A 55577-nucleotide genomic window follows, 5' to 3' on the forward strand; every position below is an offset into this window, starting at 1 on the left:
GATGACCGCGACCGTCGCTCCGCTGCTCGCCGCGGGGCTCATCGTGCGTCGTCGCGACCCCCACGACGGGCGACGCCTGCTGCTCGTGCTCACGCCCGCCGGACGGCGGAGGGTCGAAGAGGGGCGGCAGGCCCGGCGGGAGTGGCTCGCCGGGCAACTCGAGGAGAAGTGCACGGAAGAAGAGCGGAAGACCGTGATCGAGGCCATGATCGTCCTGGAGCGTCTGACACGTGACTGAACGGACGAAGGCCGGGCCGATACCGTCGGCGGAGTCACGGTTCGATCAGCTGCGGGCGGTGCGCCCAACGCCGCGCCGCAGGACCGACAGGTAGAGCACGCCCGCTCCTCGGCGCCCGGCTCACCGCTGCCGGCCCGTGGAACACGAGACCTCGTCGGCCAGGCCTGCACCCGCCGCTGACGTCACCACGGCCGCCGACCGGGCCACGAGACGGGTGAGGCCTGTGGGCATCCCTCCCTCAGGGCGCCGCACAGGGACGTCCCCGCCCTCCTCGGACGGAAGGGCGGGGACGGGTACGGGCGTCAGGCGCGGACGATGTTCTCCGCCTGGGGCCCCTTCTGGCCTTGGGTCACGTCGAAGGTGACGGTCTCCCCCTCCACCAGTTCCCGGAAGCCGTTCCCGGAGATGTTGCTGTAGTGCGCGAAGACGTCCGGCCCACCGCCGTCCTGGGCGATGAATCCGAAGCCCTTCTCGGCGTTGAACCACTTCACGGTGCCGCTGGCCATTCTGTGTCCTTCGTTCATGCCGGGACGAGCCCGGCTCAGTGAAAGCGGGTCCCCACACATCGGGAACACCCGATATCCGTTCTACCCCGTAACGGCCGCGTCGTCCGGCTTCCCCACCCCGCCACGGCGGATCTTTTCCGCCGCACGCCGTGGCCCGCGGAGCCCTCCACCGGCACCGGACCACTGGGCCGAAGGCGTGTCCGGCCGCCCGCAGAGCCTCCGCGAAAGCCAGTCGACGAGCTGAAGGGCCCAGGGCGATCCGATGCGTGGAATAGCCCGCATGGGCCACAGTGCGCGCGCATCCCCGCGCCCGGCGGCAGGGTGTTGCGTGCAGGCTCCGGGCAGCTGCTCTCCGTCCCGCCCCCGTGCCCCCGTGCGCGGCGCTCAAGGAGCACCTCCCAGAGCGACCGAAGACCACGGCAGGCCGGCTGGAGGCCCCATGCGGGAGAAACCCCTGAGCAAGATCGGCAAGGAGCTGACGCGTCTGCGCCACGAGGTGTCGCACGCCACCGCGCGCCGTTCCGCACCGGAGGGCTTCGGCCTCGACCGCGCGCTGGTCAGCGGGCTGGTCTCCGACAGCCTGAGCCCGCAGGACGAGGCCACCTTGGCCAAGCAGGTCGCCCAGCTGCTGCCGTTCCACTGGGCCCAGTCCAACACGCTCGCCGTCACGATGACGGAGATCGTCGACCATCTCGGCGGCCACCGCGAACTCATGGCCTGGCTCGACCGCTTCCCCGGTCTGCCCAGGCTGACGGCCCGGCTGTACGTCCTCTTGGGGCTCCTGGACCAGTACAGCGAGGAGCATGCGGTCGTGCGGGCCTTCCGGGAGTACCGGGAGCACACGCCCTATCCCCCGGGCCTGCGGGGGTACCTGGTGCCGCAGACCGACGACTCGACGCTCGCCGGCCTCGCCTTCCGGATCGAGGAGCTCCTGGGCGACGGTGAGGTGACCGAATCCGTCGACCTCGCTCTCGCCACGGCGACGTGTGTGGAGCAGATCGCGCCGCGTGCCGAGGAACTCGACGCCACGGTCGGCGACATGGGCGCGGTGATGGAACACATGGTGAAGGACCTCCGCGAGGCGGACTCCGCGGTATGACCCCGCGTGCGACCGGTCCGGATCTGCCCGGGCACGATCGACCGTCAGGCATCGCCCATGCCTGACGGTCGTTCGTATGACCCCACCGAGCGGTCGCCCGCGCACGCACCGGCACCCGGGTCACTCTCTTGGCCGCGCCCCGGTCCGCAGCGGGGTGGGCGATGCTACGTGGCCGGTGAGTCCGCCAGGGGCCTTCTCGGGGGCGCGTGCCGCCGAGAAGGGGCGGTACCCGCGGGCACACGGAGGGCCACCGGCCGGATGCCGCGTCAGGGAATCGCACCTAGGATCCGGAATGTCCCGCCCCACATCGTCTCCTTGCACCCCGAGGACCAGGCATGCCCAGCGAACCCGCACCGATCAGCGACGCTGCCCGACACGCCCTCGAACAGGAACTCGCCGACCTCCACACCGAACGCCGGACGGTCGCCGCGACGCTTCAGGACTCCTCGGCCGTGGGCGATCGTGCCGACGAAGCCGACGAGTTGCAGCGCGCCGACGACCTCCAGCGCCTGGACGCCCGTATCTCGGAGATCACTACTCGGCTCCGCGGTGCGGACACGGCAGGCCCGCCGCCCACCGACCGGGTCGGCGTGGGCAGCACGGTCACCGTGCGATTCGCCGACGGCACGGAGGAGACCTTCCAGGTCAGCGAGACGGCTGAGGAACTGGACCCCTCACTGGTCACGGCGGACAGCCCCCTCGGGCGCGCCCTCCTCGGCCACCGTCCCGGCGACACGGTGGCCTACAGCGCACCCGGCGGCCGGGCGACCGCGGTGGTCGTGTCCCTGGGGCAGTCGCCCGGCGCCGGCGCGTGAACCGTTCGTGCCGCGCGCCTGAACACGCCCGCCGCCGGGGCCCGTTGCACCACCCGGCCCGGAGGTCCCGCTGGATCGCAGACATGGTGATGAGTGAACGAGCGGACGCCGCACGATCGGTCAGGGCTGCCAGGTGGCCCGGCCGTGCGATCCGGCCACCGAGCTGCAGCAGTTGACTCCGGCCCGCGGCGATTTCCGCGGGGGCCCTGGATCAGCCCCCGTCCGCCGCGGGGTCGAATGCCACCACGGCCTCGTCCGTGTAGACCAGGAACGTCAGGGTCTGGCGGAAGTACAGTTCGATGTCGGTGGCGTCGTGCGACGTGTAGCCGATGGCGAGGTCCTCGCCGAGCCTCAGTTCGTAGTCGCCGCCCCGGGTGGTGAGGAGAAGGGCTCCCTCGATCGCGGGCGCCCAGATCAGCTTCCCGTCGAGGATCCGGCCGAGATGGGCGGCGACCGGGTAGCCGTGGTCCGACGTCTCACTGACCGCCGTGTACGCCTCGGCTCCCAGCAGCAGGGAGTACGGGCCCTGGACGCCGGCCAGGCGCAGCGTGCTCAGGGCGTGGCTGACGGCGTCCGGGTAGTCGCGGGGCTCTGCGGGCAGGCGCAGCACGGGATGTGAGGTGCGCCCGCGCAGGCCCTCGATCCGGGCGGCCGGGTATCCGTTGAAGGCCGCCCGGTCCTCGGCGAACGCCATGGTGCGCGCGGCGTCCTTGACCGGTTGCCAGTCGGAGTCCTGGGAGCCGCGGTCGACGTCGTCGACGGCGGTCCGGCTCACCGTGAAGGGCACGGTCAGTTCGGTGAGGGGCCGTGCCTGGCGCAGCCGCGCGCCCACGCCCGGCGCCGGGCCGTCGATGTCGGAGAGGTGTCCCGTCCCCACCGCCGCGAGTTCGGGGCCGTCGGGGCCGGAGACGTCCACCACCCGGCGGCCGGCGAGGTTGCGGCGGAAGGTGCGGCGGGCCTCGTCCTCGATCTCGGCCCAGGCGGCGGGCGTGATGGGGGCGAGTTCGCGATGCAGGTTGGTGATGCCTTCGGGCGTCGTCATGTTCGGACTCCTTTGAGGCTGCCGATCCCCAGTGAGCCGTCTGCCGCGCTCTTCCTGCCGGGAGCCGGGGGAAGGTCGTCGAGGAAGGTGGCGGTGGGCACGTGGAACAGGCATCCGGTCACCGCGGTCGAGAAGTCGAGGATGCGGTCGTGCCGGGCCGGGCCGTCGCCGAGGAACATGTTCCTGAGCATGTGCTCGGTCACGTCGGGGGTGCGGGCGTAGCCGATGAAGTACGTCCCGAACTCACCGTCGCCGATGGTGCCGAAGGGCATGTTCTCGCGCACGATCCTGCGCTCGTTGCCGTCCTCGTCGGTGATGGTGTTGAGCGCCACGTGGGAGTCGTCGGGCTTGACGTCGTCGGGGAGTTCGACGTTGGCCAGCTTGGTGCGTCCGATGACCTTGTCCTGCTCGTCCACGGGCAGGGCGTTCCACGCCGTGAGGTCGTGCAGGTACTTCTGCACGATCACATAGCTGCCGCCGGCGAACCTTTCGTCCTCGTCGCCGATGAAGACGGCTTCGGCCGCGATGCCGCCCTCGGGGTTCTCGCTGCCGTCGACGAAGCCGAGCAGGTCGCGCTCGTCGAAGTACTTGAAGGCATGCACTTCGTCGACGACCGTGGCCGCGCCGCGCAGCCGTTCCCCGAGCAGCCGGGCGAGTTCGAAGCACAGGTCCATGCGGCGGGCCCGCACGTGGAACAGCAGGTCTCCCGGCGTGGACGGGGCCCGGTGGCGTTCCCCTGCCAACTCCACGAAGGGATGCAGTCCCTGGGGGCGCGGTCCGTCGAACAGCCGGTCCCAGGCCGCCGATCCGATGCCGACGACACACGTGAGTTCCTCGTACGGTGCGCGGAACGCGACTGAACGGCGCAGGCCCGAGACGTCCTCCAGCAGGTCCCGGACGGTTTCCTCACGGCCCGGGACGACGGTGACCACGAGGAAGACGGTGGCCCGGGCCGGCGGCACGATGACGGGCTGCGACTCAGGCACGAGCCGGCCTCCTCACGGGTCGGGGACGGTCCTGTCGTGTTCGCAGCGGCGGCCCCTCCGTCCGCGCCGCTCCATCCATCCTGCTGCGTCCCGGGGAAATCCGCGCGAGCACGACAGGGGCCGGTGAGCGGCGAGGCAGGGCCGACCGGCAATCCGCGGGACGGCCGGGCACACCCGTGGCGTGCTGTTCCGCCGACTTGCGTATCCGGTGGCGGCGGACGGTGAGCCGTGGCCGGCCGGGATCGACCCGGCCGAGCTCGCCGCCACCGAGCAACGTGCCTACTCGCTGCTCGCCCGGTTGTACCGCCATCGGTACTGAGGTGCCGGTGTGCCGCGCCACCGGGACGGCCGCTGCCCGCTGTCCGCTCCACGACGAGCTAGCGTGATGCGATGCGCCATGAAGTGACCGACGCCGACACGGCGGCGACGGTGGGCAGCGGGGACGTGCCCGTGCTGTCCACGCCACGGCTGGTCGCCTGGATGGAAGCCGCGACGGTACGGGCCGCCGCGCCGTTCACCGCGCCGGGTCAGACGACCGTCGGAACGGCCCTCCGTATCGAGCACCTGCGCGCGACGCGGGTCGGAGGATGCGTGGATGTCTTCGCCGATCCTCCCGCCGTCACCGGCCGCCGCCTCACGTTCCGGGTCCGGGCGGTCGACGGTTCGGGGACGCTGGTCGCGTCGGGCGAGATCGACCGGGCGGTCGTCGACCGGGAGCGGTTCCTCGCCACGGCACCGGACCCGGGCCGGTCCCGCGGGACGACGTGACGGCCGGGCACAGGCCGCTCGGGCCGTTCGGGCCGCTGCTCACTTCGGGAGCCGGCCCAGGCACTCCTGCGCGGTGACGGCGGGTCCGTCCTCACCCCGCACGACGGGAGGCTCCCCGCCACGCGGTGACCGGCCCGGTCGCGCAGTTCGAGGAACACCTGAAGCGTGTGCGCGTCGACCGGGTCTCCGTAGTACGCAATGGCGCCGCCGGTGACCTTCGTGTTCGCCGGGACCATGACACTGCCACAGGGGACCGGACGCCACGACGTGACGGCGCGTCAGCGCCTCAGTCGAGCAGGATCTCCGGTGCGTACATGTCCAGCCACACAGCGAGGTCCAGGGTCCGCTCCAGACCGCGCCGGGCCGCCTGGTGGCTGACGGGTGCGTCGCGGTGTGCCGCCTCCTTCACCCGTCCCTGGTCGACCAGGTCGAAGACCGGGTGGGACGGGCGGGTCAGCAGCTCACGGGCCTGCTCCTGGAGTGCGGCCGCATACGCGGGGTCCTGTGTGGACGGGTAGGGGCTCTTGACGCGGTCGTAGACCGAGGTGGGGATGACGTCCGCGGTCGCCTCCCTCAGCAGGCTCTTCTCCCGTCCGTCGAAGGACTTGAGCGCCCAGGGTGTGTTGTAGACGTACTCCACGAGCCGGTGGTCGCAGAACGGCACTCGCACCTCCAGGCCGACGGCCATGCTCATGCGGTCCTTGCGGTCGAGGAGGATCCGCACGAAACGCGTCAGGTGGAGGTGGCAGATGCGCCGCATCCGGTACTCGAAGTCGCTCTCGCCCTCCAGGCGGCGGATGCCGGACACGGCGGAGCGGTATCCGTCGGCGACATAGGACTCGATGTCCAGGGCCTTGGTCAGGTCGGGCCGCAGGACGTCGGCGTCGTCCCCGAAGTGCCGGCCGAAGCTCACCAGCCAGGGGAAGGCGTCGGCGCGCCGTGCCTCCTCGTCGAAGAACTGGAGGTAGCCGCCGAAGACCTCGTCGGCGGACTCGCCGGACAGGGCGACCGTGGAGTGCGCGCGGATGGCCCGGAACAGCAGGTAGAGGGAGGCGTCCATGTCGCCGAAGCCGACGGGCAGGTCGCGGGCTCCGATCACCTTGGCGCGGACCGCGGGATCGGCGAGGGCCTGCGTGTCGAGCACGATGTCCTGGTGATCGGTGCCCGCGGTACGGGCCACGTCGTGGACGTACGGCGTGTCCGGGGTGCCGCGCAGTTCGTCGGCGACGAAGTTCTCGGCCTGGCCCACGAAGTCGACGGCGAAGCTGCGCACGCCTTCGCCGTCGGCACGCAGTTGCCCTGCGGCGATCGCCGTCATCGCGGAGGAGTCGAGGCCTCCGGAGAGCAGGGTGCAGCGCGGCACGTCGGCGACGAGCTGGCGACGCACGATGTCGTCGAGCAGCGAGCGGACCGTGGCGATGGTGGTGTCCCGGTCGTCGGTGTGCTCGCGGGTCTCCAGCCGCCAGTAGGCGCGGCTGCGCGGACCGGTGCGGTCGACGGTGACGACGGTGCCCGGCTCGACCTCGCGCATGCCGTCCCAGACCGCGTGTCCGGGCGTCTTGATCATGGTGAACAGCTCGCGCAGACCGTCCAGCGTCACCCGGGCGGGGGCCAGGGGGTTGGCGAGGATCGCCTTCGGTTCGGAGCCGAACAGGACGCCGTCCGACGTCGGGTAGTAGTAGAAGGGCTTGATGCCCATACGGTCGCGGATCATCACGAGCTTGCCGTGACGGCCGTCCCAGAGGGCGAATGCGTACATGCCGTTGAGCCGCTCGGCCAGGGCCTCACCCCAGGCGAGGTAGCCGCGCAGGACGACCTCGGTGTCGGAATCGGTGGTGAAACGGTGCCCCTGCGCCTCCAGCTCGCGGCGCAGTTCCGTGAAGTTGTAGGTCTCCCCCGAGTAGACCAGCGCGACCGTGCCCTGAGGGGTGGTCGCGGTCATCGGCTGGCGGCCACCGGGCAGGTCGATGATCGCGAGCCGGCGGTGTCCGAGCGCCGCCGGCCCCTCGGCCCAGACACCGCGGTCGTCCGGGCCTCGGCAGGCCATCGTCTCCGTCATCGCATCCAATTCCGCGGTCCGGTTCCGCAGATCACGGTCGAAGGACACCCAACCGGTGATGCCGCACATGTGCGTCGTCCCTTCTCACGGTGGCGGCAGATGAGGCCACGACCTGGGGGTTCCTCGGGGCCGTGGCAGCACGCCGCCAAACCAGTTGCATCAGGCATCTACATTCCAGCCTGTTCCCGGGACCGTGCGCAGTCAACGCGGCCGTGACCTGAACGACCGAGCCCGCCTCGCACTTTCAGCCGTCCTTTGCCCTCGCGGGAACCCACGGGCCGTGCGGCGCCCGGTGCTCGCGGCGGATATCGGCCACCGGCAAAGAGTTCCCCAACCTTCCGTTCGCGCCCGCGGACACCACCGGGACCCGGCCGTCGGCTCGCCTCACACGCCCTCGCGGACGGCGTCTCCTGCACGGCCCCGGACAGACCTCGGGTGCCGTGTGGGCAAATGCCTCAAGCGCCGTCGCGGACGGCCGCGAACAGCCGGGCGCAGCGTGCGCTCATGTCCTGCGCCGACAGTTCGGGGTGGGACACCCACCAGCCGACCAGGGCGCCGACCGTGCCCGTCCACACATGCTTGAGGGCGTCCGCGTCGAGGGGGTCGTCGTTGCCCTTGCCGTGCAGGAGCGCGGCGGTGCCGGAGGCCGCCAGCGCGTCGATGGCATCGCGATGCCGCTGCGCCGCGCGCCACGGCCCGGAGCCGTGTGGCAGGGTCCGGTCGTACAGCACGAACCAGGCCTGACGCCGCTCCTCGATGGTCCGGAAGACCGCGGTGAGCACCGCGTGGGGCAACTGCCCCGCCGGCGGGTCCGACGCCATGGCCCGGTCGATCGCCGTGAGCAGGCGCGGGCCGAGACGGTCGACGCAGGCGGTGTGGAGTCCGTCCTTGGAGCCGAAGTACGTGTAGAGCATCGGCTTGGTGACACCGACGCGCCGGGCGATCCCGGCCATCGACGCCGCGGCGTATCCCCGCCTGCCGAACTCCTCCAGGGCCGCGTCGAGGATCTGCTCCTCCCGGCGGGCGCGCGGGACCCCCTTGGTCCCGGTTCCGCGCGGGCGGTCCTGCTCGGCCCCGGGATCGCCTCCGGCCGGATCCCGCGAGTCCGAGGCCCTTGTCGTCGTCATGCGCAGACTATACGTTGCGGTAACTTACCAAGAGGTAAATTACCGAGAGGTCAATTCACGTGCCCGACAGCTCCGACCGCAGCACGTCCTCCCCGGCCCAGCGCTCCTGGTGGGGCTGGGGGGCCGCCATCAAGGCCCTGCGCGACGCCGACTGCACGGCGCTGGCGGCGCTGGTCCCCGGCGCGGCGGAGACCCCGCTGCCCGTGCCCGCGATCTCTGCCCCCGCCCTGCCGAAGGTGCGGGTCGAAGCGCCCCCGGCACTCGCCCCCGTGATGTCGGCGGCACCCCTCGACCGGGCCTCGCACACCTACGGCAAGGCGTTCCGCGACGTGATGCGCGCCCTCCACGGCGACCTCGCGGCGGCCCCGGACCAGGTCGCCCGGCCCCGTACGGAACAGGAGGTGATCGACGTCCTCGACTGGGCGGCGGGCGCCGGTGTGGCCGTGGTGCCGTACGGCGCGGGCAGTTCCGTCGTCGGCGGTGTCGAATACCGGGCCGGTCTGCACCGCGCAGTGGTGTCCCTCGACCTCTCCTGTCTGGATCGAGTCCTGGAGATCGACCGCGTCAGCAGGTCCGCCCGGATCCAGGCCGGCGCCCTCGGCCCGGCCCTGGAGGCACAGCTGCGACCGCACGGGCTGACCCTGCGCCACTTCCCGCAAAGCTTCGAGTTCTCCACCCTGGGCGGCTGGCTCGCCACCCGGGCGGGCGGCCACTACGCCACGCTGTACACCCACATCGACGACCTCGTGGAGTCGCTCCGCGTCGTGACGCCCGTCGGGGTCAACGAGTCGCTGCGACTGCCCGGTTCGGGCGCCGGCCCCTCCCCCGACCGTCTGTTCCTGGGCTCCGAAGGGACCCTCGGAGTGATCACCGAGGCCTGGATGCGGCTCCAGGACCGACCGCGCCACAAGGCGTCGGCCACCGTGCGGTTCGACGACGTCCACACCGCGATGGACGCCGTACGCGCGGTCGCGCAGTCAGGTCTGCACCCGGCCAACTGCCGGCTGCTCGACCCCGGAGAGGCCGCTCTGGCGGGAGTCGCCCACAACGGGCAGAGCGTGCTCGTCCTCGGCGTGGAATCGGCCCATGCCCCCGTCGACGGCCGCCTCGCCGAACTCGTCACCCTCGCCCGCGATCACGGCGGCACCGCGGCGGCCACGGAGCCCGGCACCGGTGACGCCGCGGCGGACACCTGGCGCTCGGCCTTCCTCACCATGCCGTATCTGCGCGACGCGCTCGCCCGCATGAGCGTGATCTCCGAGACCTTCGAGACGTCCTGCACCTGGGACCGCACGCGAGAGCTGTACGAGGCGGTGCGCGAGCGGCTGGCCGACGTCGTCAAGGAGGTGACGGGCACCGCGGGCACCGTCAACTGCCGGTTCACCCACGTGTATCCGGACGGGGCCGCACCGTACTTCACGGTCATCGCACCCGGGCGTCGCGGGGACGAGGTCGCCATGTGGGACGAGATCAAAGCCGCGTCGATGCAGATCCTCCACGACCACGGGGCGACCGTCACCCACCACCACGCGGTCGGGCGCGACCACCGCCCGGGGTACGACCGGCAGCGCCCGGAGCCGTTCGCCCTGGCCCTGCGCGCCGCGAAGGAGGCACTCGATCCGGCCGGGATCCTGAACCCGGGCGTGCTGCTCGATGCGGCTGCCACCGGGTGACGCCCGGGCCCGGGGGCCGGGCCTCACGCGAGCGGTGCATCCGCCCGGCCGCGCGCCCGGTTCCCACCAGGAGCGGGCGCCCGGACCGCCCTCCCCCTGCGGTGGCCGCCGACGCGCGGTACGGGCTGCTGCTTAGTCCAGACGACTGGTTCACCCGCGCGCCAGGATGAACGGTGGGGCCGTGCACCCCGCGACACCGGTGCCCGGCCGTCCGCGACCACTAGCGTCACTCTTTGTGTCGATGAGTCATGCATTCGTGAACCTGAAACCCGGAGTGGGCAAGACGACCAGCGCGGTCTGGTTGGCTCACGCACTTCACGAGTCGGGCATCTCACCGTTGCTCGTGGACAGCGATCCCGCCTCCTCCGCCCTGCGCTGGAGCGAACTGGCGGGCGGCTTCCCCTTCCCCGTGGTCGCCCTTCCCGTGGGCGACGTGCACCGGCGTGTGAACGACTTCCTCGGAAACCGACAGGCCGTCGTGTTCGACGCGCCGCAGATGGAGGATCACGCCCACATCACCCGGAGCATCATGAGGTACGCGGGCGAATGGATCGTGCCGGTGACACCGGCCCCCATCGAACTGGACCGCATGGCACCGATCGGCGGCGAGATGGGCGACATGCAGTCGTTGCGCGCGCACCCGGCCCGCGCCGCCGTCCTGCTGAACCGCACCAATCGTCCCGACGCCACGCGGACCGGCCCCGACGCCGACGCGCGCGCGGCGCTCACCGAGCGCGGCTTCGACGTGCTGTCCACCCACATTCCACGGCTCGACCTCTACGCCCAGTCGTTCGGCGGCCCTGTCGAGGTCAAGGGCTCGGCGTACATGGATCTCGCGGACGAGCTCATCAGACGTCAGGACAAGGCATGAACCAGCGCAGGGACACCTACCGAGCCGCCTTGCAGCGCGGACCGGAGGTCATCGCACCGGCCCGGCACACGAAGGTCACCGAGTTCCGCACCCGGTACGTCCGGGTGACCATCGAGCTCGATCCCGACCTGCCGCGCGACCTCGCCCGATGGGTGAGACCACCCGTCGCCGCGCTCCTGCGCGCCGGAGCCGCCGCACTGCGCCCCCGCCAAGTGCACGCCGCAGGCCCGCGGCACGCGGGGGTACCCCACGCCGACTTGCCCCTTTCCACCCGGGATGCTGTGTGGCCGATGGGCGACTAGCATCAAAGGACGAGAGCCGCTCTGCGGGTTGGGCCGAACGACGTAGTCCTTGGTCGCCAGGGACCGCCTGACCTGCGTCCCGTACTCGGGCGGCACCATCCACAGCGGCGCCGGACCCCTCGCCCGGCTGCCGCGGCCATCCGTCCCGTGCCTGGATCCGCACGTTGGGTGGGAAGGAAGGTAAGTCCATGAATGCACACCGCGCGAGGCACCTGGCCGCGATTTCCGCCGTCGGAGTCCTGCTCGCCGGCGGTGCCGCAGTCGGCGCAGCTGGTACGGCCTCGGCCGCGACCCCGGCCCAGAGTACGACCAACGTCAGCAACCACTGCGGACACGGTGGCTGGGGGAACTGCGGCAACGGTTACGGCTACGGCGGCTACGGCGGCTACGGCGGCTACGGCGGCTACGGCGGCTACGGCGGCTACGGCAACTTCTACAACACCGGCTTCGGCTACAACAACGGTTGGTACAACGGCTTCAACAATGGTTTCGGCAACGGGGGCGTCGTAGTGATCGTGGTCGGCTGAGAGCGACACCGCAGCACAGGAGCGAGGGGCGCCACCCGGGAGTCGGGTGGCGCCCCTCGTCATGTACTGCGTTCGAAAAGAGCTCAGGCCGTCAGTCGTCCCAGTGGGCGGTCGGGCACAGCGCACGGTCCGGGGCAGCGGGTGGCGGGGCGAGCAGTGGACCCGCCCGTCCGGTGGCAGGGGTCGGCCAGGGGCGGGGCTCGGCCGGTCGCCGGGGTCTGGCGGCGGCCGGGCTCAGCCGCCGGTCGAGCGGTCGAGGAGAGCCGTGGCCTGCCGGCCGACCACCTCCCAAGCGGCGCTGTCGAGCTCGCCGAGGGCCGTGCCGCGCAGCGCGCCCAGAGCCCGCCCGGTGTCGCCGTCACAAGCCGTGCTGCCACTGAGCACGTCGTAGCCGCGGCGGACGGCGACATGGAGGCTCGTGCCCTCGCCGCCGTCGGCGTGCATCGCGGCGGCGACGACGAGGGGCGGCGGACCGCCCGCGTCTCCCCGCGCCTTGTGACTGCAGCTGGCGACCGGCTCGCGCCAGCGGAGGCCGAGCAGCAGCGGACGCTTGGCCACCACCTCGCCCAGATCCGTCTCGTGCACCCCGTCGGATTCCAGCACCGTGGCCCGGGCGTCCAGCACCAGGGCCGCCGGCAGCAAACAGCGCAGACTGCTGCCGACGAGGTTGCCGCCGACCGTCGCCGTCCTGCGCACGGCCCCGGTGCCGACCGTCGCGGCGGCCAGACGCAGCGCGTCCGGTACCCGGTCGTCGATCCGGTTCAGCACCACGGCACCGCCCAGCTCCTCGCGCCCGATGGCGTTGGCCGTGGGCAGGTCCCGCAGCGACATGGCCAGTGCGGGGAAGCCGTCCCGCTGCCAGGTGGCCCATATCAGCGTCGCCCCGCCGATCGGGACCGCCCCTTCGGCAAGGCATTCCTGCGCTTCGGAGAGGGACGTGGGGAATCGCACCAGCACCGCAACCGACCTGCCTTCCTGGAAGTTGAGCTACGGACAGACCGCGCACCGGCTGCCTTTCCGTCGGCACGGCGCATCTTCGTCGTCCCCGCGGGGGCGCATCCAGGGCTCACGCGGGCAAGGCGTGCGCCGCGGGTCCCACGACGTGGGCCATGGTGGACTCACGCCTCCGTCGTCAGGACCACCTTCCCGGCGATCTCTCGGCGCTCCAGCGCCGCGTGGACGTCGGCGGCCTTCATCAACGGCTCGACGGCTCCGATCCGTGGCGACGTCCGTCCACTGCGGGCCATGCCGAGGAGTCGCTCCAGAGCGGCGCGGTACCAGTCGTGGTCGGCCTTGATCTCGTGGGGGACCATGCTCAGCGCGGTGCGGCGGCCCGGCCGCAGGTTCATCGCCCTGACCCGCAGAGCTCCGCGCACCGTGTCCGCCACCATGTGTCCGGGCCGGCCCGCGAACGCGTAGCTGACCAGCACTCCCCCGGGCGCCAGCGCGCGGTACCCCTTGCGCAGTCCCGGTCCGCCGATGTGGTCGAACACCGCCTGGACGCCCTCCGGTTCCCGCTCCCGCAGCACCTCGCCGAAGTCCTGCCGGCGGTAGTCGATGTGGGTCACCCCGTGACGGGCGAGCAGTTCTTCGGCGCCTGGCGCCGAGGCGGTACCGTACATCCGCAGCCCGAGGAGGGCGCCGAGGCGGCTCAGCGCCTGGCCGACTCCCCCGCTCGCGCCCTGGATCAGGACGGTGTCGCCGGCCCGGACGCGGCCATGGGTCTCCAAGACACTCAGCGCCGTCAGGTGGTCGAGGGGTATCGCGGCGGCCGTGACCGGGTCGAGGCCGTCGGGCAGCGGGACGAGCTGCCACAGCGGCAGGGTCACGTACTCGGCGTACGCGCCCATCTTCGTCAGGGAGACCGCGACGCGCGTTCCGGAGGTGAGCCAGGCGGGCCGCGGCCCGTCGGCCGCGAAGTCCATGATCTCGCCCACGAGTTCGTATCCGGGACTGAACGGCGGCCTCCGTTGCAGCAGATAGTCGCCCGACCGTGCCATCAGGTCGGTGAACCCCACTCCGGAGGCGAGCACCTTGAGGCGGGCGTGCCCCGCCGGCGGCTCCGGCAACGTGGCCTCGACGGTCCGCAGCACCTCCGGGCCGCCGAAGCGTTCCACGACGATCTTCCGGTACGTGATCTCGCTCATGAACCTCACCTTTTCCTGTGTCGTGTCATTAAGTTACACGACACTTATTGAGCTGACCAGCTCGCACGGGAGATCGAGAGAGGATGAATGTCGTGTAACGTAGTTGTCTCGTCCGTCGATCCCGGGGAGCGTCGCGATGGAACCGGCCGAAGAAGCCCGATTCCTCATCCTGGCCGCGCAGCGCGAGGGCAACCGCCGGCTCGCGCACGGACTGCGCCCTCTGGGGGTCACTCCCGCCCAGGCGGAGGTGCTGCGCCTGCTGGCCGAACGGCAGCCGCTCAGCATGTCGGGGCTCGGGGCGCTCCTGGTGTGCGAGAGCGGCGGCAACCCCAGCCGTCTGGTGGACCGGCTGGTGACCGCCGGACTCGTACGCCGCGAAGAAGGCAGCCGCGACCGACGGCACGTGGAACTCACGCTCACGCCCTCGGGACACGAGACGGCCCGTTCGGTGGCCGCGGTGGAAGCGGAGTTGCACGCCGGTATCAGCGCCGCGGCACAGGGGCACGATCTCGACTCGGTTCTCGCCTTCCTGCGCAGCCTGGTGGCGGATCAGGACGCGGGCAGGGCGGTCGCCCTGCGCACGGGCGGGCCCACCTCCGGCGAGGGGAAGCACCGGCGCGCCTGAATCCGACCGCGCACGCACCGCCTCCGTGCCGCCGCCCGGCGGGCGCGCCGCCGGGCGGGTCCCCCCGCGAGGCGGCACGGCACCGGCTCGGCGACCGGGTGTCTCCCGCTAGACGGAGGCCACGACCTCACCGGACATGACCTCCGGAGGGTTGGGAAGCAGCGACGCGAGGTTGTCCCGCACGAAGACGGCCGCCTTCTTGATCGATTCGCCGGCCCCCGCCTCGCTCTCGAAGACGCTCGTCGAGACCATGACCCCGTTCCCGGCGTCGACCCAGTAGTAGGCCAGGAGCCCCGGGATCTCGCGGATGAGGGGTACGAACCCCTCGTTCACCCGGCGCCCCGCCTCGACCGGGTCGGTCACTCCTGAGTAGCGTCTGATAGCTGCGTACACGGTTGCTCTCCTCACGGTTCGGGCAGTCTGCTGCCCAGACGCCGTACCCGCGAGGCGGGGGCCGCGCCCGCGGGTCGTCCGGCAATCACCGGAAGGGGCCGGCCTGCGGTCCGAATGGCGGTAACCCAACTCTCCTCGCCACCAGACGAGTTGTCTCCCCGGCGCACAGCGCCGACCAGGTCCGGGGCCGGGAGGCAGGACGGGCCGAGGCCCGAGGACGGCCGCGCCCGCAGCGCTCCACAGGCGTGACGGCGCTCGTCCCCCACCGGGCCAGGTCCACGACGTACGTGCGCGTCACTCGGCCTTCCTGAACACCTCCGACATCCCGTCCCCCGTGTCACGGGCGAGCAGCCCCGTCGCGTCCGGCGCGATCAGGCCCACGCGTGTGGCCAGTTCCCGGCCGTGCACGTCGACGGCCGCCTCGACGAGCCCCGCCAGCGCCTCCAGCGCGGTGCGGGCACGCGAGCGGGCCACCGCCGCGCATCCGGCGGCGATCAGCCCGGCCGGCCACCACCAGCAGGCGAGCAGGGCGTAGCCCGCCGCCCAGGCCGCGAGGCGCGCCGCGGCGCTGAACGAGTCACGGGCCGACTGGATCTGCCCAACGGCGGGCTCGGGGAGGATCAGCCACAGCCGCGGCCACAGGGCGGCGAGGTCCACACCGTAGGCGGCTTCGACGCGGTCCGCCGTCGCCTGCATGCGGTCGCCGTACCAGGTCGGCCGGGTCGGCTCGCGCGGCGCGATGCGGTCGCGGGCCTCGGTGAGAGCCTGGATCCGCTCCCACGTCCGCCGCGGGATCGCCACCGCGCCGTGCGCTGCGGCACCGGTCGGCCCGGCGTGCGCGACCGCGGCCTCGACCTCGGTGTCCCTCGCCTTCCACCGACGTACGCGCCGTGCGGTGCGGACACGTGAGAGCGGGTCCCGGCCGAATCGCAGCCAGTACTGCTCGACGGCACCGCCGAGGAACTGTGCGACCAGTGAGGCCGCGGTCGCGGTGAGCAGGACGAGCGCCACCAGGAGCGCGGCCGTGCCGGTCCGGTCCAGGGCGGGCCGGGCCGCGAGGTCGTCGAGCGTGGAGCGCAGCCGGTCGATGTCGTGCCAGTGGCGGTGGCCCAGGGTGGTGCCGACGGCGGTGGCGGCGAGGAACAGGGCGCCCGGCAGCACCAGCAGGTTCAGCCAGCGCTCGGTGAGCCTGCCGCCCAGGGTGGCGAGGAGGGGATTCATGGGATCAAAGGGCCGCGGGCGTTCACCGCTCGGGTTCCAGCCGCGCCTTGCGCATGCGCGCGCCGTGGACGGCGCAGGGCGGCGCGGGCAGCAGGTCGCGCGCCCGTTCGAGCCGGGTGCAGGGCGCGGAGGCCGGACACACGGCCACCTTGATGTGCGCCGCGACGCCCGGGGCCGTGGAGCCCCTCGAATCGCCCGCGAGTCCGCCGGCGTACCCGGCCCGGCGCAGCGCGTCGTCCACGTCGTCGTAGCCGGCCGCCAATGCGGCGGTGTCGGCACCCGACCGCAGCAGAGTGAGTGCGCGCTCGGCCGCCGCCCGGACCTCGGGCAGTCGCCGCACGTTACCGGACGAGCCGAGCAGAGCGCAGAAGGCTGCGGTCCGGTGGGCGAGTTCGCTGCGGTCGGGCGGCTCGGTCATGGCCCAAGTGTGCCGCAGAATGAGGACAGTTGAGGATGGTCATGGTGATGACGGAGTCGACATGGGGGTGTTCGAACAACGTGCGGGAGGATCGGGACCGGCTGGTCCGGGCGGTCCATGACCGTGTCCTGCGGTCCGCGACCGCGGACGGGCAGGTGGACCGGGACACCGTGTTCGGCGACGAGGCGGATGCCGAACTGCGGGCTCTGCTGAGAGCCACCGACGCGCGGACGGACATGCAGGCCCGGCACGCGGCCGGCTGGCTCTGCGTCGCCCGTGCCGCGGGCGACCCGGCGGAACACGGCCGGGTCCACGGGTGCATGGCCGGGACCCTGCTCTTCCCGGTGTGGGTGGCCGATCCCGGGCTCGTGCCGCCCGAGTTGGCCGCGAACTACGCAGCCCTCGATCACACGGTGCGCCCGGATCCGGCGAACGCCGACGGACCCGACGAATGGGCGGCCAGTTGCGCCGCGTTCGCGATCGCCGCCGAGGGCAGGCAGCACGATCCGCCGCCCGACGCCTCCGAAGACACCCGCAGGCTCTATGAGTTGGCCACGCGGTTCGGTGCCATGACGACCTCGCGGGAAGTGCAGGTGGCCACCGCGATCGGGTGCGGCACCCTCGCCGTCCTGGCGACGCCGGAAGAGGACCCCGTGCACCTGTCACGGGTCGAGAGCCTGTCGCAGGTGTTGGCCCTCGCCGGGATGTCCTGGCCGTTCGGGGAGCTGAGCGCCGATCCGGTCCGGTCCGGTCACCGTGTCCTCAAGGGCACCCCGTCCGACTCCCCCGACCGGCTGCCGGCCCTGAGCAACCTGGGCATCCGGCTGATGGAGCGCTACCGCCGGTCTTACGACCCGGAGGACCTGTACGAAGCGGCCGGGATCGCCCACGACGTACTGGCCCAACTGCCACCGGGGAGCCCTCATTTCCCGCACTGCTTCAGCACAGCGGGGAGCGCGCTGATGATGCTGCGTCAGCGCGAGGGCGGCACGCCCGAGGAGTACGACGAGGTGGTGGACCTGTTCCGCCGGGCCATGCCCCACGACCCGAAGGGACCGGCGGCCGCGGGCCTCAACCTGGGGCTCGCGCTCGTACTTCGCGCCCAGCGCACCGGCCGGGTGGACGACCTGGACGAAGCGGTCCGGGTGCTGGCCGAGGGGCTCGCGGTGTCCCGGGACCCGCACCAGGGAGCCGCGCTGCGCCGGGCCCTGGGCAACGCTCGGCGCGCCCGCTTCACCATGACCGGCGGCGATCCGGCGGAACTGGACGGAGTAATCGCGCAGTTCTCCGAGACGGCCGGCGCCGCCGGGGAGGTGACGCAGCAGACCGCGGCGCGGCTGCTCGGTCCCGCCATGGCCCTGTACAACCGGTACGAGCGCAACCCGGAGGGGAACGAGGCGGATCTGACCGAGGCGCTGCGGCTCCTGCGGTCCGCCGTGGTGGCCCTGCCACGGGACCACCCGGACCGGCCCGTCGCGCTCGACGATCTCGGTCTCGTGCTGGTCAGCAGCTACGCGCGCACGGGCGATCCGGAGGAGTTGCACGAGGCCGTACGGGCGCACCGGATGTCGGTGGCGCTCACCCCCGGGGGCCACGAGATGCTCGGAGTCCGCCTGCTCAACCTGGGTATGGCACTGGGGGTGCGGCATCTGCTCACCGAGGACGGTGAGGACCTGCGGGAGGCCCGGGAGTTCCGCGACCGGGCCGCCACGCTGCCCGGTCTGGGCCCCGCGCACGAGGCGATGCTGCGGGGTTCGCAGGGGATCAGCCTCATGACGGGCTTCGCGCGCGCCGCTGATCCGGTCGCCCAACTCGACAAGGCGATCGACCGGTTGCGGCAGGCGGTCGCCCTCACCCCGGAGGGCGACCCGCGGTTGCCGCGGCGGCGCCACAACCTCGCGGCCGCCCTCATGTCCCGATGCGGTCAGAGACCGCTGCTCAGCGATGCCCGAGAGGCGCGCGAACTGGCCGACGCGGTCATCGCGGCGCTGCCCCCGGCCTCGCCCGACCTGCCGGGTTCCCTGACGGTCGCCGCGAGTTCGCGACTGCTGAGTCCTCGCACCCTGTGGTCGTCGGCCGCCCGCGACGAGGCCGTCACGCTGTTCCGCCGGGCGGTCGAGCTCACCCCGCCGGGCCATACGCAGCGCACGCCGCGTCTGATGAATCTCGGCAACGTCCTGCGTGACCGGGGGCCGGGACGGCGTCGCCGTCGAGCCGATCTGGCCGCGGCGGCCGCGGTGTTCCAGGAAGCGGCCCGTGAAGAGCAGTGCGCGCCGTCCCTCCGCCTGGACGCGGCGCGTGCCTGGGGCGACGTCCGGGCCGAGCTCGGTGACTGGGCCGGCGCCGTGGACGGCTATGCGCTGGCCGTGGACCTGCTGCACTCGGTCGCTCCACGCCATCTCGCCCGCGACGACCAGGAGTTCCTGCTGAGCCGCACCGTCGGGCTGGGTGCCGCCGCGGCGGCCTGCGCGGTGCGCTGCGGCCGGCCGGGACTCGCGGTCGGTCTGCTCGAACAGGCCAGAGGCGTCCTGCTCTCCCACGCCTTCGACGCCGACAGCGATCTGACCCGGCTCCGGGAGACGGCCCCGGAGCTCGCCGACCGGTTCGAGCGACTTCGCGATGCCTTGGACACGGCCACCGACAGCCGGGCCCAGGCCTTCCTCGCGGAAGGCCCCCTGAACCACGGGCGGGAGGCCGACGCGCAGGCGGACCTGCGGCAGCGGCTGGCCGTCGAATGGCGGGAGCTGACCCGACGCATCCGTGTCGACCATCCCGAGCTCGGGCTGCTGCGCCCGGTGCGGGAATGGGACGAGCGGGAGCTGCGCGCCACGGCGGCGGCGGGCCCGGTGGTCCTGGTCAACGTCTCCCCGTACGGCAGCGACGCGCTGATCGTCGGCGCGCACTCCGTCGACGCCGTACCCCTCCCCGGGCTGAACCCCGAGAAGGCGGCGAACCGGAGGCAGACCTTGCAGGAGGCGCTGCTGCGTCTGGAGACGCCCGGAATCTCCCTCTCCGCGTCCCAGCGCGCACAGCACGTCGTGCGCGACACGCTCGCCTGGCTGTGGCGGGCGGTCACCGGCCCCGTCCTCGACCACCTGGGCGTCCCGGCCGCACCCGCCGGACCGTTGCCCCGCATGTGGTGGTCGCCCGGTGGGGTCCTGGGCACCCTGCCGCTGCACGCCGCCGCCCCCGAAGGGCAGGCGCCGGGTGCGCTGGACCGGGTCGTCTCCTCGTACACGCCGACGCTGCGGGCGCTGCACCACGCCCGACAACGCGCCGCCCGCCCGGCCGGCACCGGGGCGCTCGTCGTGGCCGTCGGCGAGGTCGCCGGGCTGGCACCGCTGCCCGCCGCACGCCGTGAGGCCGAGCACCTTGCCCGGCTGCTCTCCGCCCCCGAGGTGCTGACCGGCGCGTCCGCCACGCGTGCGGCCGTGCTCTCCGCCCTGCCCCGGCACGCGTACGCGCACTTCGCCTGTCACGCCCTGGGCGATATGCGACGCCCGTCCGGCAGCAGGCTCGTCCTGCACGACGACACCGAACGCCCGCTGACCGTACGTGACTTGGCCGGGCTCCGGCTGCCGTCGGTGCGGCTCGCCTATCTCTCCGCGTGCAACACGCTGCGCACCAGCCCGGAACTCGCCGACGAGGCGGTCCACATCGTCAGCGCCCTCCAGATCGCGGGCTTCCCCCAGGTCGTCGGATCCCTCTGGCACGTCGACGACACGATCGGAGCCGGTGTCGCCAAGAACGTGTACGAGGCCCTCAGCACGGGTGACGGCACGCTGGACGTCACCCGGACGGCGCGGGCCCTGCACTCCGCCGTGGGCGCGCTGCGCACCGCCTACCCCCGGACCCCGAGTCTGTGGGCCTGCCAGGTGCACGCGGGGCCCTAGCTCTCGGTGGCACCGCGTGGTCCCTCGCCGGGACACCCCGCGCGCGGCTCCGGCGTCGCGTCACTTCTCGACCGCGTCCCCCTCCCCGTCCTCGCGGGCTCGCAGGACGGTCGTGCGGAAGGAGGCGACCACGGGCCGCAGATCGATGCGGTGCCAGGCGGCCCACAGGCGGACGGAGGCGTCGAACCAGGGGAGCTCGCGCACGGCCACCCCCTGTGTCCGGCCGCGTGTCATGCTCTCCTGCACCAGGGCGACGCCCAGTCCGGAGGCGACCAGGCCGATCGCGGTGAGCGGATCCGGGGCCGCGAGCCGGATGTCGGGGGTGAAGCCGGCCGCCGCGCAGGAGGCGATGAAGCCGTCCCGCCAGGTCACGTCCTGGCTGTTCTCGACCGCGATCCAGGGCTGCCCGTCCAGGTCCTCGGGCCGGATCTCCGCCTGTCCGCCGAGGGGATGGCCGGTCGGCAGGGCCAGCAGCAAGGGGTCCGCCGACAGGGGCGCGGACTCCAGGTCGGGATCGTCGTCGGCCGGCGCCTCCGGGACGAGGGCGATGTCGAGGCTGCGCTGTCTGAGGCCCTCGAACTGCTGCGCCGCGGTCAGGTCGTAGAGCGCGACATGGATGCCGGGGCGATCGTCGTGCAGATCACGCAACGCGCGCGGCAGGACGCCGGTGTGCATGGCGTCCCCCACATATCCGATGCACAGGCCTCCCTCCTCGCCCCGGCCGAGGCGTCTGCCGAGGTTCTCCAGGCGGTCCGCGTGCCTCAGCAGGGCCTCGGCCTCGGACAGGAAGACCCGTCCGTCGGAGGTGAGCCGGATCCGCTGCTGGCTGCGCTCGAACAGGGTCAGACCCAGGTTCTTCTCCAGTTGGGCGATCTGCCGGCTCAGCGGCGACTGGGACATGTGCAGCCGCTCGGCGGCGCGGCCGACGTGCTCCGCCTCCGCGACGGCCACGAAATAGCGGAGTTGCCGCAGGTCAAGCATGTAAGACCTCTCAGGACTCAAGTGTGTCCAAGCAAGTCTTGGACAGTCTCAATTCCTGATCCTAACCTCGACAGAGCAAGAGCCGCGGAACAGCAGAAACCGCGCAAAAGACGTACGGAATGGGAACTACCTCATGGGCATCAAGTCCTTCCTGCCGGGCTCCCTCGGCTTCGGTACCGCGCCGCTGGGCAACATGTTCCGCGACATCCCCGACGACGAGGCCTCGGCCACCGTCCACGCCGCCTGGGACCACGGCATCCGCTACTTCGACACCGCTCCCTTCTACGGCGCGGGCCTGTCGGAGATCCGCCTCGGTGAGGCGCTGGCGGACCGTCCGCGCGACGAGTACGTGCTCAGCACCAAGGTGGGGCGCCTCGTCCTCGACGAGCTGGAGGACCCCGCCTCCCGCGAGCTGGGTGAGAAGGGCGGTCTGTTCGAGCACGGCCGCCCGAACAAGATGATCAACGACTACTCGGCGGATGCGACACTGCGCTCCATCGAGGACAGCCTCCGGCGTCTGCGGACGGACCGGCTGGACATCGTCTGGGTGCACGACGTCGCACAGGACTTCTACGGCGACGAGTGGCTCGCCCAGTACGAGGAGGCCCGCACCGGCGCCTTCCGCGTCCTGCAGCGGCTCCGCGACGAAGGCGTGATCCGGGCCTGGGGCCTGGGCGTCAACCGCGTCGAGCCCCTGGAACTGACGCTGGACCTGGACGAGCCGCGCCCCGACGCCTTCCTGCTCGCCGGGCGCTACACCCTCCTCGACCACGACCGGGCGCTGGAGCGGCTGCTGCCCGCCGCGGCCGCGCGGGACGTCGACATCGTCGTCGGCAGACCGTACAGCTCCGGCATCCTCGCGGGCGGTCGCCACTACGAGTACCAGGTGGCCCCGGCGGCCGTCGTCGCGAAGGTCGAGCGCCTCAAGGCCCTGGCGGCCGAGCACGGTGTCGGCATCAAGGCGGCCGCCCTCCAGTTCGCCCTCGCCCACCCGGCGACCGCCGCCGCCGTCCCCGGGGCCACCCGGCCGAGCCGTATCGCCGAGGACGTCGCCGCGCTCCGCGAGACCGTGCCGGCCGCCTTCTGGGCGGCACTGCGCGAGGAGAAGCTCATCGCGCCCACCGCCCCCGTCCCCGCTCTCTGACCTCACCCGCCCCTACCCCGGAGGCATCGCCATGGCCACCACTCGTGCATCCGTCGACATCCCTCGCAGCGCCGACCGCGTCTGGGACCTGATCGGAGGCTTCGGCTCGCTGCCCGACTGGCTCCCCTACATCCCCCAGAGCGATCTCGGCGAAGGCGGTCGCGTCCGGACCCTGACCAACGAGGACGGCGGTGTCATCGTCGAACGCCTCCAGGCCTTCGACCAGGAGGCGCGCAGCTACTCGTACGCGATCGAGCAGGCACCCTTCCCCGTCATCGGATACCTCTCCACCCTGACCGTCCACGAGGGGCCGACGGCCGGCACCGCGCGGGTGGAATGGTCAGGCTCGTTCACTCCGGCCGGCGTCAGCGACGCCGAGGCCGAGGAGCTCTTCCACGGCATCTACACGGACGGGCTCGCCTCGCTGCTGCGGACGATGACCTCCTGACGGCTCCGGCGGCCGTCCGATCGAACAGAAACGGCCGCCGCGGCGTCGAAGTCCCTGAGGAGGGCGATGCCGTCGCCCTCCGTGCAGGCCCGAGAAGCCGGAGCGGACGCTCCGCGAGGAGGCACACCATGACATTCCTGTTCCCGACCGCACGGACCGCGGCGGTGTGGACGCTGCCGGCAGCGGTCCTCGCCGCCCTGTGCGTCGCCTGCACGTCGTCGAGCGGGGACGACGGCACCGAGGGAGCGTCCTCGTGCGCGGCTCTGGTCCAGTACCAGGACCGCACGTACACGGGCACCGAGGTCGGGAACTTCAGGATCGGGGACGCGCTCGGTGCCGCCACCCTTCCGCCGTGCGACGACACCGGCGACCTCGACCACGCGACGCCGACCCCGACGACGGCCTACGCGATCGAGGGCGTGGACCCCGCGGTCGCCGTGGCGCTGGAGCATTCGCCCGACGGCGTCGTCTACGTCAACACCGCTTCCGGCAGGAGACTGCCGGAGATCAAGAAGATGATCAAGGGCTCCTGAACCCGTCGCACCGGTGCGGAGGTTCGCGGTTCGTCCTCCGCACCGGCCGGCAGGCGCCTTCCCTATCGACCGGCCAGCGCCGACCGCTTGTACGAGTAGCCGGCGTAGACGGCGACGCCGATGACGAACCAGACGGCGAACCGCACCCAGGTCTGCCACTGCAGGAACGTGATCAGCCAGATCGAGAAGACGATGCCCAGCGCCGGCACGAACGGCATCCACGGTGTGCGGAAGCTGCGCGGGAGGTCAGGCTGCCGGTAGCGGAGCACGATCACCGCGGCGCAGACGACCACGAAGGCCAGCAGGATGCCGATGTTGGTCAGTTCGGCCGCCTCGTTGATCGGCAGGAACCCGGCGATGGCCGCCGAGGCCACCCCGACGATCCAGGTGACGCGGGTCGGCACGTGCCGCGTCGGATGGGTCTTCGCGAACCACTTGGGCAGCAGGCCGTCCCGGGACATGGCGAACCAGACCCGGGTCACGCCCAGCATGAAGGTGAACATCACGGTGAGAATGCCGATGATCGCGCCGACCGCGATGACGTCCGCCAGCCGGTTCAGGCCCACCGACTGAAACGCCGAGGAGAAGCCGCTCTCCTTGTCGATCTCCTTGTAGTTCTGCATGCCGGTCAGCACCAGACAGGCCAGCACGTACAGCACCATCGCGATGACCAGCGAGTAGATGATCGCCTTCGGCATGTGCCGCTGCGCGTCCTTGGACTCCTCCGCGGCCGTCGACATGGCGTCGTACCCGAACACCGCGAAGAACACCGTCGCCGCGCCGGTGAACGCGCCGCTGATCCCATAGGGGAAGAACGGGTGGTAGTTGGCGGTGTTGATGTGGAAGAAGCCCACGACGATCACCACCAGCACCACGATGACCTTCAGCGCCACGACCACGGTCTCGAAGCGGGCCGCGCTGCGGATGCCCTGCGTCAGCAGCCAGGCGATCAGCAGGCACAGGATCGCGGCGAACAGGTCGACGCGGTGTCCGGAGCCGGTGCCGGGAGCGCCCAGCATCCAGTCGGGAAGGTCGGCTCCCATGTCCTCGACGAGGAAGCTGAAGTAGCCGGAGATGCCGATCGCGACCACCGCCACGATCGCCGTGTACTCCAGCAGCAGGTCCCAGCCGATGAACCAGCCCGCGAACTCGCCGAGCACGGCGTAGCCGTAGGTGTAGGCCGAGCCCGCCTTCGGGATGAGTCCCGCGAACTCGGCGTACGAGAGTGCCGCGGCGGCGCTCGCGACACCGGCGATGAGGAACGACACCAGCACCGCGGGTCCGGCCGTGCCGTTGGCCACCGTGCCGGCGAGGGTGAAGATGCCCGCGCCGATGATGCCGCCCACGCCGATCGCGGTCAGCTGTACCAGGCCGAGCGACCGCTCCAGCCCGGGGCCCTCGGCGATCTCGGTGTCCTCGATGTGCTCAATGGGTTTGCGCCGGAGAATGCCTTCGCCCATTCGGAGCCTGGCCATACGCCTCACCTCTCCACCAACGGCAAACGGCTGACGGCGGATCATGATGGCTCAGGGGGCGTACGGACGGAAGACGCCACGCAAGAGTGCGCCGCAGACCGGGGCGCCCCGGGCATCAACGGCCTGGGGACCGCCCTCGCCCTCCGGGTGCCCGGTACGGATCGAACAGGGACGCGGCGATTCCCAGGAGGACCAGTCCCGCGGCGACGAGCAGTCCGTACGGGAGGACCAGCCCCGTGGGCAACGCGACCACGGCGGCCGCCAGCATCCACCAGGCGCCGGCCCGCCGTCCTCCCCCGGGACGGACGGTGCGCCCGTTCACCGGCACTCGTGCCGAGCGCGGACCGTCCCTCCCGAGCTGCGCCTCGAGACCGGCCAGACCTTCTTCGTCGTACTGGGACACGGCTCTTCCTCCCCGGGACCGACAGCATCTGAAAACGCAGAACGGCTCAAGTCCGCGGGCCGGCCGGGCCGATCGTCACCGCTCGGCCGACCACCTCTGCGCCACGACCCACATTCAGGATTTCTTCCCCCCTCGGGCCGCCGCCAGTAGGCCCGGCCCCCATCTCTTCGGGCTCCCGACCCCCAGGACTTCGGCTCGCCGCGGGGGACCCCCTGCCTCGGAATTGGGTGCTGTCACGGATGGCGCTCGTCCTGAGCAGGACACACGCTGGTCCTGGAAGTCCGTCGCAGTGCGCCAGGAGCCCACCAGTTCACGTCCCGCCTCTCCCCGGTGCGGAAGGGACCCGGCGGCTCGGCGGCTCATGGCTGGGAGGAGAGACGCGGTGCCCCTGTTCTGGCGGATCTTCTTGTTGAACGCCGTCGTGCTCGTCGCCGCGGCCGCTCTGCTGCTGGGCCCCGTCACCGTCTCCACTCCGATCCTGCTCGTCGAGGCCGCGATCCTCACCGGCGGCCTGGCGGCCATGCTCGTCGCCAACGCGCTCCTGCTCCGCCTGGCCCTGGCTCCGCTACGACGTCTGACCCGGGCCATGACCACGACCGATCTGCTGCGCCCGGGACGCCGTCCCGCGGTGAGCGGGCACGGGGGAGGACACCGGCGAGCACCAACGCCTCGCGCAGTCCCCAGCCGAGGGCGAAGCCGAAACCCAGACCCGCGCCCACGTTCAGCAGCAGATAGATCCCTCCGGCGGTCGGCAACCGCCGTCCTCCGCTCCTGAGGTCGTCGAGATGGAACTCCAGCCCCAGGTAGAAGAGAAGAAGGACCAGCCCGAGCGCGGACAGCATCTCGAAGTCGCGGGCGTCCTCGACCAGGACCACACCGGGTGTGTGCAGGCCGAGCAGGACGCCGGCGAGCATGAACAGGGGGATGGTCGGCAGCCCGATCCTTCCCCCGAGCCGGGCGAAGAACGCCGCGGCCAGGAAGGCCCCCCCCATGGCGAGCAAGGTGTCGGCATGCCCCACGGGTCACCACCCTCCACGGCGGCGGGACCAAAGAGAACGCCGTAGGACGACAGTCGCTCCCCGCCGCGGCGGCACGGGCGACCCGGACCTGATCACCGGCTCAGCCGCTCCTCGAGCGCCCCACGGCCGAACGCGCAAAGGCGCCAGGGACCTCACGCCGGGCGGCAGCCCGACGTCACCGCCACCCTCGCACGCCGCCGGTCCTCCTCACCATCCGTGCCGACACCCATTCACGGCCGCGTCCGACACCCATGCCGCAGCCGCTTCCCGGGCGGGGCGGAGCATGGCGCACAGGGGCCAGGGGTGTGAGCGCCGGCGTTCACATGTTGATCATGTGGCCGGCAAGGCCGTGGACCGCCTCCTTGACCGCCTCGCCGAGAGTCGGGTGGGCGTGGACGTTGCGGGCGACCTCGTGGACGGTGAGATCCCACTGCTGAGCGAGGGTCAGCTCCGGGAGCAGTTCCGTGACGTCCGGGCCGATGAGGTGGCCGCCGACGAGCTCGCCGTGCGTGGTGTCGCAGATCAGCTTCACGAAGCCCGTGGTGTCCCCGAGGCCGTGGGCCTTGCCGTTGGCCGTGAAGGGGAACTTCGCCACCTTCACGTCGTAGCCGAGGTCGCGGGCCTGGGCCTCGGTGTATCCGAAGCTGGCGATCTGCGGCCGGCAGTAGGTGGCTCGCGGGATCATCGCGTAGTCGAGTTCCATGGTCTCCGCCTCGGCCAGCGTCTCGGCGGCGACCACGCCCATCGCCTCGGCGGCGTGCGCGAGCATGAGTTTCGCGGTGACGTCGCCGATGGCGTACAGATGCGGGACTGATGTGCGGCAGCGGCCGTCGACGTCGATCGCACCCCGTTCGGTGACCCTCACGCCGGTGTTCTCCAGACCGTATCCGGTCACGTTCGGTGCGAAGCCGATGGCCTGGAGGACCTTGTCCGCCTCCAGGACCTGCGGGGCGCCGTCCTTGCCGGTGACGGTCACACGGACCTGAGGGCCGGACTCGTCGATGGCGTCCACGCGGGTCGAGGTGAGCGTGGTGATACCCAGCTTGCGGTACTGGCGGGCGAGTTCGGCGGAGACCTCGGCGTCCTCCAGCGGGGCGAGGCGGTCGAGGAACTCGACGACGGTGACCTTCACTCCGTAGTTGTGCAGCACATACGCGAACTCGATGCCGATCGCTCCCGCGCCCGCGATGATGATCGACTCCGGCAGGTCCTCGGCGAGGATCTGTTCCTCGTAGGTCACCACCCGGGACGTTCGGCGAGTGCCGGGCAGCAGCTTCGGCGTGGCGCCGGTGGCGATGACGCAGTGGTCGAATCCGATGGTGAGGGTGTCGCCGTCGTAGCCCGCCACCTGGAGGGTGTGCGGGTCGAGGAAGGTGCCGCGGCCGTCGATCTCGGTGATCTCGTTCTTCTTCATCAGGTAGTGGACGCCCCGGACGCGTCCGTCGGCGACCTTGCGACTGCGGCGGTACGCCTCGGTGTAGTCGAAGGAGACCTGCCCGTCGACCCGGAGGCCGAAGGTCTTCGCCTCACGGGTGACGACATGGGCGAGCTCTGCGTTGCGCAGCAGGGCCTTCGTGGGGATGCAGCCCACGTTCAGACAGACGCCGCCCCAGTACTTCTCCTCCACGACGGCGACGCGTTTGCCCAACTGGGCGGCGCGGATCGCGGCGACGTAGCCACCGGGACCGGCTCCGAGCACCACCACGTCGAAACGTTCGTCCAGCTCGACCATCGTGGCTCCTCCCGTTCCTCGCTCATGTCGTCGCTGCGACTGTAGGCCGCGTCCCGGGCACGGCCGGGTTCCGGCGCGAGCGGATGGACCGTCAGGACGCGTCCCGTACGGCCGTGACGAACGTGTCGGTGGTGAGGATGGCGTGGGCGTAGGCCGGGCCGTTCAGTTCGAAGGTCGCCTGCATCTCCTCGGGGCGGAAGGCGGCGATGGCGTCCTTGACGAGGGTGACGTGATAGCCGAGCTCCTGACCGAAGCGGGCGGTGGTGTCGATGCAGGTGTTGGCCCGCATGCCGATCAGCACGATGTGCGAGATGCCGTGCTGTTTCAGCTGGAGGTCGAGATCGGTGTTGGCGAAGCCGCTGGACGACCAGTGCTCGTGCACGACGATCTCGCCCTCCCCCGGCTCGAAGTCGGGGTGGAACGTCCCGCCCCATGAGCCCTTCTCGAAGATCTTCGTCTCCGCGGCCCGGGCCTGGGAGAAGGAGAGGTGGGCCCAGCCGTCGTAGTCGCCCGGAGCGGTGCGACGGTGCGGGACGAAGAAGGTGCGGATCCCGGCGGTGCGGGTGGCGGCGAGGACTTGGCGCATGTGGTCGAGCAGCCGGACGCTCTCGGCCACCTCTTTCGCGCGCGGCCACAGTTTTCCGCCCTCGGACAGGAAGTCGTTGTAGGGGTCGACCACCAGGAGAGCGGTGCGGGAGCTGTCGTAACCGTCAGCGGTCATGGTCTGTGCCTCGTCTCTGGCTCGACTCCGGCTCTGGCTCTGGCTCTGGCTCTGGCTCTGGCTCTGGCTCTGGCATACGAGCGGTCCGGGGCCGGAGTCCGTGGCGGTTCCAGGGCGGAGACGCGGGGGGAACGGCGGACTCGGGACCGGCCGCGCGGGCAGGCAGCGGCGGACGTCAGCTCATTGACAGATTACGTCGGCACCGTCCGCCCCGCGCTCGCACACCGGCCCCACCCCGATGCGCCCGCCGAGCCCCGGTGCGCACCCTCCCGAGGGCGACAGCCACCGCGGGCGGGGGCCCGCGCCCGCGGCCGAGCGCGTCAGGGGGCGTCGCCCCGCCACTCGTACGTGCGGCTGCCCGACGACCTCGGCGCGTACGTGGCGTGGCCGCCGGGGCCGTACCGCCCTATCTCCGTGGGCAGGACGACGGCGCGCCCGGCCTCGTGGTCCGGCCTGTCGGTGACATCGAGCAGCAGACCGTCCAGCGGGCCGCCCACCAGCTCGACGTACGCCCGGCCGCTCCGGGGGCCGGGATCGTCGTGGTCCGCCCCGTAGACCCGTCCTCGCATGAACTCCAACTCGTCCATGATCTGCAGCATCGCATCCGGCACTGACAACGCGCCCCGGAGCGGGACGCCGCTCCGTGTGCCGGCGGGGACAACCCGTGGCACGGACGCCCCCGGGCTCCGGGCGGTCCGCCTCACCGGCGGTCCACGGGTGAGCCGGACCGCCGACTTCTCCGTACAGTGAGGGAGTGTCCTAGGAGGCGTACCGACATGGATCAAGAGCAGATCCTCAGCAGGATCACGGCCATGGTGGACGACGAGCGGCGGCTGCGGGAGGCCATCGAGGCCGGCCGGATCGACAGCCGCACCGAACAGGAACGGCTCGGGGAGCTGGAGCGCCAGCTCGACCAGTGCTGGGACCTGCTGCGCCAACGGCGCGCCAAGGCCGAGTTCGGCGAGAACCCCGACGAGGCGCAGGTCCGCCCTTCCTCGGAGGTCGAGGGCTACCTGGGCTGACCGCCGCGGGCCAGGAGCGGACGGTCGCCGGGCGCGGCAGGAGCCGGCTCGACGACGTGCGCGGACCACTCCTCGTTCGACAGTCCGAGCAGTCGCTCCGTCTCCTCCCGGCCGGGCAGTGGCCCCCGGTCCGCCGAAACCGTGAGGGCGGAGGACGCCGTGACGTGGCCCAGGCGGAGCGCGCGCGGCAGGGGTGCGCCGCGGAGCAGGCCCGCGAGGAAACCGGCCGCGAAGGCGTCACCGGCGCCGACCGTCTCCACGACCGTCGTCCGCAGCGCGGGCACTGTGTGCACCGCCGCGTCGGTGAAGGCACTGGCGGCACGGGCCCCGTCCTTGACGACGACGACGCGTGGATGCGGGAGCAGGGCCCGTACGTCCGCCGCCGTGAGGTGCATGCCCCAGAGGTCCTGCGCCTCGTCGAGGCCGACGAAGACGACGTCGGCACGGTCGGCGAGTTCACGGAGCACGGTGGGGGCCGCCCCGTCGGGCCACAGGGCGGCGCGATGGTTGACGTCGAAGCTGACGGCGTACGGCCGCGCCGCGGGTGGGCAGGTGAGCGCCCGGGTGACGAGTTCGCGGCAGGACGGCGACAGGGCCGGGGTGATGCCGGTGAGGTGCAACAGCGTGGCCCCGCTGACGGGTTGACGGACCAGCAGGTCGGGTCCCAGGGCGGACGCGGCGGAGCCGTTCCGGTAGTACCGCACCTGTGTTCCGCTGTGTCCGGGGTCCTTCAGCAGCAGGCCGGTGGGACGGTCGGCGTCGGTGCGCACATGGGACACGTCGACGCCTGCCGCGGCGACGGTGGCGCGGACCCGGCTGCCGAGCGGGTCGTCGCCGAGCGCCGAGAGCCAGATGCTGGGGATGCCGTGGTCGGCCAGGTACATGGCGACGTTGGACTCGGCTCCCGCCACCGACAGACTCAGGTGGGTGGCGTCGTGCAGGGGACGGAGCGGGTCGGGGACCAAGGCCGCCATGGTCTCGCCGACGCAGACGACGGGCCCCGGGGCCGGGCGCCAGCGGGTCATGACGGCTCCCGCGGGTCGGAGGGGGTGCGTGGCGCGTGTGGTCGATAGGCGGGTGCCGGTGTCCCCGGCACGTCGACGCGGAGGGTGAACACCGCTCCGTCTTGGGAGCCGGGTGCGGTCAGTCCGATGCGGGCGGTGGTGACATGGAGGACGTCGTCGACCAGGCACACACCCGCGGGGCAGCTCGCGGGCAGCCGCAGGAGGCGGTCTGGTGTGCCGTCCGGCAGATACCGGCGCACGGTCCCGGTCCCCCAGAGCGCGATCCACACTCCGCCCTCGACGTCGACCACCATGCCGTCCGGGCTGCCTTCGTCGACGGCGACGAACGTCTCCGGGCTTCCGAGGTCGGCCGTCTCCGGGGAGACCGGGAAGCGCCGGACGATGCCGCGGGCGCTGTCGGCCAGGTACATGGCGCTGCCGTCGGGGGTGAAGGCCGGGCCGTTGGGCACGGTGATTCCGTCCAGGACGCGTACGGTCGTGCCGTCGTGGCCGACCCGGTACAGGGCGCCGGCGCCCTCGTCGGCGTCGTAGGACATGCTGCCCGCCCAGAAGCGGCCCGTGGGGTCGGCCGATGCGTCGTTCATGCGCATGCGCGGGACGGTGTGCTCTTCCGGGCGGGCGAGCCAGCTGACGGTGCCGTCCGGACCGATCAGGCAGATGCCGGTGCCCGCGGCGGCGATCCAGGCGCCCGGCCGGCCGGCGACGGGGGCGACGGCGCCCAGCGGGACGGGGAGCCGGACCAGGGTCCGCAGGCCGGCCGTCGGATCGTCGGGCGCCGCGAGGAGACGGCCGGAGAGGATGTCCACCAGCACGACGTCCGTGCCGGTCCAGCGGATGCCTTCGCCGAGTTCCAGCCGGTCCGGCCGGGTGGCACGCAGGCCCGGGGTGACGTCGCCGGTCACGGTGTCACCTCCCGTACGACGGCGCGGAAGGCGCGGGCCCGGTCCCTCAGCGCGGGGAGGCTGCCGCCGTCGGCGGCGTCGCCCACGAGGGGGGACCCGACGCCGACTGCGGTCGCGCCCGCCGCGAGACAGGCTCGGGCGGCCGCCTCGTCGACTCCGCCCACCGGGACGAACGGCGTTTCGGGGAAGGGACCGCGCAGCGCCTTGAGATAGGCCGCTCCCCCGGCCTGGGCCACGGGGAAGACCTTCAGTGCGTCCGCGCCCATCGCCCGGGCGGCGATGATCTCGGTCGGGGTGAACACGCCGGCGAGGACGGGCAGGCCGAGGTCCCGTGCCGCGCGCACGCCGTCCCCCAGGCCGGGGGTGACGACGAAGTTCGCGCCCGCGCGGTGGGCGGCGCGTGCGTCGTCGGCCGTCAGGACCGTACCGGCACCCAACGGCCGTTCGGGGCCGAGCACTTCACGGGCACGGGCGATGACCGTCAGGGCGTCGGCTCCGCTCAGCGACACCTCGACGAGCTCGACGCCTTCCTCGGCCAGGGTGAGCACGGTGTGCAGTGCGGCGTCGGCGTCGCCGCCGCGCACGATGGCGACCAGGCGCTGGGCGGCCAGGGCAGCGGGTAGTTCCACGGACGAAGCTCCTCGGTAAGGTGGTTCACAGGCAGTGGCATGCGGAGCCGACGGTGAGCCGCCAGCGCACCTCGCCGGTGGCCGGGACGCGGACGGCGTCCGTGGGCCCGGCGTCGGCGAGGTCGAAGGTGCGGCCGAGCATCGGCTCGACGCCCGTACTGCGATAGGGACTCGGCCGGGGGAAGCCCCCGAGGTTGCGCCACAGGGCGATCGACACCGGGTGTCCCTCGGCCCGCACCGCGAAGCTCAGCCGGTCGCGGCCGTCGTGGACACAGCACCACGGGGCGTCCACCACGGCGCCGACAGCGGTGCCGTCGTCAGGACCGAGGCGGTCGAGGGGCAGTCCGTGCGGTGCCGGCCACGGGCCCTCGATCCACGGTGCGCCGGCGGGCCAGGGCCGGTGCAGCAGCGGACCGGCTTCGGGGAACAGGCGGGTGCTCGCACCGGAGTTCATGTGGACAGTCGCGTGCGGGGACAGATCGAGCAGGGCGTGCGCCGCCCAGACGAAGCGGTAGCCCGGCTCCGCGGTCAGGCGGTAGTCGGCGGTGACACCTTCGGGTGCGGAGCGGATGGTGCGGCCGAGGGCGAAGTCCGCGCAGCGCACGTGGTGGGTATCTCCGTCCTGGGTCCAGCGGCGCGACCAGGCGTCTCCGTGGTCGGGATCGCCGCGGACCGTGGGGATGCATTCCTCCAGGCCGCCCGCGTCGACGAACGCGTCGCCGGGCGAGACCTCGTGGCGTTCCGGTGCGCCGCGACGCCAGAGCCATTCTCGGCCGTGCGCGCGCAGGGAGGTCCAACGACCGCCGTGCGCTGGGTCGGTGAGCACGTCCACGGGGTCGTCACCACTCCGCGAAGGAGCCGTCGGCGTGTCGCCAGACCGGGTTGCGCCAGGCGTGTCCCGAGCGGTCGGCGGCCCGCACGGCCGCCTCGTCCACGGTGATGCCGAGGCCCGGTGTGTCGCCGCGGTGCGCGTGACCGTCGACGAAGCGGAAGGGCTCGGGGTCGGTGACGTAGGAGAGCAGGTCCGCGTCCTTGTTGTAGTGGATGCCGCGGCTCTGCTCCTGGATCAGGAAGTTCGGTGTGGCGAAGGCGACTTGGAGGCTCGCGGCAAGTGCGATCGGCCCGAGGGGGCAGTGCGGGGCCAGTTGGGCGCCGTAGGTGTCGGCGAGTGAGGCGATGCGGTGGACCTCGGAGATGCCGCCCGCGTGGGAGAGGTCGGGCTGGACGACCGCGACGCCGGCGGTGAGAGCGGGCAGGAACTCGCTGCGGGAGTAGAGGCGTTCGCCGGTGGCGAGCGGTACGGAGCTCGTGGCGACGAGACCGGCCAGCAGGTGGCTCTGCTCGGGGAGGACCGGTTCCTCGACGAACAGGGGGTGCAGGGGCTCGATCTCGGTCAGCACGCGGCGGGCGCTCGCGGCGGTGAAGCGGCCGTGGAGGTCGACGGCCACGTCCCGGTCGGGGCCGAGCACGTCGCGGGCTGCTGCCACCCGCGCGACGACGGCGGCCGTCTCGGCGGCGGTGGCGATCGGGGACGTGGCTCCGGCGCCGTTCATCTTGACCGCGGTGAAGCCGGCTTCCACCTGGGCCGCTATCTGCTCGGCCAGTTCGGTGGGTGCGTCGCCGCCGACCCACGCGTAGACCCGGACGCGATCGCGTACGGGGCCGCCCAGCAGGGCGTGCACGGGTGCGCCGTAGGTCTTGCCCGCGATGTCCCACAGGGCCTGGTCGAGGCCGGCGACCGCGCTGGAAAGCACCGGGCCGCCCCGGTAGAAGCCGCCCTTGGTGAGGACCTGCCAGTGGTCCTGGATGCGCAGCGGGTCCCCGCCGATCAGATGCTCGGCGAGGACGTCGACGGCGGCCCGGACGACCTCGGCGCGTCCCTCGACGACGGGTTCGCCCCAGCCGACGACTCCGTCGTCGGTCTCGATCCGGCAGAACAGCCAGCGTGGCGGGACCAGGAAGGTTTCTATGCGGGCGATCTTCACTTGCCGCCGGTGCCTTTCGTGTCATCGGAGCCGTCGATCCGGTCGAGATCGCGTCCGGCCTGTTCGAGGAGGGCGTGCATGGCGGCCTCGGCGGCCTGGGGGTCCTGGTCGCGTACGGCGTCCAGGACGGCGCGGTGGGCCGGTACCGGATCCTCGCTGTGCGGAGAGCTGTGCACGAGCCGGTCGCGCTGGGCGAGGCCGGACTCGATGACCATTTCCATGCGCTCGAGGAGTTCGTTGTGGGTGGCCGTGAGCAGCGCCCGGTGGAAGGCGAGGTCGGCGTCGACGGCGTGCGCGGCGTCGGCGTCGTGCTCCCCCATCGCCGCGAGGGCTTCGTCCAGGGCGGCGAGGTCGTCGTCGGTGCGGCGCTCGGCGGCCAGGCGTACGGCGGCCGGCTCGATGATGGAACGGACCTCGGCGAGGTTGCGCAGCAGCGCGTGGTCGGCGCCGGTGGTGGTGCCGCCCTCGAACTGCCAGCGCAGCACGTCGGCGTCGAGCAGGTTCCAGTCGGCGCGGGCTCGCACGAACGTGCCGCGTTTCTGGCGTGCGTCGACCATGCCTTTGGCGGCCAGCACCTTCAGGGACTCGCGCAGTGCGGTGAGGCTGACGTCCAGTTCGCTCTGCAGCGCGACGAGGTCGAGCGTGGCCCCCTCCGGGATGTCGCCTCCCAGGATGCGGCGGGCGAGTGCTTCCACGGTCTGGCCGTGCAGTCCGCGGCGGGCGTAGGGCGTCATGGCGTAGTGCCTTTCTCCTCGGGTGTGAACGCTGCAATGATCACGCGGATGCCTTGACGACGCTCCACCCTCCGTCGACGACGAGGTGCGCTCCGGTGATGAAGGAGGCCTCGTCGGCGCCGAGGAACGCGATGGCGGCGGCCACCTCCTCGGGAGTGCCGAATCTTCGGGCCGCCGTCTCGGCGACGCTGCGCCGCCGGTCCTCGGGCGGTACCCGGTCCCAGGCGCCGGTGAGCACGGGGCCGGGCAGGACGGCGTTGACCCGCACCTCGGGCCCGTACTCGACGGCGAGCTGGCCGCACAGGGAGAGCAGGGCGCCCTTGGAGGCCGCGTACGCGGGGTGTCCGGGCAGGCCTCTGTGTGCGTGGACCGACGAGGTGAGGACGACGGATCCGCCGACGGTGCGCAGGTCGGGCAGGACGGTCTTGAAGCCGATGAAGGATGCGGTGAGATTGACGGCGAGCTGCCGCTCCCAGGACGCGAGGGACATCCGGTCGGCCGGGGTGACGTCGACGGTGAACGCGTTGCTGACCAGCACGCCGACAGGTCCGTAGGTGTGGGCGGCGTCCGCGATCCGCCGCCAGTCCTGCTCGGCCGAGACGTCGGCGGTCACGAAGGCGGCCGTGCCGCCGTCCTTGGTGATGCGCTCGGCCACCGCCCGGCCGCGCTCCTCGGCGATGTCGGCGAGGACCACGGCGGCGCCTTCCCATGCCAGGCGTTCGGCGGTGGCGGCGCCGATGCCGGAGGCGGCGCCGGTGATCACGGCCGTTCGGCCGGTGAAGCGGGCGCCGTGCCGTCGTGACGGGTCCATGGTGTGGTTCGGCTCCTTGGTCGGGGGTGGTGGGACGGGTGGCGGGCGCGGGTGCCGGTGATCTAGTGACGGGTCAGCACCACCAGTTCGGCGTCGTGGTCGGCGCTCCACGCCAGGGGCAGTCCGTAGTGCAGCAGGTGTGCGCCGCTGTACGCGGTCGTGGACGCGGCGTCCGTGTAGGCGGCGGTGGGGTCGAGCCCGCGCAGCCGCAGCCGGGCGGGGCGGCCGGGCACGAGCGGGGCGCCGTCCAGCCGTCCGGTGCTGAAGGCGGCGACGACGACGCGGCGGCCGTCCTCGGCGTCGTACTGCACTCCGCAGGTGGCGTCCCGCACCGTGCCGAGCAGGCGGGCCTCGCCGTGGTGCACGACGTCGCGGACCTCCTTGTACCGGCTGATCCAGCCGGCCGCCTCGGCGAGTTGGCCCGGAGTCCAGTGGCGCAGGTCGGCGCCGACGCCGAGTACTCCGCACATGGCGGTGACGAACCGGAAGGCGAGGCTGCGCGGTCGCGGGTCGAAGACGCCGCGGGCGTCGGTGACCCAGGAGCTCATCACGTGCGGTGCGTGCGCGTGCAGGAAGCCGTACTGGATGGCAAGGCGGTCCAGCGGTGCGGTGTTGTCGCTGGGCCAGACGACGTCGGTGCGGGCGAGGGTGGTGTGGTCGATGCGGCCGCCGCCGCCCGCGCAGCCCTCGACGGTGACGTCGGGGTGGGCGGTGCGCAGATGGTCCAGTACGCGCAGGTATCCGCGGACGTGTTCGGCGTCGAGGTCCAGGTGGTCCGCGGGACCGGCTCCCGGTCGGCCGCGTTCGGTCGGCGGCCGGTTCATGTCCCACTTCAGATAGCTGATGTGATGGCCGGTCAGCAGCTTGTCGAGGGTACCGAGGACGAACTCCTGGACGTCGGTGCGGCCGAGGTCGAGCAGAAGCTGGTTGCGCACCCGGCGGGCGGGGCGGCCGTCGATGCGATAGACCCACTCGGGGTGCTCGGCGTACAGACGGCCGGCCGGGCTGACGGCTTCCGGTTCGATCCACAGTCCGAAGTCCAGGCCCAGGGCCCGCACGTCGTCGACGAAACGGTCGAATCCGTCGGGAAAGGCCGCCGGGTCGGGCGCCCAGTCGCCCAGTCCTCCGGTGTCGTCGGCGCGGCCGGTGAACCATCCGTCGTCCACGACGAACAGCTCGGCCCCGATGTCCGCGGCCGCCTTGGCCAGTTCCAGCTGGCTCGCGGCGTCCACGTCGAAGCCGGTGGCCTCCCAGGAGTTGTAGAGGACCTTGCGGGGGCGGCGCAGTCGTCCGCCCGCGAGACGTCGTTCGTAGCGGTGCCAGACGCGGGACAGGCCGTCGAGGCCGTCCGAGCTGAAGGCGCAGGCGAGGCGGGGTGTGGTCAGGGTGTCCCCGGGGGCGAGCCGTACCGCGCCTTCGTGCGGTACGCGGCCGGCCCGCACCCGTACCGTGCCTCCGGGTTCCGCCTCCGCGGCGATGTGCCAGTTGCCCGCCCATTCCAGGGCGATGCCGTACGTGGGGGCGGGCGCTTCGCGCGGTGCGGCCGCGTCCTGGACGGCGAGCCAGGGCGCGTACGCGTGTCCTGGTACGCCCTGGGTGCTGCCCATCGTGAACGTGCCGCGGGTGAGGTCGAGTTGGGTGTGCTGAAATTCCTGCGACCACTGGCCGGTGAGGTACGTCAGCCGGGCCCCTTCGGTGACGGGGACGGTCACGGCGGCCGAATCCAGCCGTTCCAGGCGCAGTTCTTCCTCTCCCGTGCAGGTCAGTTCGGTCCACCGGTGGATGACGTCGGTTTCCGGCACGGTGGCGTAGCACAGGGTCGTGCGCAGGCCCAGGAGCTCGTCGGTGAACGTCAGCCGCAGTGCGCCGGGTTCCTCGACGGCGCCGTCGAAGGTCCACCACACGCCTCGTTCCCCACCCGGTCGCGAGGCGATGAGGTCGGCGCCGGTGAAGGGCCGCAGTCCTTGCGGCAGGTATTCGGCGGGGGCGGCGTCGGCGGGGGTGATGAAGTGGGTGCGGTGCGACCAGTCCAGCGCCGACGGTCCATGCTCGGCGCCGTGCGGCCCCCATGCCTCCAGTTCGGCCCACGGGCCGTCCGGGGAGAGCCGCACGGTGTAGCCGGTGCGCTCGGTGCGCAGCGTCCAGCGCTGGGATGTCGTCACTTCACTGCTCCGAGGTTGAGTCCGGCCACGAAGTGGCGCTGGAAACGGAGGAACACGGCCACGGTGGGGGCGGCGGCGATGACGGATCCGGCGGCGATCACGTTCCACATGGACACGTACTGTCCCTGAAGTCCGATGAGGGCCGCGGTGATCGGCATCTTGGTGTCGCTGCGCAGCACGGTGATGGCCCACAGCAGGTCGTTGAAGATCCAGGTGAAGGACAGGGCGCTGAGCGCGGCGAGCGCGGGCCGGGTGAGCGGGAGGATGATGCGCCAGAAGATCTGCCAGGGTCCGGCGCCGTCGACGACGGCGGCCTGCTGGATCTCGGCGGGGATCGCCCGCATGAAGCCGTGCAGGACGAAGACGTAGAAGCCGACGCCGAAGCCGATCTGCACGCCGAGCAGGGCGGGCAGGGTGTCGTACAGGCCCATCAGCTCGCTGAGCTTCGACACCGGGATGAGCAGGATCTGCGGGGGCAGCAGATTGCCGCCGAGCATCAGCAGCAACAGGGAGCGGCGGAAGGGCATTTCGAAGCGGCTGAGGGCGAACGCGGCCATGGCGGCGAGCGCGAGGGTAACCGCGACGCAGGGGACGGTGACGACCAGGCTGTTGATCAGAGCGCGCTGCTGGCCGCCGTCGGACCAGGCCTGGTGGAAGTTGTCCAGGGTGAAGGAGTGGGGCCGGCTGCCCAGACCGTGTGCGGCGATGTCGTTGAAGGACCGCAGACTGGTCACCAGGACCAGGGCGATGGGCAGCAGCCACAGCACGGCCAGTGTCCCGGCGCCGAGGTGGAAGCCGGCCGTGGCGGCCCGCCGGCGGCGCAGTGCGGTGGCGGACGTGCGGGAACGGGGAGCGGACGTGCGGGGACGGGAGGCGGACGCGCGGGGCTGGGTGGCGGACATCAGTCGGCCTCCCGGAAGGCGCGGACGAGATAGGAGGCGATGACGCCGAAGGCCAGCAGGAAGATGACGACGGCCAGGGCGGAGCCGTATCCGAGGCGCAGTGACTGGAACGCGGTGGAGTACATGTAGGTGCTCAGCAGTTCGGACGAGTGGTAGGGGCCGCCCCGGGTCAGCGACCACACCACGTCGAATGAGCGCAGCGAGTCGATGATGATCACGGACAGCACGACGGCGTTGACGCTGCGCAGTTGAGGGAGCGTCACATGGCGAAAGCGCTGGAGGCGTCCGGCGCCGTCGACCTTGGCCGCCTCGTAGAGTGCCGGGTCGATGCCTTTGAGGCCTGCGAGGTAGAGGACCATCACGTAGCCGATCTGGCGCCAGAGCGCAGGCACGATCACCGCGTACAGGGCGGTGTCCTGGTCGGCGAGCCAGGCGTGACGCAGGCCGCCGAGGCCTATCCCGTCGAGGAGTTGGTTGAGTACGCCGTCGGGCTGGTAGATGGCCTGCCAGACGAGGGCGGTGGCGACGAGGGAGAAGACGACGGGCAGGAACAGGGCCGCGCGGTAGAAGCCGATGCCGCGGCGTTCCTGCTGGAGCAGCAGCGCGGCGCCGAGGCCGAGGAGTGCGGACAGTCCGCCGAACAGCACGAGCCACAGGACGGTGTGGCCGACGGCGCTGCGGAAGATGTCGTCCCCGGCCATCTCACGGAAGTTGTCGAGACCGACGAACTTCGGCGCTGACACGCCGTCCCAGCTGGTCAGAGCGAGGTAGAAGCCCTGAAGCGCGGGCCAGAACACCCACACGGCCTCGGCGAGAAGGGGGATGAGGACGAAGGCGAGCACGAGCGGGGGTGTGCGCCGGGGGCCCCGGCCCCGACCGCCGCGGGGCGGGGTCGGGGCCGGGGTCTTGCGTCGGGTGGCGGTCAGGACGGCCATGTCAGGCGTTCCAGATCTTCTGGGCGTCGCGCTGCCAAGTGGTGAGGATGCTCCCGACCTCCTTGGGCTTGGCGAGGAACTTGGTCAGCGCGGTGTCGGCGGTGGGCTGGAGGGCGTCGCTGGAGTCGCGGTTGAAGAACTGGGTGATCTCCGCGGCCGCCTCGATGTGCTTGCGGCCCTTCTTCACCAGCGGGGTGCCGGCGTCCTTCGCGTCGGGGTGGCACGGCAGGACGGTGCCGGAGGAGCCCTTGATGTAGATCTCCTGCGCCTGCGGTGTGGCGAGGTATTCGAGCAGGCCGGAGACCTGCTCGTGGCGTCCGGTGCGGGCGCTGGCGAAGTAGCCGTCGGTGGGCGCTTCCTCGGCGAGGGGCACCTTCGGGTCGATGACGGGGAAGCGGAAGAAGTCGATGTCGTCGAGCGCGTCCTTGGGGGCGGCGTCGGCGAAGAAGGTGCCGATCAGCATCATGCCGCTGCGGCCGTTGAGCAGGGAGGTCGTGGCGTCCTGGAAGGCGACGGCGGTGCCGTTCGGGTCGAAGAAGGGCAGCACCTCCTGCCAGCGGTCGAAGACCTTGCGCACCTCGGGGTCGTCGAAGCGGTGCTCTCCGGCGAGCAGCCGGCGATGGTACTCGGCGCCGTTGATCCGTATGTCGAGGTAGTCGAACCAGGCGGAGGCGACCCACGCGGTGTTGCCGCCGGCGCCGAGCCCGATGGGGTCCACGCCCTTGGACTTGAGCTTGTCGCACAGGTCGAGGAACTCGTCCCAGGTCGAGGGTTCGCTCACACCCCACTTGGCGAAGTTCGACTTCCGGTAGAACATGCCCCACCAGTAGTAGGTGGTGGGCACGAAGACCTTCTTGCCCGACGTCGCGGTGCACAGCGTGTGCAGCGCCTTGGAGTAGCGCTTGAGGTCGGGTGAGGAGTTCCAGACGTCGTCGAGGCCGAGGAGCAGGTTCTTCTTGGCGTAGGCGTCGGCGACCGAGCCGGGGTACCAGGTGTACACGTCCGGCGGGTTGGCGGAGGTCAGATAGGTCGGCAGCTGGGTGCGGAAGGTCTCGGCGGCGACGGTGTTCAGGCTGACCTGTCCGGAACCCTTCTTGCCGTAGGCGGCGACCATGTCCTGCATGGCGGCCTTGGCCTGCGGTGCCGACAGGTTGGACTGGAGGGTGACCGCGCCCTTCGAGGAGGTCTTGGATGAGGAGCTGGAGGTGACACAGCCGCTGAGCAGCGCCGCCGTCCCGGTGGCGCCGAGTCCGGCGAGCACGTGCCGTCGGCTTGGCTGATGGTTCGTCATGAGGGTCTCCCTGCGGATCCCCGCGCCGGGGGCGGCCCTCCTGACGGCCGGTGCCCCGCTCGCGGCGGATCCAGGTTCGCGTGGCTCTCCCGCCACGTCAAGATTAATTACTAATTTATTTGAACTGGTTGGCGTGAACGCGTCCGTCGACTCCCCGGAACGCGGCCTCGATCGAGCCGTGCGGGCCGGCGACTTCCACGAGCGCGCCGTCGAACGCGGCACTCGGGAACTCCTGGCGCTTGGTCCGGCCCCGCCGGGCGCCGTCCTCGTGACGCTGCCGCCAGAGCGCACAGGCGGCGGCCGTCGCGGACGCCGGGCGGGTGGTGCGTGATCGGGTCGGTCTGAGTGCGGGTGAGCGTGGAGCCACTTGCCTCTCCCGGAGGTTGGGAAGCAGAGGGGGACGCGATGCGGGCCGCGCGGGGCCGGCGGCATCACGGCGACGACTGTGGCCCGGAGCCGAAACCCTGTCAAGATTAATTACTAATTTAATAGAAGCCGCTCGGGTCGGGGGCACTCCGACGAGCCGAACGCCGAGGTGACGGCGATCGGCAGGCCGGATGCCGGCAGGGCGACCGCGCGCGGTCCGCGCGCACGGCGGGCGGTGCGGCGACGGCGGCCCGCGCACGTCAGTGCGACACCGCGGGGCCGGTCACCCCGCTCCGCCGCCGATGTGAACTGCCCGCAAGTCAGGGGGCGTTCTGCACTTCACCACGCGTGGAGAACGTGACGGGTTCTCCCGGCATGATGTCGCCCGGCGGTATTCCGGGGTGGTGGCCGTCGCGCGGTGACGGGTGCTCGGTGCGCGGGCCCAGCGTCAGCCGGGAGACGATGCGATAGCGGTCCCCGCGGTAGAGCGAGTGCACGTACTCCACCGGCCGGCCCTGAGCGTCAGAGGTGAGGCGTTCGAAGAGGAGGGCCGGCGAGAGTTCCGGTACGTCGAGCAGGTCCGCCTCGCCGCGGGTCACCACGGTGGGCTCGATCGCCTGCACCGCCTCGCCGACCTGGATGCCGTGGCGTCGGCCGAGGTGCTCGTACAGGTCGCCGTTCTCCAGTTCGTCACTGGTCAGGTCCGGGACCAGATCCGCGGGGATATACAGGTACTCGATCGCCATCGGAGACCCGTCGACCAGGCGCAGACGCGCGACGTACCGGATCCTGGCCGCCGGCGAGACGCGCAGCTTGCGGCCCACTCTGGCGCCCGCCGACTGCGTGCTCACCTCGAGGAGCCTGCTGGTCCACTCCCCCACGGCCTGGGGCAGGCTGAAGGTCCGGCTGCCCTGGACCAGTTCCTGAGTGATCTTCTCGCTGGCCACGAACACGCCACGGCCGTGCTCGCGTACCAGCAGCCCGGCGACGACGAGTTGGTCCACCGCCGCCCGCAGCGTGGGCCGGGACACCCCCAGCTCGGCGCAGAGGGCGCGCTCGGAGGGAATCGCGTCTCCCGGCCGGCGCTCCTCGACGAGTGCGAGGACGGCGTCGCGCACCTTCTCGCGCTTGAGTACCGCGCGGGAGGCTGCGGGGTCGATCTCCATGCAGGACTCTCGTTCGTCGTTGGGAGAGGTGCCGGTGCGGCCCTGACCATAACTGGTCTGCTGGTAAACCGACTTTAGCCGGGCTCGGCGTACGCGAACCAGCCCACCAGCCGGTCGGGCACCCACCAATTTCCTTTGCTTGAGGGGTACTTGACGGCCACATTGGTCTATGCCACCTTCGTCCGAGGCCGACTGGTAAACCGTCGGCCGGTCAACTGGTCAAGTGTGGTGTGTAGTTTCCCTCCAGCCCCCCAGAGGTGAACCATGCGATACCGCTCGCCCGCCCATGGTGTGCCCGAACGGCCGGGAGCCGCGACGCCCTGGTGAACTCGGCCGGCTCGTGGCACCGCGGGCTCGACGACCCGTGTCCGCAGGGCGCTGAGCGCCGTGCCCGCCGCGGGACGGCCCACTGCTTTCACACGGATCCCCTTGAGCTCTGTCACTCCTTGAAGGCCCCCGAAGGGACCGCCCCGTCCTGGTCCGAGGCCCACGCGCCACGCCCGCCGACGTGTTCCACGCCCAGCGGCTCAGCGCGCCCGAAAACGCTCCGGAAACCCCCGACCCTCCCGCCGGACGCGGGAGACTCCCCGAAAGGAACCCGGATGAGAACCCGTCCCGCCACCGGCCGCCGCCGAGTGGCCCTGGCCCTGTCAGCGCTCCTGGGCAGCACCGCCCTGGCCGCCGTCCCGATGAACGCGACCGCCGCCACCGCCGATGGCCTCGCCGTCCAGTACCGCACCAGCTCCGGCGGGGCCACCGCCGACCAGAGCGAACCCTGGCTGAAGGTGCGCAACACCGGGACGTCCACCGTGCAGTTGAGCCAGGTGAAGATCCGTTACTACTTCAAGGCGGACTCGGCGAACGCCTCCTACCGGTTCGCCTGCTCCTGGGCGGTCAAGGGGTGCGCCAACATCACCGGCACGTTCGGCGCGCTGAACCACCCCACCGCGACCGCGGACCAGTACCTGGAGATCGCCTTCACCTCGGGCGCCGGAACACTCGCGCCGGGCGCCGACACCGGCGACATGCAACTGCGCTTCTACCAGTCCAACTGGCAGACCCTGACCCAGTCGGACGACTACTCCTTCAACTCCTCCCTGACCTCGTACGCAGACTGGAACAAGGTCACCGCGCAGCTCGCGGGCAGCACGGTCTGGGGCACGGCGCCGGAGGGCAACGACCCGACCGATCCGACCGACCCCACTGATCCGACCGACCCGCCCGGTGGCGGCCAGACGCTGTTCGACGACTTCTCCTACACATCCCACACCGACCCGGCCCTCGCCGCCCACGGCTGGAACGTCCGCTCCAACTCCGGCGGCCCCGGCGTGCCCGGCGCCACCTGGGACCCGTCCAAGGTCACCTTCCCCACCGTCTCCGGCAACTCGGTGATGAACCTCCAGACGTCCACCGCGGGCACCGCCGAGTCCACCAGGCAGACCGAAGTCGTCTCCAAGAGCACGAAGTTCAAGAACGGCACCTACGCGGCCCGGGTGAAGTTCACCGACGCCCCCGCGTCCGGACCCGACGGCGATCGTCTGGTGCAGACCTTCTTCACCATCAACGACCTCAAGGCGCCGATGGCCGACGACTACTCCGAGTACGACTTCGAGTACCTGCCCAACGGCGGCTGGGGCGAGACCGGCAACATCCTGTACACCACGTCCTGGGAGACCTACAACCCGGACCCCTGGCAGGCCGTGAACCAGCACACCGAGGCACGCCAGAGCTACGCCGGCTGGCACGACCTGATCGTCACCATCGACAGCGGCAGCATCAAGTACTACATCGACGGGCAGCTCTTCGGCACCCACGACCCCCAGTACCTGCCCGAGCGGCCGATGTCGATCAACTTCAACCAGTGGCTGATCGACCTCAACGGCCAGACCTCCACCACGGCCCGCGCCTACGACGAACAGGTCGACTACGTGCTGCACGTCAAGGACCAGGTCCTCACCCCGGCACAGGTGGCCGCGAAGGTGGCCGCGTACCGCGGCGCCGGGACTGCCTTCGTGGACGAGGTCCCGGCCTCCTGACTCCGGCCCGCACACGTGTCATCTCCCCGTCCCGGCCGCGGACATGAGGCTGCCGGGACGGGAACGCCGGACGGCGCCCGGGCCATGGACACGCCGCCCGCGCAGGCCGGCAGGTGTGCCGCTCCGCCCGGGCGGCCGCTGTTGCGATCACCAGGACGCAGGTATCGAATGAACGGTGGAACACACCTGGCCGCAACGGAACCGTCCGCCCGCCGGACGGGCTCTGGGAGACAGCATGGCCGCAAAGCCTCCCGTGCCCCCGTTCACCCGGGAGAGCGCGATCACCAAGGTGCGTCTCGCCGAGGACGCATGGAACACCCGGAACCCTGAACAGGTCTCGCTCGCCTACACGGTCGACAGCCGCTGGCGCAACCGTGCCGAGTTCGTCGACGGGCGTGCGGAGATCGTCGCCTTCCTCACCCGCAAATGGACCAGGGAGCAGGACTACCGGCTCATCAAGGAGCTGTGGGCGTTCACCGAGAACCGGATCGCGGTGCGGTTCGCCTACGAGTGCCACGACGACTCGGGCAACTGGTTCCGCTCCTACGGGAACGAGAACTGGGAGTTCGACGACGAAGGGCTGATGCGGGTCCGTCTGGCATGCATCAACGACCTCCCCATCACGCAGGAGGAGCGCAGGTACCACTGGCCGCTCGGGCGCCGCCCCGACGACCACCCGGGCCTGAGCGACCTGGGGTTCTAAGATCGCGCACCGCAGCCGTTCGGCCAGGACCACTGGCTCATGCCGGTAGGCCGTCCACGTCCTCCCGCGGGAGATGGGAGGGCTACCCCTCCGATCGAGACGGCTGCCCCTTCGAGACGCTCCACGAGCCCGACTGCCGCACGGTCTGGGTCACATCCTGGCTCACGGTCGGGGTCACATCCTGGTTCGCGACGGTCACCGACCGCGACGGGAACGAGTTCCCATCCGACCCGGGGACGACAGCCCGGGGGCGACGAGGAGGGACGAGGCCCGGGAGGCCCGGAGAGGCGCACCCGGGCACGCCACACCCCCGGGGGAAGAACCGCCCCGGGGGAATCGGCACCTGGGCCCACCGTGGAAAAGCCCGGCGCAGCACCGCCGCGCCGCGCCCGTCAGCACTGAGGCCGACGCCCGTGGTTTGCCGCGTGCTTGCGCCTGCCCTTCTTCTTACGGCGTCGCTTCGAGGACATGGGAACACCTCCTTCGCTTCGGCCGGGGATCAGAGGTCCGACGGCCCGCTCGCGCGGCCGGAACCTCATCAGCCTGCTCGTCAGACTTCCTCAGCCTGCTGGGCGCGGAGTTCCGCCCGGTCCATTTCCGTCCGTCGCTCCAGCTCGTCGTCGTCGGGGCGCAGCGGCAGGCCCCGCCCATGGCCCGTGTCCGGGTCGCCTTCGACTTGTTTGTTGGACTTGTGATGGTGAGCCACCGTCAGTCCCTCCCTCGCGGGCATCGCGACCTGTGTTGCCCGCTGCCGCCGCTCTGCCGGGGCCGCCTGTCATCCGGCCGGCGCCGCCCGTGGCGGCAGCTGCTGTCGCGGTTGAGGTGTCCATAGACCAAACTCCACTCAAACAACTGCGCGGACAACCCGCAACCGGAGACCTGCGGCCGAGCCCCAGGCCTCCGGCACACGTTCAGCGGGGACAGCCGGCGGCCTCGACGTGTGCGTGCGGTTACCCTGAGTCACGACGCACGGTGCCGCGCGCTCAAGTCCTCGACCTGGTGGCGTCGAGGTGGCGCCGTGTCTCCTCCTCGGGAACTCGACGGGTGTGGCGCGACCGAGGTCGACGTGCCCGCGCACCTTCCGGCCGAGGTCCGTGACGAGCCGACGGCGGCCGTCAGCGCTCCTGAAGTGCCGCCAGGATATGGACCGTCGACGAGGTCTCCAGGTACAGACGCCGGTAGAGGTCGTACAACTCGTCGTATCGTCCGGTGTTCCGCGCATCGGGCGTCACCACCTCGCGCACCGGGTTCCATTCCTCGACGGTGACGTCCGCGACGAGCTGTGCGGCCAGCAGCGCGCCGCCGTAGCCGGCGCCGATGGTCGTGGTCCGCACCTCCTGCGGACGGCGGGTGATGTCGGAGACGATCTGCGTCCACAGGGAGCCCTGGGTGCCGCCCCCGACCGCGACCACGCGTCGGATGTCCCCGCCGGCCGCCTCGATGACCTCGATGTTGTGGCGGACACCGAACCCGGTGGCCTCCAGAGCGGCCCGGTAGAGGTCGCCGCGGGTGTGGGACAGGGTGAGTCCGGCGATCACTCCGCGGGCGTCCGGGTCCATGACCGGGGTGCGCTCGCCGGAGAAGTACGGGAGCATCAGCAGGCCGTTGGCGCCGGGGCCCGACTCGGCGGCCAGACGGGTGAGTTCGGTGTGGTCGGTGCCGGTGAACAGGTCGCGCAGCCAGTTGGTGACGGCGCCGGACGTGGCCATGCCGCCGGCCAGGTTGCGGGTGCCCCGGATCGCGCCGACCGTGCCCCACAGGGACGGGCTGGTGAGGGGCTCGGGCACCGTGTGGATGAGGAACATCGTGGTGCCGTACATCAGCATCAGGTCGCCGTTGTTCTGCGCGCCCACGCTCAGCGCCTCGGCCCAGGCGTCGATGGTTCCGGTGGTGACCGGGATGCCGGCGGGCAGACCGGACTCCCGGGCGGCCCGGGCGGTGAGCGTGCCGGCCGCCTCGCCGGACCAGCGCAGCGGCGGCAGCTCGATGCCCGGTGCCACTTCGGCGGCCCAGGGGGCGTACCACTCACAGGCGAGGGTGTCGTAGAGCGGGGTGCACTGGCTCGCCGAGTGGTGGTCGAGGACGTAGTTCCCCGTGAGGTTCCTGACCAGCCAGGAACTCGGCATGTACAGGCGTCGGGCCCGGGTGTAGAGCTCGGGCTCCTCGTCGGCGATCCAGGCGATCTTCGGCCCCGCCGCCTGGGTGGAGAGGGCGGATCCGCCGCGGCGGATGATCTCCTCCGCGCCGAGCCGTTCTTCGATGCGCCGGATCTGGCGGACGGAGCGCGTGTCCACTCCGTAGAGGACGGCGGGGCGCAGCGGGGCGTCGTGCTCGTCGGTCAGCAGGACGCAGGGCCCCATGCCGCTGACCCCGACGGCGACCACGCCGGTGTCTCCGGGTGCGTTCAGCTCCCGGGCGAGTTCGGTGAACTCGCGCCACCACACCGAGGCGTCCATCTCGAAGCGGCCGGGACCGGGCCTCGTGGGGGTGTGTTCCCGGACGGCGGAACGGATCAGTACACCGTCGAGGCCGACGAGGACGCCCTTGCTGCTCGACGTGCCGATGTCCACACCGATCACCGCGTTGCGAGGCATGACCGGACTCTCAGGCGCCGCGGCAGATGACGAAGGCGGGGAACGGGTGCCGGCCGGGCCGGTCGCCGACCTCGTCGATCGCCGCCCTGATGTCGCGCAGCCGGCCCGGGGCCATCTCCAACGGCGGCTCGTCGGGCTGGTAGGTGGTCCGGATCGGGTAGTCCACGCCGGGCTCTCGCGTCATCTCGATGTGGCACCCGAGCACGTGGGTCACCGGACGGCTGTCCGCGAAGTCGATCAGGCGGTCGACGGTCCGCGTGAAGGCCGGCCAGTCCGCCACGTACAGCCGGCCGGGGTAGACCGTGTCGCCGGTGAGCAGGAATCCCGTCCAGGGGTCGTAGTAGGTGACCGCCGCCTCGTGGTGTCCCGGCGTGGAGAAGCACTCCAGCACGCGGTCCCCGAGGTCGATCCGTGCCACCCGGTCGGGATCCTCGCGGAACCCGAAGTAGTCCCATGCGGTGTCGAGTCGGGCTCCCACGACCTGGGTGTCCGGGCGGCCCGTGAACTGCGCGTCTGCGGCGATGTGGTCGCCGTGCGGATGGGTGTGGAGCACGAGCAGCCCGTACCCGTCGTACGGATGCCGGCGGAGCCGGTCGGCGATCAGACCGTCGACGACGCGGCGCAGCGGGAAGTACTCCGCGGACGCGGTGGCCCCGGTGTCCAGCAGCACCGCCCGCTCGCGTCCGAAGAGCAGGAACATGAACGGCGCCTCATAGTTGATCGCCATGTTCTGCCGGAGGATGAAGGTGTCCTCGTCGTACGCATGAACCTGGATGTCGGCATCCGTGTTGTGCTTCGCCGACGGTGATCCGTGGTCCCACTCGACGTCCAGCGGGCGGGACCCGTGCACCGCGGGCGCCGGGCCGAGCGAGCGCTTGTCCGCGTCCACGAAGCCTCCCCTTGTGCGTCGTCTTTGCGGAGCGGGTACGGCGCACTCCTCGTCCGGGGCAGGCACCGGCGCGCCGCCGCCCGGAAACTAACACGGTCCGCCAAGTCCCGCACGCACGCGGTGACCGGCGTCGGCGCGATTTCGTACGAGGGCGACGATCGCCACGGGCGCGCGGCATCGGTGGCCGGCCCAGTCGCGGTCAGTCGCGAGCGCGGCCGGCCACGCCCCCGTCACGTACGTACGGCCGACGACCGTCACGCACGCACGGCCGGCCATCGTCACGCATTTACGCCCGCGCGTTCGTCTCCCCGTCCTCCTCCTGCGGCACGGCGTATCCGGGGACGGAGGGCCATCGCACGGTCAGCACCACCGACTCCTCCTCGGCGACCCAGGAATGGTCCACTCCCCGGCCCCAGACGACGTAGTCGCCCTGCTCCGCCAGCACGACACTGCGACCGGGCAGCTCGACGCGGAAGCGGCCGCTGACGAGGACCTGGAGAGCTGTGCGTGTCTCTCCCCGCACCCACTGCTCGCGCCGCTCACCGCGTCGGTGGACGCCCCACTTGATCTCCACGGCCTCGCTCCGGCGGGGATCGCCGGGCTCCTTGAAATGCCCGAGCAGCCAGCCCCGGTCCAGTGCCGCGTCCTTGCCGGCGTTGCCCACGTACACGCTGTCGTCCATGCGCCCGAAGCTAACACCCGCTCCGCGGCCCACAGCGCGCTCGGCGCAGGGCGACGGCACCGGACTCGGTGACCGGGCCGGACGGAAACGGCGTCACGCGTCGCCGGTGCCTGGCCCCGTCGGCGTGGACGGACGTCCGGCGCTGCTCTCGCGGACCACCAGCCGGTGACCGGCCGTCAGCGTGGTCGGGAGGTTGACCGGTTCGTCCGACATCCGGTCGAGCAGTGCCGCCACGGCCATGCGGGCGATCTCACGCTTGTCCGGTGAGACGGTGGTGAGTGAGGGCACGGCGTAGCGGGACTCCTCCAGGTCGTCGAAGCCGACGACCGCCATGTCGTGCGGGACTTCGACGTGCCGCTCGTGGGCCACGCGCAGTGCGCCCGACGCGAGGAGGTCGGAGAAGCAGAAGACCGCGTCCGGACGGTGGTCCAGGTCGAGCAGGCGGCTCATCGCCTCGGCCCCCTCGGCCCGCCCGAAACTGCGCACCGGGGGCGCGAGGCGGGGGTCGTAGGGGACGCCGGCGGCATGGAGGGCGGTGAAGTAGCCGTGCATGCGCTGGGCGGAGGTGGCGAACGGCGGGTCGGTCTGATGTCCGATCACGGCGATCCGCCGACGGCCGAGTGCCAGCAGGTGCTCGGTGGCCTCGCGCGCCGCCGCGGCATTGTCGATCAGTACGTGATCGGCGGCGATGTCGTACGAGCGCTCGCCCAGCAGGACGAGCGGCACCGTCTGTTCGAGAGCCGCCAGCCGTGCCTGGTCGAGCCGGAGGGGGCTGAGCAGGACGCCGTCGATCAACGAGTCGGTGAGTCCGCTGGCGATGCGCAGTTCTTCGTCGGGGTCGCCGCCGGTGTCCTCGATGAGCACCGTGTAGCCGTGTTCCTTGGCCGCCACGACCACTTCGGCGGCGAGTTCCGCGAAGTAGGGGGCGACGAGTTCGGGGAAGGCCAGCGCGATGATGCCGCTGCGGCCGGTACGCAGGTGGCGGGCGGAGGCGTGCGGACGGTAGTCCAGTTCCGCGATCGCCCGCTCGACGCGCAGCCGGGTCGGTTCGGCGACCTTCGCGGCGCCCCGCACCACGTTCGACACCGTCTTGATGGACACACCCGCGCGCGCGGCGACGTCCTTCATGCGTGCTCCGGCCACGTCCCCGCCCTTTGTGCCGCTCTGCATGGTTCCGGTGTCACCCTACCCCCTGATTCCAACGTTGGAACAGAGGCACCCGACGGAGCTCCCCGGACACCCGCCCAGCCGCCGCCACCGATTCACCAGTGTCGACGCAACCTATTGACGACCGCAGCTGAACTAAGTACAACGTTGGAAACTTCTCGGGCTGATCCACTCCGAGCCGCTTCAAATCAACGATTACAACGTAGAACCACCTGCCCCCCGGGCCAGCCGTTGTGGAAGGACGCACACTCATGCCGGAGCGAACAGGGCACGTCCCAACCTCGGCGCCGTCACGCCGTCTCCTGCTGCGGGCGGCGCTCGCGCTGGGGACGACCGTCGCCGGCACCACCCTGACCGGCTGCGGCAACACGCTCGCACAGGGATTCACCGGCGGCGCGCCCGCGTCGGCCCGGCTGAACTTCTGGAACCCGTTCACCGGTGGCGACGGAGCACGCATGGTCGCCATGGAGAAGGCCTACGGTGCCGAGCACCCCGGCACGACCCTGAAGTCCTCCACCTTCGTGTGGGGCAACCCCTACTACACCAAGCTCACGCTGGCCACGCTCGGCGACCGCCCACCCCAGGTCGCCGTCGCCCACCTGTCCAAGGTGCCGACACTCGCCGAGGCCGGCCTCCTCACCGAGCTCGCCCCCGCGGCGCTGGCCCGGCACGGCATGACGGCCGACCGGTTCGACGCCAAGCCCTGGGCCAATGCGCATCTCGACGGCTCGCTCTACGCGGTGCCGCTCGACACGCATCCCTTCGTCCTGTACTTCCGCACGGACATCGCGAAGAAGGCGGGACTGCTGGACGGCAGCGGGCAGTTGACCGCCATCGACGGTCCCGACCAGTTCATCGACGCGATGAAGGCGGCCAAGGAGGTCACCAAGAACTGGGGCGGCTCGGTGGCTGCCATCAAGGACGCCTCCACCCAGTACCGGCTCTTCCTCTCCCTGTACCACCAGCTGACCAGCTCTCCTCTGGTCACCGACCAGGGCAGGCGCGTCAGCATCGACACCGGCGCGGCCGAGGAGGCCCTCGCCTACATCCGGCGCATGACCGTCGAGGAGAAGGTCCTGCCCACCGGCGTCGACGGCCCGGGCGCCATCACGCTGCTGACCACCGGCAAGGCCGGATTCCTCATGGACGGCGTGTGGCAGGTGGTGGCCGTGCAGGACGCGAAGGTCGCCTTCGACATGCGGCCCTTCCCCCGCATCTTCACCGAGCGCCCGTACGCGTGCTTCGCCGATTCACATGCCCTGGTGCTGCCCAAGGCACCGTCCGCGAAGGCGCAGCGCCTCGACACCTCACTGGAGTTCGTGCGCGCGATGCTCGGGTCGAGTCAGCTCTGGGCGGAGGGCGGCCACGTGCCGGCCTGGCTGCCCACGCAGCGCTCGGCCGCCTACAAGAAGCTGGTCCCGCAGTCGCACTACGCCGCTGCCGCCGACGGAGCCGTCTACGACCCGGTCGCCTGGTACGGCGGAGCGGGCAGCACCCTGCAGATCGTGGTGGGCGACGCCGTCACCTCCGTGTTCACCGGCGCCAAGAGCCCCCGGGCGGCAGCCGCCGCGATGCGTTCGCGGCTGCGCAAGCAGGCGGACACGGCGTCCCCCGTCTGAGCGGCACCGCACGGCACCGCTCCCCGACACCCCTGGACTTCGCAAGAAAGGTCTGCCCGTGGCTGCCACCGCACCGTCGGCTTCCGCCGCCTCTCCACCGACACGAACGACCCACTGGGCCGGTCCCGCCCTGATGGCCCCCTTCGCAATCCTCTACGCCCTCTTCCTCGTCGGCCCGCTCCTCTACATGCTCGTGGCGAGCTTCTTCGACACCTCCCTGCTCAAGGGCGGTCTGGGACACTGGGTCGGGTTCGCCAACTACGGTGACGCGCTGAGCGATCCGGAGTTCTGGCGCACGCTCAAGCACATCCTCTGGTTCACCGTGCTGACCACGGTTCCCCTGGTGCTGCTCAGTCTCGTCCTCGCGGTCCTCGTCGACCGGTTCGTGCGCGGCCGGTGGTTCCTGCGGTTCGCGTTCTTCGCGCCCTTCCTGATCCCGTCCGCCGTGGTGTCCCTGCTCTTCATGTACATCTACGCGGACCAGGTCGGGCTCGCCCAGGACGCGATCAAGGCCGTCGGTGTGGACACTCCCCCGTCCTGGCTCGGCGACCCGGACTGGACCATGGTGTCCATCGCCGCCGCGACGGTCTGGTGGACGATCGGCTTCAACTTCGTGCTGTACCTCGCCGGCCTCCAGGACATCCCGCGCGAGGTGCACGAGGCCTCGGCCATCGACGGTGCCGGACCGTGGCAGCGCATCCGGCACATCGTCGTGCCGCTGCTGGGCCGCACCACGGTGCTGGTGACGGTGCTTCAGGTCATCGCCTCGCTGAAGGTGTTCGACCAGATCTACATGATGACCGGCGGCGGGCCCGACGGTGCCACGAAACCGACGCTGGAACTCATCTACGACACCGGTTTCACCGAAGGGCGGGTCGGCTACGCCTCCACGCTGTCCATGCTCCTCTTCGTGGTGATCCTGATCGTCTCCGCGGTCTGGTTCGCCCTCGTCCGCCGCGCCGAGAGGTACCAGTGACTTGGCTTCGTCCCCATGCCTGAAGGTGGGGATTCCAGCGGTTGCCCGCCGGGGTTCCTGCTTCGTCGACGACCGCCCCGTCCGGGAGGACTCCCCTTGAGGTCTCACACCGTCTCCGCAGGCAGACACCGCCGGCCCGGCGGCCGATATGGTGCTCGCCGCGTTCACACCACGGTCTTGCACGGCCCCGCAGTCGCAACGTTCCCGACGGCGGTCGGCGATCCGAGCATGGACCTTGGCGGCCTTCCGGCTGGCCTTCTCCCGGTTGTTCGGGCCCTTGGCCTTGCGGGACAGCTCCCGCTGCGCCTTCACGAGCCCGGCCCGGTCACGGTGCTCATGCCGCGGGTTGGTGATCTTCTCCCCCGTGGACAGAGTACGCTGCTCGCCGAACCAGGCGCGTGTGCGTTCCTCCAACGCCCGGTCGCAGACAAGGCGGACACAGCCGAACGTACGCGACGACTCCGCCGCCTGCCCGTCCGCCGGATGGAAGCGGTACCTGAAGGCCCGCTTCACCAGCCGCGCCATGCCCCACATTCTGTCAGCTCCCGTGCGAGCCACGGGTGCCGGCCAGTGGTCGGCACCCGCCGCATCGCCAGGACGGCGATCCAGATCTCCCTGCCCTGCTCCGCAGGAGTCCCTCTCCTCCCCGGCCCGAACCCCGGGGCATCCACGGAGGCATCCCGATGACCGCGATACTCACCGAGCAGCCCACGGCGACACAACGGCCCGCCACATCCGCCGTCACCGGCCGTACCCGTGACTCCGAGAAGCTCTTCAACCGCATCGCACTGGGTGTGGTGATCGCCCTGGCCGTGCTGTGGCTCGTCCCGCTGCTCTGGGCGCTGGCCACCTCCGTCCGGCCCGCCCAGGAGGTCATCACCGACCCGACGGGCTGGTTCACCGCCCACCCCACCCTGAGCGCGTACGGCGATCTCTTCGCCAAGGGCAAGCTGCCCTACTGGTACGCCAACAGCCTCATCACGTCGGCGCTGACGACCGTCCTCACCGTCGTCGCCGGTTCGCTGGCCGCGTTCGCCCTGTCCCAGACGGGCTTCCGCGGACGCCGCACCATGTACCTGCTGCTCCTCGCCGGACTCATGGTTCCCGGGCAGGTGCTGATGATCCCTCAGTTCCTGACCCTCCAGGAAACGGGGCTCCTGAACACCTACTGGGGTGTGGTACTGCCCCAAGTCCCCAACGTGGTGGCCGTCTTCGTCTTCAAGCAGTTCTTCGACGGCATACCCCGCGAGCTCGTCGACGCCGCCCGCGCGGACGGCGCCGGATACCTGCGCACCTACTGGCAGATCGTGATGCCGGTGTCGAAGCCCGTGGTGTCCGCGGTGTCGATCTTCGTGTTCGTCGGCGTCTGGAACAACTTCCTGTGGCCCCTGCTGGTCGTGACCGACCCCGAGATGATGACACTCCCCGTCGGACTCACCTCCGTCCAGGACGTGTTCGGCGTCCCCTACGCGCAACTCATGGCGTCCTGCGTGCTCGGCGCCATCCCACTGATCGCCGTGTTCACGCTCTTCCAGCGGCACATCGTCGAAGGCATCCAAGGCACGGGCCTCAAGTGACTGCTGCACCGCACCGGTCCCGGGCCGTTCATCGCCCTGCACACCCGAGAGAAAGGCACCACATGCACACCGCCCGGTTCACCATCGACCCGGAGTTCTCCATCGCCGATGTCGACCGGCGTCTGTACGGGTCCTTCGTGGAACACATGGGACGCTGTGTGTACACCGGCATCCACGACCCGGAGCACCCCACCGCGGACGAGGCCGGCTTCCGCGGCGACGTGGCCGGCCTGGTGCG

At 71.4% G+C, this 55577-nt stretch carries 55 protein-coding genes, 3 pseudogenes and 1 riboswitch (2 of these 59 cut by a window edge); of the genes and pseudogenes, 22 read left to right on the plus strand and 36 right to left on the minus strand.

Annotated elements, in window-relative coordinates; translation table 11 throughout:
• Window positions 1-238 carry the 3' portion of a MarR family winged helix-turn-helix transcriptional regulator gene (locus H305_RS0116040; RefSeq protein WP_028801264.1) on the plus strand. Its footprint begins 209 nt before the window's first position, so the window shows 238 of its 447 coding nt (coding positions 210-447); its start codon lies beyond the left edge, outside the window; the stop codon is at window positions 236-238.
• Between the two features lie 302 nt (window positions 239-540).
• Here the strand turns inward: H305_RS0116040 and H305_RS0116045 are convergent, their stop codons facing one another.
• The gene (locus tag H305_RS0116045; protein ID WP_028801265.1) at window positions 541-744 is read right to left on the minus strand and encodes a cold-shock protein; all 204 of its coding nucleotides are present in this window, start codon (window positions 742-744) and stop codon (window positions 541-543) included.
• A gap of 439 nt (window positions 745-1183) precedes the next feature.
• On the opposite strand from H305_RS0116045, the gene H305_RS0116050 reads away from it, so the two are divergent.
• Window positions 1184-1843, plus strand: a complete 660-nt coding sequence (locus H305_RS0116050) for a hypothetical protein (RefSeq protein WP_028801266.1) — start codon at window positions 1184-1186, stop codon at window positions 1841-1843.
• Window positions 1844-2178: 335 nt separating this feature from the next.
• Window positions 2179-2658, plus strand: coding sequence for a GreA/GreB family elongation factor (locus tag H305_RS0116055; RefSeq protein ID WP_028801267.1), 480 nt, complete (start codon window positions 2179-2181; stop codon window positions 2656-2658).
• 211 nt (window positions 2659-2869) lie between these two features.
• On the opposite strand, the gene H305_RS0116060 is transcribed toward H305_RS0116055, so the two are convergent.
• Together H305_RS0116060 and H305_RS0116065 are read right to left on the minus strand one after the other, a co-directional pair.
• Entirely contained in the window at window positions 2870-3700 is an 831-nt protein-coding gene (locus H305_RS0116060; protein ID WP_199791414.1) for a family 1 encapsulin nanocompartment shell protein, read from the minus strand.
• On the minus strand, window positions 3697-4686 hold the full coding sequence (locus tag H305_RS0116065; protein WP_028801269.1) for a Dyp-type peroxidase: 990 nt from the start codon (window positions 4684-4686) through the stop codon (window positions 3697-3699). Before H305_RS0116065 ends, H305_RS0116060 begins: the two co-directional genes overlap by 4 nt.
• Window positions 4687-4867: 181 nt before the next feature.
• On the opposite strand from H305_RS0116065, the gene H305_RS53420 reads away from it, so the two are divergent.
• On the plus strand, window positions 4868-5005 hold the full coding sequence (locus H305_RS53420; protein ID WP_158690541.1) for a hypothetical protein: 138 nt from the start codon (window positions 4868-4870) through the stop codon (window positions 5003-5005).
• A 71-nt stretch (window positions 5006-5076) separates the two neighbouring features.
• Window positions 5077-5454, plus strand: coding sequence for a thioesterase family protein (locus H305_RS0116075; protein WP_028801270.1), 378 nt, complete (start codon window positions 5077-5079; stop codon window positions 5452-5454).
• Between the two features lie 286 nt (window positions 5455-5740).
• On the opposite strand, the gene asnB is transcribed toward H305_RS0116075, so the two are convergent.
• A complete protein-coding gene (gene asnB / locus H305_RS0116080; RefSeq protein WP_028801271.1) occupies window positions 5741-7582 on the minus strand; it encodes an asparagine synthase (glutamine-hydrolyzing) in 1842 nt (613 codons plus the stop codon).
• Between the two features lie 386 nt (window positions 7583-7968).
• The gene (locus H305_RS0116085; RefSeq protein ID WP_078629077.1) at window positions 7969-8640 is read right to left on the minus strand and encodes a TetR/AcrR family transcriptional regulator; all 672 of its coding nucleotides are present in this window, start codon (window positions 8638-8640) and stop codon (window positions 7969-7971) included.
• Between the two features lie 59 nt (window positions 8641-8699).
• Here H305_RS0116085 and H305_RS0116090 point away from each other — a divergent pair, with 59 nt between their 5' ends.
• From H305_RS0116090 to H305_RS0116105, 4 genes are all read left to right on the plus strand, one after another.
• Window positions 8700-10313, plus strand: a complete 1614-nt coding sequence (locus H305_RS0116090) for an FAD-binding oxidoreductase (RefSeq protein ID WP_234020875.1) — start codon at window positions 8700-8702, stop codon at window positions 10311-10313.
• Window positions 10314-10554: 241 nt separating this feature from the next.
• Window positions 10555-11184: a ParA family protein gene (locus H305_RS0116095; protein ID WP_078629100.1), complete on the plus strand. Its 630-nt coding sequence runs from the start codon at window positions 10555-10557 to the stop codon at window positions 11182-11184.
• Window positions 11181-11486 carry a hypothetical protein gene (locus H305_RS0116100; RefSeq protein ID WP_028801275.1) on the plus strand — a complete coding sequence of 102 codons (306 nt, stop codon included), beginning with the start codon at window positions 11181-11183 and terminating at the stop codon, window positions 11484-11486. Before H305_RS0116095 ends, H305_RS0116100 begins: the two co-directional genes overlap by 4 nt.
• A 188-nt stretch (window positions 11487-11674) precedes the next feature.
• Window positions 11675-12013, plus strand: coding sequence for a hypothetical protein (locus tag H305_RS0116105; RefSeq protein ID WP_037764157.1), 339 nt, complete (start codon window positions 11675-11677; stop codon window positions 12011-12013).
• A 234-nt stretch (window positions 12014-12247) separates the two neighbouring features.
• Here H305_RS0116105 and H305_RS0116110 read toward each other — a convergent pair whose 3' ends face one another.
• On the minus strand, window positions 12248-12970 hold the full coding sequence (locus tag H305_RS0116110; protein ID WP_028801277.1) for an FAD binding domain-containing protein: 723 nt from the start codon (window positions 12968-12970) through the stop codon (window positions 12248-12250).
• Between the two features lie 161 nt (window positions 12971-13131).
• Window positions 13132-14160 carry a zinc-binding dehydrogenase gene (locus tag H305_RS0116115; protein ID WP_051370631.1) on the minus strand — a complete coding sequence of 343 codons (1029 nt, stop codon included), beginning with the start codon at window positions 14158-14160 and terminating at the stop codon, window positions 13132-13134.
• A gap of 136 nt (window positions 14161-14296) precedes the next feature.
• Here H305_RS0116115 and H305_RS0116120 point away from each other — a divergent pair, with 136 nt between their 5' ends.
• A complete protein-coding gene (locus tag H305_RS0116120; RefSeq protein WP_028801279.1) occupies window positions 14297-14785 on the plus strand; it encodes a MarR family winged helix-turn-helix transcriptional regulator in 489 nt (162 codons plus the stop codon).
• 108 nt (window positions 14786-14893) lie between these two features.
• On the opposite strand, the gene H305_RS0116125 is transcribed toward H305_RS0116120, so the two are convergent.
• From H305_RS0116125 to H305_RS0116135, 3 genes are all read right to left on the minus strand, one after another.
• The gene (locus H305_RS0116125) at window positions 14894-15178 is read right to left on the minus strand and encodes a hypothetical protein (protein WP_028801280.1); all 285 of its coding nucleotides are present in this window, start codon (window positions 15176-15178) and stop codon (window positions 14894-14896) included.
• A gap of 294 nt (window positions 15179-15472) precedes the next feature.
• Window positions 15473-16399, minus strand: coding sequence for a hypothetical protein (locus tag H305_RS0116130; protein ID WP_028801281.1), 927 nt, complete (start codon window positions 16397-16399; stop codon window positions 15473-15475).
• Window positions 16400-16421: 22 nt separating this feature from the next.
• Window positions 16422-16817, minus strand: coding sequence for a hypothetical protein (locus tag H305_RS0116135; protein WP_051370633.1), 396 nt, complete (start codon window positions 16815-16817; stop codon window positions 16422-16424).
• Window positions 16818-16864: 47 nt separating this feature from the next.
• On the opposite strand from H305_RS0116135, the gene H305_RS0116140 reads away from it, so the two are divergent.
• On the plus strand, window positions 16865-20710 hold the full coding sequence (locus tag H305_RS0116140; RefSeq protein WP_051370684.1) for a CHAT domain-containing protein: 3846 nt from the start codon (window positions 16865-16867) through the stop codon (window positions 20708-20710).
• A gap of 60 nt (window positions 20711-20770) precedes the next feature.
• Here the strand turns inward: H305_RS0116140 and H305_RS46130 are convergent, their stop codons facing one another.
• Window positions 20771-21691 (minus strand): LysR substrate-binding domain-containing protein, encoded by a 921-nt coding sequence (locus H305_RS46130; protein WP_037764159.1) that lies wholly within the window; start codon window positions 21689-21691, stop codon window positions 20771-20773.
• A 133-nt stretch (window positions 21692-21824) separates the two neighbouring features.
• Between H305_RS46130 and H305_RS0116150 the strand changes: the two genes are divergently transcribed.
• From H305_RS0116150 to H305_RS0116160, 3 genes are all read left to right on the plus strand, one after another.
• Window positions 21825-22835 carry an aldo/keto reductase gene (locus H305_RS0116150; RefSeq protein WP_028801284.1) on the plus strand — a complete coding sequence of 337 codons (1011 nt, stop codon included), beginning with the start codon at window positions 21825-21827 and terminating at the stop codon, window positions 22833-22835.
• A gap of 31 nt (window positions 22836-22866) precedes the next feature.
• Window positions 22867-23283: an SRPBCC family protein gene (locus H305_RS0116155; RefSeq protein WP_028801285.1), complete on the plus strand. Its 417-nt coding sequence runs from the start codon at window positions 22867-22869 to the stop codon at window positions 23281-23283.
• Window positions 23284-23411: 128 nt separating this feature from the next.
• Window positions 23412-23816, plus strand: a complete 405-nt coding sequence (locus H305_RS0116160; protein WP_028801286.1) for a DUF6281 family protein — start codon at window positions 23412-23414, stop codon at window positions 23814-23816.
• 62 nt (window positions 23817-23878) lie between these two features.
• Here H305_RS0116160 and H305_RS0116165 read toward each other — a convergent pair whose 3' ends face one another.
• Window positions 23879-25291 (minus strand): amino acid permease, encoded by a 1413-nt coding sequence (locus H305_RS0116165; RefSeq protein WP_028801287.1) that lies wholly within the window; start codon window positions 25289-25291, stop codon window positions 23879-23881.
• 115 nt (window positions 25292-25406) lie between these two features.
• A complete protein-coding gene (locus H305_RS0116170; protein WP_028801288.1) occupies window positions 25407-25694 on the minus strand; it encodes a DUF3040 domain-containing protein in 288 nt (95 codons plus the stop codon).
• A gap of 382 nt (window positions 25695-26076) precedes the next feature.
• On the opposite strand from H305_RS0116170, the pseudogene H305_RS54820 reads away from it, so the two are divergent.
• Window positions 26077-26337: pseudogene (locus H305_RS54820) on the plus strand (sensor histidine kinase); the annotation flags it as partial.
• A gap of 1 nt (window position 26338) precedes the next feature.
• On the opposite strand, the pseudogene H305_RS0116175 reads toward H305_RS54820, so the two are convergent.
• The 4 genes and pseudogenes from H305_RS0116175 to H305_RS0116190 form a co-directional block, all read right to left on the minus strand.
• Window positions 26339-26713 (minus strand): annotated as a pseudogene (locus H305_RS0116175) (cation:proton antiporter); the annotation flags it as partial.
• A 319-nt stretch (window positions 26714-27032) separates the two neighbouring features.
• On the minus strand, window positions 27033-28445 hold the full coding sequence (gene lpdA, locus H305_RS0116180; protein ID WP_028801290.1) for a dihydrolipoyl dehydrogenase: 1413 nt from the start codon (window positions 28443-28445) through the stop codon (window positions 27033-27035).
• Window positions 28446-28536: 91 nt separating this feature from the next.
• Window positions 28537-29166: an isochorismatase family cysteine hydrolase gene (locus H305_RS0116185; protein WP_028801291.1), complete on the minus strand. Its 630-nt coding sequence runs from the start codon at window positions 29164-29166 to the stop codon at window positions 28537-28539.
• 320 nt (window positions 29167-29486) lie between these two features.
• On the minus strand, window positions 29487-29753 hold the full coding sequence (locus tag H305_RS0116190) for a hypothetical protein (RefSeq protein ID WP_028801292.1): 267 nt from the start codon (window positions 29751-29753) through the stop codon (window positions 29487-29489).
• Between the two features lie 189 nt (window positions 29754-29942).
• On the opposite strand from H305_RS0116190, the gene H305_RS0116195 reads away from it, so the two are divergent.
• Window positions 29943-30188, plus strand: coding sequence for a DUF2630 family protein (locus tag H305_RS0116195; RefSeq protein WP_028801293.1), 246 nt, complete (start codon window positions 29943-29945; stop codon window positions 30186-30188).
• Here the strand turns inward: H305_RS0116195 and H305_RS46135 are convergent.
• From H305_RS46135 to H305_RS0116260, 13 genes are all read right to left on the minus strand, one after another.
• The gene (locus H305_RS46135; protein ID WP_078629078.1) at window positions 30176-31213 is read right to left on the minus strand and encodes a sugar kinase; all 1038 of its coding nucleotides are present in this window, start codon (window positions 31211-31213) and stop codon (window positions 30176-30178) included. The two genes, H305_RS0116195 and H305_RS46135, sit on opposite strands and share 13 nt — an antisense overlap.
• A complete protein-coding gene (locus H305_RS0116205) occupies window positions 31210-32115 on the minus strand; it encodes an SMP-30/gluconolactonase/LRE family protein (RefSeq protein ID WP_078629079.1) in 906 nt (301 codons plus the stop codon). The genes H305_RS46135 and H305_RS0116205 overlap by 4 nt, the downstream gene beginning before the upstream one ends.
• Window positions 32112-32744: a bifunctional 4-hydroxy-2-oxoglutarate aldolase/2-dehydro-3-deoxy-phosphogluconate aldolase gene (locus tag H305_RS0116210; RefSeq protein ID WP_028801295.1), complete on the minus strand. Its 633-nt coding sequence runs from the start codon at window positions 32742-32744 to the stop codon at window positions 32112-32114. Before H305_RS0116210 ends, H305_RS0116205 begins: the two co-directional genes overlap by 4 nt.
• Window positions 32745-32769: 25 nt before the next feature.
• Window positions 32770-33576 (minus strand): hypothetical protein, encoded by an 807-nt coding sequence (locus tag H305_RS0116215; protein WP_028801296.1) that lies wholly within the window; start codon window positions 33574-33576, stop codon window positions 32770-32772.
• 7 nt (window positions 33577-33583) lie between these two features.
• Window positions 33584-34729: a galactonate dehydratase gene (dgoD, locus tag H305_RS0116220; RefSeq protein WP_028801297.1), complete on the minus strand. Its 1146-nt coding sequence runs from the start codon at window positions 34727-34729 to the stop codon at window positions 33584-33586.
• Window positions 34726-35463, minus strand: coding sequence for a FadR/GntR family transcriptional regulator (locus H305_RS0116225; protein ID WP_028801298.1), 738 nt, complete (start codon window positions 35461-35463; stop codon window positions 34726-34728). The genes dgoD and H305_RS0116225 overlap by 4 nt, the downstream gene beginning before the upstream one ends.
• A gap of 40 nt (window positions 35464-35503) precedes the next feature.
• On the minus strand, window positions 35504-36274 hold the full coding sequence (locus H305_RS0116230; RefSeq protein WP_028801299.1) for an SDR family NAD(P)-dependent oxidoreductase: 771 nt from the start codon (window positions 36272-36274) through the stop codon (window positions 35504-35506).
• A 62-nt stretch (window positions 36275-36336) separates the two neighbouring features.
• Complete coding sequence (locus tag H305_RS0116235) at window positions 36337-38436, minus strand: alpha-galactosidase (protein WP_028801300.1); 2100 nt, start codon at window positions 38434-38436, stop codon at window positions 36337-36339.
• On the minus strand, window positions 38433-39338 hold the full coding sequence (locus H305_RS0116240; RefSeq protein ID WP_234020881.1) for a carbohydrate ABC transporter permease: 906 nt from the start codon (window positions 39336-39338) through the stop codon (window positions 38433-38435). The genes H305_RS0116235 and H305_RS0116240 overlap by 4 nt, the downstream gene beginning before the upstream one ends.
• On the minus strand, window positions 39338-40273 hold the full coding sequence (locus H305_RS0116245; protein WP_028801302.1) for a carbohydrate ABC transporter permease: 936 nt from the start codon (window positions 40271-40273) through the stop codon (window positions 39338-39340). Before H305_RS0116245 ends, H305_RS0116240 begins: the two co-directional genes overlap by 1 nt.
• Window position 40274: 1 nt before the next feature.
• Window positions 40275-41564, minus strand: coding sequence for an ABC transporter substrate-binding protein (locus H305_RS0116250; protein ID WP_028801303.1), 1290 nt, complete (start codon window positions 41562-41564; stop codon window positions 40275-40277).
• A gap of 115 nt (window positions 41565-41679) precedes the next feature.
• Window positions 41680-41931, minus strand: coding sequence for a hypothetical protein (locus tag H305_RS0116255; protein WP_028801304.1), 252 nt, complete (start codon window positions 41929-41931; stop codon window positions 41680-41682).
• Window positions 41932-42250: 319 nt separating this feature from the next.
• Window positions 42251-43096, minus strand: a complete 846-nt coding sequence (locus H305_RS0116260; protein ID WP_028801305.1) for a GntR family transcriptional regulator — start codon at window positions 43094-43096, stop codon at window positions 42251-42253.
• A gap of 602 nt (window positions 43097-43698) precedes the next feature.
• Here H305_RS0116260 and H305_RS0116270 point away from each other — a divergent pair.
• On the plus strand, window positions 43699-45132 hold the full coding sequence (locus H305_RS0116270; RefSeq protein WP_028801307.1) for a cellulose binding domain-containing protein: 1434 nt from the start codon (window positions 43699-43701) through the stop codon (window positions 45130-45132).
• Between the two features lie 235 nt (window positions 45133-45367).
• Entirely contained in the window at window positions 45368-45835 is a 468-nt protein-coding gene (locus H305_RS0116275; RefSeq protein ID WP_028801308.1) for a DUF1348 family protein, read from the plus strand.
• Between the two features lie 550 nt (window positions 45836-46385).
• Here the strand turns inward: H305_RS0116275 and H305_RS46140 are convergent.
• The 5 genes from H305_RS46140 to H305_RS46145 form a co-directional block, all read right to left on the minus strand.
• A complete protein-coding gene (locus H305_RS46140) occupies window positions 46386-46541 on the minus strand; it encodes a hypothetical protein (protein WP_234020883.1) in 156 nt (51 codons plus the stop codon).
• A 409-nt stretch (window positions 46542-46950) separates the two neighbouring features.
• The gene (locus H305_RS0116285; RefSeq protein WP_028801309.1) at window positions 46951-48429 is read right to left on the minus strand and encodes an FGGY-family carbohydrate kinase; all 1479 of its coding nucleotides are present in this window, start codon (window positions 48427-48429) and stop codon (window positions 46951-46953) included.
• Window positions 48430-48439: 10 nt separating this feature from the next.
• A complete protein-coding gene (locus H305_RS0116290; protein ID WP_028801310.1) occupies window positions 48440-49318 on the minus strand; it encodes an MBL fold metallo-hydrolase in 879 nt (292 codons plus the stop codon).
• Window positions 49319-49330: 12 nt separating this feature from the next.
• Window positions 49331-49398, minus strand: a riboswitch (guanidine-III (ykkC-III) riboswitch).
• Between the two features lie 206 nt (window positions 49399-49604).
• Complete coding sequence (locus H305_RS0116295) at window positions 49605-50000, minus strand: hypothetical protein (RefSeq protein ID WP_028801311.1); 396 nt, start codon at window positions 49998-50000, stop codon at window positions 49605-49607.
• A 93-nt stretch (window positions 50001-50093) separates the two neighbouring features.
• Window positions 50094-51170, minus strand: coding sequence for a LacI family DNA-binding transcriptional regulator (locus H305_RS46145; RefSeq protein ID WP_234020889.1), 1077 nt, complete (start codon window positions 51168-51170; stop codon window positions 50094-50096).
• Between the two features lie 248 nt (window positions 51171-51418).
• On the opposite strand from H305_RS46145, the gene H305_RS0116305 reads away from it, so the two are divergent.
• Window positions 51419-52786, plus strand: a complete 1368-nt coding sequence (locus H305_RS0116305; RefSeq protein ID WP_028801312.1) for an extracellular solute-binding protein — start codon at window positions 51419-51421, stop codon at window positions 52784-52786.
• Between the two features lie 133 nt (window positions 52787-52919).
• Window positions 52920-53762 (plus strand): carbohydrate ABC transporter permease, encoded by an 843-nt coding sequence (locus H305_RS0116310; protein WP_078629080.1) that lies wholly within the window; start codon window positions 52920-52922, stop codon window positions 53760-53762.
• Window positions 53763-53789: 27 nt separating this feature from the next.
• Here H305_RS0116310 and H305_RS50685 read toward each other — a convergent pair.
• A pseudogene (locus tag H305_RS50685) lies at window positions 53790-54287 on the minus strand (transposase); the annotation flags it as partial.
• A gap of 158 nt (window positions 54288-54445) precedes the next feature.
• Here H305_RS50685 and H305_RS0116315 point away from each other — a divergent pair.
• Window positions 54446-55339, plus strand: a complete 894-nt coding sequence (locus tag H305_RS0116315) for a carbohydrate ABC transporter permease (protein ID WP_037764165.1) — start codon at window positions 54446-54448, stop codon at window positions 55337-55339.
• A 62-nt stretch (window positions 55340-55401) separates the two neighbouring features.
• Window positions 55402-55577: the beginning of an alpha-N-arabinofuranosidase gene (locus H305_RS0116320; protein WP_028801315.1), read on the plus strand. The gene runs 1342 nt beyond the window's last position; the window shows 176 of its 1518 coding nt (coding positions 1-176); the start codon lies at window positions 55402-55404; its stop codon lies off the right edge, out of view.

It is taken from the genome of Streptomyces sp. 142MFCol3.1 (genome assembly GCF_000424945.1).
Lineage (GTDB): Bacteria > Actinomycetota > Actinomycetes > Streptomycetales > Streptomycetaceae > Streptomyces > Streptomyces siamensis.

Excerpts from the sequence above, each read along its gene's own strand:
- H305_RS0116155 (WP_028801285.1), top strand. The coding sequence starts at position 22,867 with ATGGCCACCACTCGTGCATCCGTCGACATCCCTCGCAGCGCCGACCGC.
- H305_RS46135 (WP_078629078.1), bottom strand. The coding sequence starts at position 31,213 with ATGACCCGCTGGCGCCCGGCCCCGGGGCCCGTCGTCTGCGTCGGCGAG.
- H305_RS0116135 (WP_051370633.1), bottom strand. The coding sequence starts at position 16,817 with ATGACCGAGCCGCCCGACCGCAGCGAACTCGCCCACCGGACCGCAGCC.
- H305_RS0116120 (WP_028801279.1), top strand. The coding sequence starts at position 14,297 with ATGGAACCGGCCGAAGAAGCCCGATTCCTCATCCTGGCCGCGCAGCGC.
- H305_RS0116165 (WP_028801287.1), bottom strand. The coding sequence starts at position 25,291 with ATGGCCAGGCTCCGAATGGGCGAAGGCATTCTCCGGCGCAAACCCATT.
- H305_RS0116185 (WP_028801291.1), bottom strand. The coding sequence starts at position 29,166 with ATGACCGCTGACGGTTACGACAGCTCCCGCACCGCTCTCCTGGTGGTC.
- H305_RS0116270 (WP_028801307.1), top strand. The coding sequence starts at position 43,699 with ATGAGAACCCGTCCCGCCACCGGCCGCCGCCGAGTGGCCCTGGCCCTG.
- H305_RS0116315 (WP_037764165.1), top strand. The coding sequence starts at position 54,446 with ATGACCGCGATACTCACCGAGCAGCCCACGGCGACACAACGGCCCGCC.
- H305_RS0116050 (WP_028801266.1), top strand. The coding sequence starts at position 1,184 with ATGCGGGAGAAACCCCTGAGCAAGATCGGCAAGGAGCTGACGCGTCTG.
- H305_RS0116195 (WP_028801293.1), top strand. The coding sequence starts at position 29,943 with ATGGATCAAGAGCAGATCCTCAGCAGGATCACGGCCATGGTGGACGAC.
- H305_RS0116060 (WP_199791414.1), bottom strand. The coding sequence starts at position 3,700 with ATGACGACGCCCGAAGGCATCACCAACCTGCATCGCGAACTCGCCCCC.
- H305_RS0116245 (WP_028801302.1), bottom strand. The coding sequence starts at position 40,273 with ATGGCCGTCCTGACCGCCACCCGACGCAAGACCCCGGCCCCGACCCCG.
- H305_RS0116045 (WP_028801265.1), bottom strand. The coding sequence starts at position 744 with ATGGCCAGCGGCACCGTGAAGTGGTTCAACGCCGAGAAGGGCTTCGGA.
- lpdA (WP_028801290.1), bottom strand. The coding sequence starts at position 28,445 with ATGGTCGAGCTGGACGAACGTTTCGACGTGGTGGTGCTCGGAGCCGGT.
- H305_RS0116115 (WP_051370631.1), bottom strand. The coding sequence starts at position 14,160 with ATGAGCGAGATCACGTACCGGAAGATCGTCGTGGAACGCTTCGGCGGC.
- H305_RS0116055 (WP_028801267.1), top strand. The coding sequence starts at position 2,179 with ATGCCCAGCGAACCCGCACCGATCAGCGACGCTGCCCGACACGCCCTC.
- H305_RS46145 (WP_234020889.1), bottom strand. The coding sequence starts at position 51,170 with ATGCAGAGCGGCACAAAGGGCGGGGACGTGGCCGGAGCACGCATGAAG.
- H305_RS0116305 (WP_028801312.1), top strand. The coding sequence starts at position 51,419 with ATGCCGGAGCGAACAGGGCACGTCCCAACCTCGGCGCCGTCACGCCGT.
- H305_RS0116285 (WP_028801309.1), bottom strand. The coding sequence starts at position 48,429 with ATGCCTCGCAACGCGGTGATCGGTGTGGACATCGGCACGTCGAGCAGC.
- H305_RS0116250 (WP_028801303.1), bottom strand. The coding sequence starts at position 41,564 with ATGACGAACCATCAGCCAAGCCGACGGCACGTGCTCGCCGGACTCGGC.
- H305_RS0116275 (WP_028801308.1), top strand. The coding sequence starts at position 45,368 with ATGGCCGCAAAGCCTCCCGTGCCCCCGTTCACCCGGGAGAGCGCGATC.
- H305_RS0116310 (WP_078629080.1), top strand. The coding sequence starts at position 52,920 with ATGGCCCCCTTCGCAATCCTCTACGCCCTCTTCCTCGTCGGCCCGCTC.
- H305_RS46130 (WP_037764159.1), bottom strand. The coding sequence starts at position 21,691 with ATGCTTGACCTGCGGCAACTCCGCTATTTCGTGGCCGTCGCGGAGGCG.
- H305_RS0116240 (WP_234020881.1), bottom strand. The coding sequence starts at position 39,338 with ATGTCCGCCACCCAGCCCCGCGCGTCCGCCTCCCGTCCCCGCACGTCC.
- H305_RS0116075 (WP_028801270.1), top strand. The coding sequence starts at position 5,077 with ATGCGCCATGAAGTGACCGACGCCGACACGGCGGCGACGGTGGGCAGC.
- H305_RS0116230 (WP_028801299.1), bottom strand. The coding sequence starts at position 36,274 with ATGGACCCGTCACGACGGCACGGCGCCCGCTTCACCGGCCGAACGGCC.
- H305_RS0116260 (WP_028801305.1), bottom strand. The coding sequence starts at position 43,096 with ATGGAGATCGACCCCGCAGCCTCCCGCGCGGTACTCAAGCGCGAGAAG.
- H305_RS0116095 (WP_078629100.1), top strand. The coding sequence starts at position 10,555 with ATGAGTCATGCATTCGTGAACCTGAAACCCGGAGTGGGCAAGACGACC.
- H305_RS0116150 (WP_028801284.1), top strand. The coding sequence starts at position 21,825 with ATGGGCATCAAGTCCTTCCTGCCGGGCTCCCTCGGCTTCGGTACCGCG.
- H305_RS0116105 (WP_037764157.1), top strand. The coding sequence starts at position 11,675 with ATGAATGCACACCGCGCGAGGCACCTGGCCGCGATTTCCGCCGTCGGA.
- H305_RS0116295 (WP_028801311.1), bottom strand. The coding sequence starts at position 50,000 with ATGGACGACAGCGTGTACGTGGGCAACGCCGGCAAGGACGCGGCACTG.
- H305_RS0116085 (WP_078629077.1), bottom strand. The coding sequence starts at position 8,640 with ATGACGACGACAAGGGCCTCGGACTCGCGGGATCCGGCCGGAGGCGAT.
- asnB (WP_028801271.1), bottom strand. The coding sequence starts at position 7,582 with ATGTGCGGCATCACCGGTTGGGTGTCCTTCGACCGTGATCTGCGGAAC.
- H305_RS0116130 (WP_028801281.1), bottom strand. The coding sequence starts at position 16,399 with ATGAATCCCCTCCTCGCCACCCTGGGCGGCAGGCTCACCGAGCGCTGG.
- H305_RS0116140 (WP_051370684.1), top strand. The coding sequence starts at position 16,865 with ATGACGGAGTCGACATGGGGGTGTTCGAACAACGTGCGGGAGGATCGG.
- H305_RS0116190 (WP_028801292.1), bottom strand. The coding sequence starts at position 29,753 with ATGGACGAGTTGGAGTTCATGCGAGGACGGGTCTACGGGGCGGACCAC.
- H305_RS0116225 (WP_028801298.1), bottom strand. The coding sequence starts at position 35,463 with ATGACGCCCTACGCCCGCCGCGGACTGCACGGCCAGACCGTGGAAGCA.
- H305_RS0116100 (WP_028801275.1), top strand. The coding sequence starts at position 11,181 with ATGAACCAGCGCAGGGACACCTACCGAGCCGCCTTGCAGCGCGGACCG.
- H305_RS0116160 (WP_028801286.1), top strand. The coding sequence starts at position 23,412 with ATGACATTCCTGTTCCCGACCGCACGGACCGCGGCGGTGTGGACGCTG.